General features: G+C 55.6%; 45 protein-coding genes and 2 pseudogenes (2 of these 47 running past the window's edge). 30 read left to right on the top strand and 17 right to left on the bottom strand.

Annotation, left to right across the window (positions count from 1 at the left end):
* The 3 genes from OGV19_RS10870 to OGV19_RS10860 all read right to left on the bottom strand — a co-directional run.
* Window positions 1–692: the 5' portion of an AAA family ATPase gene (locus OGV19_RS10870; RefSeq protein ID WP_218576029.1), read on the bottom strand. 1,630 nt of this gene lie to the left of the window's left edge; 692 of the gene's 2,322 nt are visible here — the first part of the coding sequence; it begins with the start codon at window positions 690–692; its stop codon lies beyond the left edge, outside the window.
* Between the two features lie 209 nt (window positions 693–901).
* The gene (locus OGV19_RS10865) at window positions 902–1,195 is read right to left on the bottom strand and encodes a hypothetical protein (protein ID WP_060511522.1); all 294 of its coding nucleotides are present in this window, start codon (window positions 1,193–1,195) and stop codon (window positions 902–904) included.
* Between the two features lie 265 nt (window positions 1,196–1,460).
* Window positions 1,461–1,616: a hypothetical protein gene (locus tag OGV19_RS10860; RefSeq protein WP_156340907.1), complete on the bottom strand. Its 156-nt coding sequence runs from the start codon at window positions 1,614–1,616 to the stop codon at window positions 1,461–1,463.
* Between OGV19_RS10860 and OGV19_RS10855 the strand changes: the two genes are divergently transcribed.
* Window positions 1,609–1,875, top strand: a complete 267-nt coding sequence (locus tag OGV19_RS10855) for a hypothetical protein (RefSeq protein ID WP_264313359.1) — start codon at window positions 1,609–1,611, stop codon at window positions 1,873–1,875. The two genes, OGV19_RS10860 and OGV19_RS10855, sit on opposite strands and share 8 nt — an antisense overlap.
* 142 nt (window positions 1,876–2,017) lie before the next feature.
* Here OGV19_RS10855 and OGV19_RS10850 read toward each other — a convergent pair whose 3' ends face one another.
* Window positions 2,018–2,647 (bottom strand): hypothetical protein, encoded by a 630-nt coding sequence (locus OGV19_RS10850; RefSeq protein WP_060511519.1) that lies wholly within the window; start codon window positions 2,645–2,647, stop codon window positions 2,018–2,020.
* A gap of 497 nt (window positions 2,648–3,144) precedes the next feature.
* Here OGV19_RS10850 and OGV19_RS10845 point away from each other — a divergent pair, with 497 nt between their 5' ends.
* The 7 genes from OGV19_RS10845 to OGV19_RS10815 all read left to right on the top strand — a co-directional run bounded on the left by OGV19_RS10845 (window position 3,145) and on the right by OGV19_RS10815 (window position 10,993).
* Entirely contained in the window at window positions 3,145–3,390 is a 246-nt protein-coding gene (locus OGV19_RS10845; protein WP_256249822.1) for a hypothetical protein, read from the top strand.
* A gap of 129 nt (window positions 3,391–3,519) precedes the next feature.
* Complete coding sequence (locus OGV19_RS10840) at window positions 3,520–4,245, top strand: metallophosphoesterase (RefSeq protein ID WP_170034172.1); 726 nt, start codon at window positions 3,520–3,522, stop codon at window positions 4,243–4,245.
* Entirely contained in the window at window positions 4,245–4,601 is a 357-nt protein-coding gene (locus tag OGV19_RS10835; RefSeq protein WP_264313358.1) for a hypothetical protein, read from the top strand. The genes OGV19_RS10840 and OGV19_RS10835 overlap by 1 nt, the downstream gene beginning before the upstream one ends.
* 763 nt (window positions 4,602–5,364) lie before the next feature.
* Window positions 5,365–5,790, top strand: coding sequence for a DUF6957 family protein (locus OGV19_RS10830; protein ID WP_170029810.1), 426 nt, complete (start codon window positions 5,365–5,367; stop codon window positions 5,788–5,790).
* Window positions 5,791–5,828: 38 nt separating this feature from the next.
* Window positions 5,829–6,557 (top strand): metallophosphoesterase family protein, encoded by a 729-nt coding sequence (locus OGV19_RS10825; RefSeq protein ID WP_060511507.1) that lies wholly within the window; start codon window positions 5,829–5,831, stop codon window positions 6,555–6,557.
* Between the two features lie 264 nt (window positions 6,558–6,821).
* Window positions 6,822–10,652 (top strand): YobI family P-loop NTPase, encoded by a 3,831-nt coding sequence (locus tag OGV19_RS10820; RefSeq protein WP_170029811.1) that lies wholly within the window; start codon window positions 6,822–6,824, stop codon window positions 10,650–10,652.
* Window positions 10,649–10,993 carry a hypothetical protein gene (locus OGV19_RS10815; RefSeq protein WP_156340836.1) on the top strand — a complete coding sequence of 115 codons (345 nt, stop codon included), beginning with the start codon at window positions 10,649–10,651 and terminating at the stop codon, window positions 10,991–10,993. The genes OGV19_RS10820 and OGV19_RS10815 overlap by 4 nt, the downstream gene beginning before the upstream one ends.
* Before the next feature lie 46 nt (window positions 10,994–11,039).
* Here OGV19_RS10815 and OGV19_RS10810 read toward each other — a convergent pair whose 3' ends face one another.
* Genes OGV19_RS10810 through OGV19_RS10800 form a run of 3 tightly spaced genes read right to left on the bottom strand, consistent with a single transcriptional unit; the run spans window position 11,040 to window position 17,512 of the window.
* On the bottom strand, window positions 11,040–13,394 hold the full coding sequence (locus OGV19_RS10810) for an RNaseH domain-containing protein (protein WP_264313357.1): 2,355 nt from the start codon (window positions 13,392–13,394) through the stop codon (window positions 11,040–11,042).
* Window positions 13,372–16,491 carry a hypothetical protein gene (locus OGV19_RS10805; RefSeq protein WP_264313356.1) on the bottom strand — a complete coding sequence of 1,040 codons (3,120 nt, stop codon included), beginning with the start codon at window positions 16,489–16,491 and terminating at the stop codon, window positions 13,372–13,374. Before OGV19_RS10805 ends, OGV19_RS10810 begins: the two co-directional genes overlap by 23 nt.
* Entirely contained in the window at window positions 16,475–17,512 is a 1,038-nt protein-coding gene (locus OGV19_RS10800) for a restriction endonuclease-related protein (RefSeq protein WP_264313355.1), read from the bottom strand. The genes OGV19_RS10805 and OGV19_RS10800 overlap by 17 nt, the downstream gene beginning before the upstream one ends.
* Before the next feature lie 532 nt (window positions 17,513–18,044).
* Here OGV19_RS10800 and OGV19_RS27655 point away from each other — a divergent pair.
* Window positions 18,045–18,193: pseudogene (locus OGV19_RS27655) on the top strand (chlorhexidine efflux transporter); the annotation flags it as partial.
* A gap of 113 nt (window positions 18,194–18,306) precedes the next feature.
* Here the strand turns inward: OGV19_RS27655 and OGV19_RS10795 are convergent.
* Complete coding sequence (locus tag OGV19_RS10795; protein WP_264313354.1) at window positions 18,307–19,272, bottom strand: nucleotide-binding protein; 966 nt, start codon at window positions 19,270–19,272, stop codon at window positions 18,307–18,309.
* A gap of 420 nt (window positions 19,273–19,692) precedes the next feature.
* Window positions 19,693–20,103 (bottom strand): annotated as a pseudogene (locus tag OGV19_RS10790) (fumarate hydratase C-terminal domain-containing protein); the annotation flags it as partial.
* A gap of 57 nt (window positions 20,104–20,160) precedes the next feature.
* Here OGV19_RS10790 and OGV19_RS10785 point away from each other — a divergent pair.
* The 7 genes from OGV19_RS10785 to OGV19_RS10755 all read left to right on the top strand — a co-directional run bounded on the left by OGV19_RS10785 (window position 20,161) and on the right by OGV19_RS10755 (window position 27,935).
* On the top strand, window positions 20,161–21,006 hold the full coding sequence (locus OGV19_RS10785) for a sensor histidine kinase (protein ID WP_264313353.1): 846 nt from the start codon (window positions 20,161–20,163) through the stop codon (window positions 21,004–21,006).
* A gap of 464 nt (window positions 21,007–21,470) precedes the next feature.
* Entirely contained in the window at window positions 21,471–22,595 is a 1,125-nt protein-coding gene (locus OGV19_RS10780; protein WP_060506960.1) for an SAVED domain-containing protein, read from the top strand.
* Between the two features lie 7 nt (window positions 22,596–22,602).
* Entirely contained in the window at window positions 22,603–23,841 is a 1,239-nt protein-coding gene (locus OGV19_RS10775) for a nucleotidyltransferase domain-containing protein (protein ID WP_060506963.1), read from the top strand.
* Between the two features lie 13 nt (window positions 23,842–23,854).
* Window positions 23,855–25,573, top strand: a complete 1,719-nt coding sequence (locus OGV19_RS10770) for a ThiF family adenylyltransferase (RefSeq protein WP_264313352.1) — start codon at window positions 23,855–23,857, stop codon at window positions 25,571–25,573.
* Window positions 25,566–26,051 (top strand): Mov34/MPN/PAD-1 family protein, encoded by a 486-nt coding sequence (locus tag OGV19_RS10765; RefSeq protein WP_060506967.1) that lies wholly within the window; start codon window positions 25,566–25,568, stop codon window positions 26,049–26,051. Before OGV19_RS10770 ends, OGV19_RS10765 begins: the two co-directional genes overlap by 8 nt.
* Before the next feature lie 73 nt (window positions 26,052–26,124).
* Complete coding sequence (locus OGV19_RS10760) at window positions 26,125–27,291, top strand: nucleotidyltransferase domain-containing protein (RefSeq protein WP_170029817.1); 1,167 nt, start codon at window positions 26,125–26,127, stop codon at window positions 27,289–27,291.
* Window positions 27,288–27,935, top strand: a complete 648-nt coding sequence (locus OGV19_RS10755; RefSeq protein ID WP_170029818.1) for a hypothetical protein — start codon at window positions 27,288–27,290, stop codon at window positions 27,933–27,935. Before OGV19_RS10760 ends, OGV19_RS10755 begins: the two co-directional genes overlap by 4 nt.
* Window positions 27,936–28,034: 99 nt before the next feature.
* Here OGV19_RS10755 and OGV19_RS10750 read toward each other — a convergent pair whose 3' ends face one another.
* Window positions 28,035–28,448, bottom strand: coding sequence for a helix-turn-helix domain-containing protein (locus tag OGV19_RS10750; RefSeq protein ID WP_082432227.1), 414 nt, complete (start codon window positions 28,446–28,448; stop codon window positions 28,035–28,037).
* A gap of 207 nt (window positions 28,449–28,655) precedes the next feature.
* Between OGV19_RS10750 and OGV19_RS10745 the strand changes: the two genes are divergently transcribed.
* Both OGV19_RS10745 and OGV19_RS10740 read left to right on the top strand, forming a co-directional pair.
* Window positions 28,656–29,120 (top strand): hypothetical protein, encoded by a 465-nt coding sequence (locus tag OGV19_RS10745; RefSeq protein ID WP_264313351.1) that lies wholly within the window; start codon window positions 28,656–28,658, stop codon window positions 29,118–29,120.
* Window positions 29,121–29,187: 67 nt separating this feature from the next.
* Window positions 29,188–30,243, top strand: coding sequence for a methyltransferase (locus tag OGV19_RS10740; RefSeq protein ID WP_256248176.1), 1,056 nt, complete (start codon window positions 29,188–29,190; stop codon window positions 30,241–30,243).
* A gap of 48 nt (window positions 30,244–30,291) precedes the next feature.
* Here the strand turns inward: OGV19_RS10740 and OGV19_RS10735 are convergent, their stop codons facing one another.
* The gene (locus OGV19_RS10735) at window positions 30,292–30,768 is read right to left on the bottom strand and encodes a helix-turn-helix domain-containing protein (protein WP_060506975.1); all 477 of its coding nucleotides are present in this window, start codon (window positions 30,766–30,768) and stop codon (window positions 30,292–30,294) included.
* 288 nt (window positions 30,769–31,056) lie between these two features.
* On the opposite strand from OGV19_RS10735, the gene OGV19_RS10730 reads away from it, so the two are divergent.
* Window positions 31,057–31,545 carry a hypothetical protein gene (locus OGV19_RS10730; protein WP_060506977.1) on the top strand — a complete coding sequence of 163 codons (489 nt, stop codon included), beginning with the start codon at window positions 31,057–31,059 and terminating at the stop codon, window positions 31,543–31,545.
* Between the two features lie 80 nt (window positions 31,546–31,625).
* On the opposite strand, the gene OGV19_RS10725 is transcribed toward OGV19_RS10730, so the two are convergent.
* On the bottom strand, window positions 31,626–32,246 hold the full coding sequence (locus tag OGV19_RS10725; RefSeq protein WP_060506979.1) for a 3'-5' exonuclease: 621 nt from the start codon (window positions 32,244–32,246) through the stop codon (window positions 31,626–31,628).
* Window positions 32,247–32,451: 205 nt separating this feature from the next.
* On the bottom strand, window positions 32,452–36,936 hold the full coding sequence (locus OGV19_RS10720) for a protein NO VEIN domain-containing protein (RefSeq protein WP_060506981.1): 4,485 nt from the start codon (window positions 36,934–36,936) through the stop codon (window positions 32,452–32,454).
* A gap of 596 nt (window positions 36,937–37,532) precedes the next feature.
* Here OGV19_RS10720 and OGV19_RS10715 point away from each other — a divergent pair.
* Both OGV19_RS10715 and OGV19_RS10710 read left to right on the top strand, forming a co-directional pair.
* Window positions 37,533–38,222, top strand: a complete 690-nt coding sequence (locus tag OGV19_RS10715) for a hypothetical protein (RefSeq protein ID WP_170029821.1) — start codon at window positions 37,533–37,535, stop codon at window positions 38,220–38,222.
* Between the two features lie 48 nt (window positions 38,223–38,270).
* Window positions 38,271–39,287 carry a tetratricopeptide repeat protein gene (locus OGV19_RS10710; protein WP_235575276.1) on the top strand — a complete coding sequence of 339 codons (1,017 nt, stop codon included), beginning with the start codon at window positions 38,271–38,273 and terminating at the stop codon, window positions 39,285–39,287.
* A 230-nt stretch (window positions 39,288–39,517) separates the two neighbouring features.
* Here OGV19_RS10710 and OGV19_RS10705 read toward each other — a convergent pair whose 3' ends face one another.
* Both OGV19_RS10705 and OGV19_RS10700 read right to left on the bottom strand, forming a co-directional pair.
* Window positions 39,518–40,255 carry a hypothetical protein gene (locus OGV19_RS10705; RefSeq protein WP_060506985.1) on the bottom strand — a complete coding sequence of 246 codons (738 nt, stop codon included), beginning with the start codon at window positions 40,253–40,255 and terminating at the stop codon, window positions 39,518–39,520.
* Between the two features lie 128 nt (window positions 40,256–40,383).
* Window positions 40,384–41,319: a tyrosine-type recombinase/integrase gene (locus OGV19_RS10700; protein ID WP_170029822.1), complete on the bottom strand. Its 936-nt coding sequence runs from the start codon at window positions 41,317–41,319 to the stop codon at window positions 40,384–40,386.
* 218 nt (window positions 41,320–41,537) lie between these two features.
* Here OGV19_RS10700 and OGV19_RS10695 point away from each other — a divergent pair, with 218 nt between their 5' ends.
* Window positions 41,538–42,530 carry a DNA-binding protein gene (locus tag OGV19_RS10695; protein WP_264313350.1) on the top strand — a complete coding sequence of 331 codons (993 nt, stop codon included), beginning with the start codon at window positions 41,538–41,540 and terminating at the stop codon, window positions 42,528–42,530.
* 226 nt (window positions 42,531–42,756) lie between these two features.
* Entirely contained in the window at window positions 42,757–43,428 is a 672-nt protein-coding gene (locus OGV19_RS10690) for a DCL family protein (protein ID WP_060506992.1), read from the top strand.
* A gap of 19 nt (window positions 43,429–43,447) precedes the next feature.
* Here OGV19_RS10690 and OGV19_RS10685 read toward each other — a convergent pair whose 3' ends face one another.
* Window positions 43,448–47,860: a PIN domain-containing protein gene (locus OGV19_RS10685; RefSeq protein WP_264313349.1), complete on the bottom strand. Its 4,413-nt coding sequence runs from the start codon at window positions 47,858–47,860 to the stop codon at window positions 43,448–43,450.
* A gap of 456 nt (window positions 47,861–48,316) precedes the next feature.
* Between OGV19_RS10685 and OGV19_RS10680 the strand changes: the two genes are divergently transcribed.
* The 7 genes from OGV19_RS10680 to rfaD all read left to right on the top strand — a co-directional run bounded on the left by OGV19_RS10680 (window position 48,317) and on the right by rfaD (window position 55,345).
* Window positions 48,317–48,508 carry an MbcA/ParS/Xre antitoxin family protein gene (locus tag OGV19_RS10680; RefSeq protein WP_060506996.1) on the top strand — a complete coding sequence of 64 codons (192 nt, stop codon included), beginning with the start codon at window positions 48,317–48,319 and terminating at the stop codon, window positions 48,506–48,508.
* A gap of 111 nt (window positions 48,509–48,619) precedes the next feature.
* Window positions 48,620–49,387 carry a hypothetical protein gene (locus OGV19_RS10675; RefSeq protein WP_264313348.1) on the top strand — a complete coding sequence of 256 codons (768 nt, stop codon included), beginning with the start codon at window positions 48,620–48,622 and terminating at the stop codon, window positions 49,385–49,387.
* A 316-nt stretch (window positions 49,388–49,703) separates the two neighbouring features.
* A complete protein-coding gene (locus OGV19_RS10670) occupies window positions 49,704–50,033 on the top strand; it encodes a hypothetical protein (protein ID WP_264313347.1) in 330 nt (109 codons plus the stop codon).
* Between the two features lie 150 nt (window positions 50,034–50,183).
* Window positions 50,184–51,080 (top strand): hypothetical protein, encoded by an 897-nt coding sequence (locus OGV19_RS10665; protein WP_264313346.1) that lies wholly within the window; start codon window positions 50,184–50,186, stop codon window positions 51,078–51,080.
* On the top strand, window positions 51,077–51,856 hold the full coding sequence (locus tag OGV19_RS10660) for a hypothetical protein (RefSeq protein ID WP_264313345.1): 780 nt from the start codon (window positions 51,077–51,079) through the stop codon (window positions 51,854–51,856). The genes OGV19_RS10665 and OGV19_RS10660 overlap by 4 nt, the downstream gene beginning before the upstream one ends.
* Before the next feature lie 32 nt (window positions 51,857–51,888).
* Window positions 51,889–52,500 carry a hypothetical protein gene (locus tag OGV19_RS10655; protein ID WP_264313344.1) on the top strand — a complete coding sequence of 204 codons (612 nt, stop codon included), beginning with the start codon at window positions 51,889–51,891 and terminating at the stop codon, window positions 52,498–52,500.
* Window positions 52,501–54,289: 1,789 nt separating this feature from the next.
* Complete coding sequence (rfaD, locus tag OGV19_RS10650; protein ID WP_264313343.1) at window positions 54,290–55,345, top strand: ADP-glyceromanno-heptose 6-epimerase; 1,056 nt, start codon at window positions 54,290–54,292, stop codon at window positions 55,343–55,345.
* A gap of 62 nt (window positions 55,346–55,407) precedes the next feature.
* Here the strand turns inward: rfaD and OGV19_RS10645 are convergent, their stop codons facing one another.
* On the bottom strand, window positions 55,408–57,671 hold the 3' portion of the coding sequence (locus tag OGV19_RS10645) for a TonB-dependent receptor (RefSeq protein WP_264313927.1). The gene runs 127 nt beyond the window's last position; 2,264 of the gene's 2,391 nt are visible here — the last part of the coding sequence; its start codon lies off the right edge, out of view; its stop codon occupies window positions 55,408–55,410.

Below are 57,671 nucleotides of genomic sequence, written 5' to 3'. Positions count from 1 at the left end.
TGTAAGGCAAATGCGGCGAGGTTGATGAGTCCCGTCACGGCAGTGAATTTGAATTGCGGGCCAGCGTCAACGAGGTAGCTCGGCTGACTGTCGGCGACCCTGTCAGGAACGTGACGATGAATAAAGTCAGGGTAGATCTGGTTGATGATGAGTTTTAAGGAAATCAGCGCCTTCAAACCAGCAGAGGTCGGGGACAGCATCGGGAAAGAACTGCTGTCTATTTCAGAGGACTTTCCAATAGACAGCTCAGCCGTCGTCGGCGCAATCTCGACAATAGGCGAGTACAAGGTGGAATGAATACTTCCGACCAAGGCTGCGACCACCATTGGATGGCTCGGGGCAATCTTGTAGAACTCAAAGATGAAGAGATCAATGAGATGTGTCGCCGTTTTTACCCTGACCTCCCGATCCATCGTGTCACTAGACACCGCTCGGATGTGCAGCAGCTTTTCGTTGAACGCTGCCCTGACGTCTGTATCATCGAATTCGTTTAGCTTCATCAGCTCGGTTACATGTACCCTGGCATCCTCAAAACTGCTTCGGTACCTGTCTTCCAGGATCAGCCCCTTCGTCAGGTGCAACGCGGCGAGGAGATTGATTTTCTCTGATGAAATGTTTGGGAAGCTACGTCCTACGTTAAGCATTTCTTCAGCGATCAGGCGAGTGATCTCCCGGCCTTCGTCGTATTCCATGTGACGCTCTCATTTTCCAATGTGTTAAGGGATGGTGGCTGTTTGGCATGATCCGACAGCCTGAGTCCGCAGGCAAGCGGGTCTCTAATGGAGAAGGAGCGAGCCGCTATATGGCGCGCAAAAGTGCTATGCAGGGAAGAGATTTGCGTGGACGAGACTGGGAGCAGATCCTTGCGGCAGCCCCCAGTTTGAAGGCGTTAGTGCATGGGTTATTCGCCGATGGTCTGGCCAAGCTTGCTGGTTAACAGCTCGTAGAACTTCTCGCGACTACGAGGATTTTTGAGTTCGGCACAGGCTTCGTCCAGCGCCTGAATTGCCTCGTCGTGGGTGATCTCGTCATCATCGATCAAAGGCTTGAGCTTCGTCTTGTAGATGTAGCTCAACTCGTTGTAATCCTCACACTGAGCGCACGACACCAGTGAGGCGTCTCGCTTACCGCCTGGGTTCTCATCCTTGTAGCTGTATTTGGCGTTGATGTCGCTGATGGTCTTAGCCTTGGCCATGTCTTACGTTCCTGAGCCGGGCGATCCTGGGAAATCCTTATCGCATCCGGTAAGCCAGACGTGGTGGCTATCTGCTGGTATTCAAGTCGCAGACACAAACGATTACCACTGTGACGGTTTGATGTCTGGCCAAGCCTACGTAACAGGCAATGAGAGCATTGCTCTGTACCGTGATTTTGGAGGGCCTGTTTTGGCGTGCATAGCAGGATTTAGCGTGTGAGTATGAATGCCCCTCGGCTTTGTACGAAAAGTGCCTGCGCGCCGATCATGCTGCGTTGAAAACAGGCTCGGAATGCTCATTTGCCACCAGCAAAGTCGAGCGCGACTCCGACCGTTCCTCGCCTGTTTTCGCCTTGCCTGATCGCCGCTCGGCGACTTTTCGTACAAACCCTAGCATCGCTAACAGGAGCAGCATGACCATGAAAGCCATCCATAACCGCATTATCGAAAACCGTCTGGCCAAGCGACTTGTGGCCTGGGCCTTGATTCCGCTATGTCTCATCCAGGCGGGAGACGAATCTCGTAACCTCATACGCATAACGTACGGCCTGACGGTTGAGCAGGGGGTTGCTGAAACACTTCCCTACATTGTCTGCTGCGCATTGGTAGTAGCGATCACTGCACAAGCTAAGAAGGTAGCGCGAGCGCTGCGTGGACAGCACCGGCTGCTTGGCCGCTGACTGGCTTCACATGCGACTGAATGCAGGCGCATCGTCTGGATAGCTGAGGCGTCGATCGTGAAGGTTCAGGCAGGGTGGGATCTGTTGACCCCACTCCGGTTACAGAGTGAGGTCTGGGAAGCCCCCTACCATTGGGAGAGGTTTAGTGAGGGCGTGGGTACCAGTTACTGTCGCCAGGACGGATATGGCCTGGGCAGTACCCATATCTGATTCTGAGTTCGGCTTTCTGCTCCTGGTACATGCCCCCCAGGGTATCCTGGATCATGGAAACATAAGCTTCGAAAGACGGGTGCTTGCGCCAGTAGTTACCATAGATCGCATGGGCGAGGGAGCGGTCATACCAACCACGCACAAGCAGTAGCACGCCTTCGATCCGTGCCTCCAAGCCCTGATCCGAGAAAGCCTGTTTACTTCCCCTGTCTTTCATCTGCTCGCGCAGCACAAAATTTGCTGGGCAATAGCCCATCGCCTCGCTTGCCTCATGAAATTGCTCATGCACTTCACGGTGAGATTCGCGATCTTCTTTGAGGTCGAAGGCGAAGCTGTAATCGCAGAGGGAACACTTGCTAACGCCATGAGGGTCAGGAGAGACGTGCACATGGAGCATGATCCACTTGTCATAAAGGCGGATCGCCTCATGGTAATTTCTGACGCCTAATTCCTGGACTGCAGCTTTGTCTTGACGCTGACCCAGCTTTAGCCAGGGGTAGGTGTCTTTCAATTCCTTGGCGACACGTTTGACTTGCTTGATGTGGCTGGAGGTGACTTGCATTTTTTCAGCTCTCGGGAGGGCTGGCCTGGCGTCCACTACGAGGCAACCTGATTGATGTCAGGTCGGGTAATTCAACTGTCACGATAGTGCTAGAGCTTCGCTGGTGTGGACTGCAGGCACCTACCGAGTACCTGGCCGCGGAGACTAGCACTGGTGTGGCTGCTTGACAATCCGTTGTGCCGCCCTGGTGTCCAGAAGCAATGACTGCTGGGTGGTGGTGTTTGCCGTAATTACCAATGCCTCGCCACCGTCTGTTTGGAAACGCCTAGCTCCCGAGCCACCTCAGCCTTGGTCAGCCCTTGGCCCCTCAGGCGTTGAACCTCTTCCCGGCGCTCATTGGCCGCTGCCACCCGGGAGTGTGTCCTGGACTCTGGCTTGATCGCGAGCGGGGCTATCGACCCACCCAGGGTAGCCACCTCTTTAGACACCTGCTTCAACAGTTCCGTAGGGCGAACGACCTCATCAGCGCCGTATGCCAGTGCGAGAAGGGTGAGGGGATGCACACCAAGCTGTCGCGCGATCGCATCGAGCTTTTCCACCGTAACCCCACGCTCACTGCGCTCGACGCGACTGAGGTGGGCGGCGGTTACGCCTTCCTCAAGATCGGTCAGCAGTATTTGCTGTTGCTGGCGAACGTGGGTCAGCGCTGCGGCGATCGCTTGCCTGAGCATTCGGGCGTATCCCTAAAATCCGACTGTATGCCCGGTTTGCGCAGTTCCACTCAATGTCGTATAGTCAAATGAGTGGAACTGTCGCGATTTGCTGCGCGTGCGGAAGACCAGATCGGCCTGTCCACACGCAAGCCAGGGACGATTTCAATATATCGCTTAATCGAAATTACGGGACTGAAAGTCAGTCCTGCGGGTAGCTGCATGAAAATTTTGGTGTATTCCGATTTACATACCGAATTCGAAGATTTCACGCCGCCGGCGACGGGTGCTGATGTGGTTATTTTGGCAGGGGACATCGGTGTGAAAACTCGGGGCGTGCAGTGGGCAAACGCTGCGTTCGGTTGTCCTGTCATTTACGTCTGCGGTAACCACGAATTTTACGATGGCCACCTCGAAAGAACGCTTGAGGAGATGAAGGCGGTCGCAGCGTCGCATGTACATGTCTTGGAAAACGAGTGTTGGATTTGGAATCAAACCCGGTTTCTGTGCGCCACTGCCTGGACTGACTTTTCATTGACGGGTTCGACAGACATTGCCATGCGCAGGGCTGCTGAACTGATGAATGATTTTCGGGTGATTCGGACTGGAGCAGACAATCGCCGCTTGCGACCTGAAGATGTGGCTGTACGTAACCTGGCGTCACGCACTTGGCTTTCCCAGGAGCTCAGCAAACCCTTTGCAGGACTTACCGCAGTGGTAACTCACCATGCTCCGTTGGTCGGTGTTTTGAATGGCCCTCGTGACCACCTTGATGCGGCGTATGCCAATCACTGGCCGGATCTCGTTCACCAGGCAGATCTTTGGGTTTTCGGCCATACGCATTGTCCGGTCGACCTCATGGAGCGTGACTGCCGTGTGGTGTCGAACCCAAGAGGCTATCCGGGGGAGCGACTGCAGTTTCGCTCTGATTTTGAGGTTGAGATCTAATGACTGCAGGCACCGATCTGGGTTACCTGATCAAGACGTTTGGCGCCACAAAGGCAGACGTTACCTTCAATCGGCTTCCTAAAGTTATCCAGGCCGCCAGGGAGGTGATATCCGATGACGAAGTCGTTGGCTATCTGATGTGCGCGCTGGACAAGCCGCCGCAGATGACCGGCCTGATCTTTTGCGACTATCGCCATGACTTCCCAGAGGGGCTGCCGATGTGGACGCCCCCAGTGGTAGAGCGTCTCTATCGGGGAGGTTACCTGGTTGTGCAAGCACAGGGCGGCGGGCTGTATGTGATTGCCCATTGGTATTACGAAAACGGCGGTTTACGTCCGTTCTTTGAGGTGCATTGAGATGGATGACCAATGGGACGAGCCAGGTCGGCAGCGCGCAGCCGCAGCCTGTGGCGAGCCTGAGTGCGTTACTCGGGCGCGCGCTACCGGATTTGCATCATTGGTCACGGGGTACCTGTACCACACCGCGATTGATCTGCATCTAGGCTGCTTGGTTGGCATCGTTTACGGCGAGCGTCGAGGCCGCTTTGAGGATAGCGCCGTCATCCGAAGTTCTCGGTTAGAGGGTGGTTGGGAGCAGGAGGGATTTCGGCTTTATCGCACCGTGAACGGGAGCCTCTATGTCGTCTGTGACTGGGCCTCTGTGGAGCTCAACTCACGTTTCGCAACATTCAGTTGTTGAGCGTAGCGGTGCTTGAATCGGTTCATAGGGGCTAGAAGGTCGACTGGAGAGGAGAGGGAGGTGACGGCATTCCTGTAATCGTTGAAGACCGTCTCATGCGTTGACGGAAGGGTGTCGGCGCCGCCATCTGAGGTTATCGACCGGCCTGGTTATCGAGCCGCAAAAACAGCTGCGGCATCCGTACACGCGTGGGTAGCGATTCAACAGACAGCAGGTGGCGTCAGTTTAATGATGCGAATCTGACAACGCTCGCTATCACACCAGATTCTCAAGACACGAGCTGCTGGCCTGAGCGTCGATGGGGCGTTGAGAAGCTTGCAAACAAATTTACTCGGCGGCGAGGGTAACCCTTGTTAGCCGACTGCGATAGAGGCGACTAAGCATTCAGTCGTCGGGCCTGATGATGAGAAAGGTGGGACGGTGGAAGCAGCACAGTTGGCGTACTTTTTACTCCACGGCGCAGAGCACGTAGAAGGACTGGCATCTTCGGACGATCAGTTGATTGAATTAGCAAAGACCCGTTCGGGAGACAAGCCTTACTGCGTGATCAGGAGTTGGATTTTGCTTGATGTGATGGTGTCTCACACCGACGAGAAGACTCTGCAGGCGCAAGGTCTTCAACCTACCGTGTTATTGGGACGGGAAATCATTTTCGACAGTCGCACCCAGTGCTCACGGCCAGGCGGGCTGAGATCCAGCTTTCTTTACTCGCAGGTAGGGTCGGTGTTCGAAAGCAAAGACACGCTGTATTACCTGGCGGGGCCCGGCTTTCGCAATCACACCAGTCTCACAGCTGTACTGACGCTCGATAACGTTGGGTGGCGGGTGACCCAGGACGCAATGTGAAGCGACGACCTGATACTAACGACACGGAGCCTGGGTAATTGAAGATAGCGATCTACTCTGATTTGCATCTGGAATTTTCTGAGTTCGAGCCTCCTCCGGTCGAGGCTGATGTGGTTGTACTCGCGGGCGACATTTCGGTGCGAAGCCTCGGAGTGACGTGGGCAAATCAGACATTCAAATGCCAGGTGATCTACGTCTGCGGCAACCACGAGTTTTACAAGGGGCACATTGATCGAACGCTTACCAAGATGCGAGACGCAGCCGAGCCGCATGTGCGCATCCTGGACAACCAGAGCCTCGTCATCGGGGGCACTCGGTTTCTGGTGGCGACTGGTTGGACAGACTTCACCTCGACCGGGGACTACAGAGCAGCGATGAGGGAATGTGCGCAATGGATGAACGACTTCAAACGAATCCGCATCGGGGACGGTTATCGCAAGCTCAGACCCGCCGACCTCATTGCCCGGAACATCGCTACCCGCGAGTATCTCGCCTGCGAACTCGCTAAGCCGTTTGACGGCAAGACGGTAGTTGTTACACACCACTGCCCGATAGCTGAGGTCGCCGGGGATGGCCATGAAGGCCACCTAGCGGCGGCTTACTCCAACCAATGGCACGATTTGCTTGAGCTCGCGGATGCATGGATCTTTGGTCACACGCACCATGCTGTTGATACAAGTGTCTCCGGCTGCCGACTCGTCTCAAATCCGAGGGGATATCCTGGTGAGCGAACAGGATTTGCCGCAGATTTCATGATGGAGATCTGACTCTGAGTGGCCTGGTCGACATCAGCCATGGTGACATAACGTTAAGCCAAGGTGAGTATGAAGCCGCCAGGACGGTTGTCGCCCAGCTTCATTAGTTGTTTTAGCCTAGCTAGCCAGGCTCATCTATGGCATATAGCCGCTATCGGAGCGTGAGCACCCTTGAGCTGGTGCGCATGCAGATGGAGGCTAGGTAATCCGCTCGCAGCGCGACACGGAAGGCCGGGATCGGGATCAAGGTAGATGGTTGAGTATCGGAAAGGCCGTGTGAAGCGTTTATGGGACGCGCTAGCGGCGCGGATCTGCGAAATGGGCGAGGGGTATAACACGTCTCAGACGCTTTCGAGTAAAGAGAAGTTCTTTGAGCCGTTGACCCCCGTGCTATTGAAGGAACATGTCTCAAGCAGGTACGAGCGTGAGCTGAGGCACGCTCTGGAAAATCCCGAGATTCTGAACATAGCCATCACGGGCAGCTATGGCGCTGGCAAGAGCAGCGTTCTGAAGACTTTTTTTGAGAACCACCGATCCTACAAACACACCTTCATATCCTTGGCGACTTTCACCAAGCCCGATCTTGTCGGTGAATCTGGGACTAAGCCCAAGGTGGACACGTCATCTCAGACGCCTGCAGAAAAAGGCGCTGATGCTGCCGGGCCCAAGGTGGATAAGGACATCACGGTTGAAAAAGCGGACAAGGACGTCCTGATCAATCGCATCGAAGAGACGATTGTTCAGCAGTTGCTCTATGCAGTGCCTGCCAGCAAGGTTCCCAAGTCCCGCCTGAAGCGGATCACACAGACTTCGAGCTTTCACTTGTCGCTTCGTACCGGTGCGATGACAGCAATCGCTGTCTGCGCATTGAGGTTGTACAGCCCTACGATAGCCAATAACTCGAGCGTCGCTTCAAGCTGGCTGCTTGAAAAGCTCTTGTTGATTTCCGAGCCTTTGGCCCTGCTCGTCCTGGCTGCTGGAGGTATCTGGTTGCTTCACACCGCTTTGAAGCTCCTGTCGTTATTCAGCATCGATGGGTTAACGCTCAAGGGGGGCAAGCTTGAGGCTACCCAGCATGGCTCGGTGCTTCACAAAAATGTGGATGAGATCATCTACTGCTTTGAGCGCAGCGACGTCGATGTGGTGGTGATCGAGGATCTGGACAGGTTCGATGTTCAGGAAATCTTTTTCCGGCTGAGGGAAATCAATTTCATCATCCGTAACTCTCCTCAGGTGAAGCGGCCTGTCCGATTTGTGTACGCCATTCGGGATGAAATGTTTGGGGTGGGTGACAAGACCAAGTTTTTCGACCTCATCATTCCGATCATCCCAGTCGTTCATGGGGATAACGCCAACGAGCTGCTTTCCAAGCTGCTTGGCGAAAGGGTTTCAAGCGATCGGCTGCCCCATCGGCTACATGAGCGGCTCATAGACAATGTCGGCTACTACATTGATGACATGCGTCTGATCAAAAATCTCGTCAACGAATACTCTATCTACGAGAGCCTGCTTGTCTGCGGTGAAGTGAAACTCGACCTGAACAAGCTCTTTGCCATGGTTGCGATTCGAAATCTCTACCCCCGTGCCTTTGCAGACCTGGCGAAACGACGAGGAACACTCTATTCAATTTTCGAAGAATACCCGGCGTGGGTGGCTTCCCAGTTCCAGTCCAAAGAGGATGAGCTTTCTGCCCTTCAGGCGCGCCGTATAGCCCGTCAGCACGAACAGGCGACGGATGTTGTAGAACTGCGCGCCCGCGTCTGGTACGAGATAATGAGGCGCGACCAAGCGTGGGAGGCAACCTCACTGCAGCTAGATGACGGCTCCTACATTTCACTGAAGGACATCGCCGAAGATGATGGGTTTGCGCGCTTCAAAGCGGCTAACAACGCCCGGCCATCGATTCAAAAACGACCTGACGTCATATGGAATCCTCAGAAAACGGAAATGATCCTCAAGGAAGTGAATTACGAGGCACGCGCCAAGGTGCTGGCTGATTCGTTGCCCGAGCTTGATGCCCAGATTGCCAAACTGGAGCGTGAGATTCGTCACCTCAAAGCGGTACCTTTCAGGGTTGCTGTCAGAAAAACCTATGGTGGTGTGGTCAGGGAGAGGCTAACTGACTTCAAGATGGTGATCTTCCTGGTGCTCAAGGGCTATCTCGACACCGATTTTGTCGATTACCTCGGCTATTTCTACGAAGGCTCGCTGACCCAATCGGATAAGAACCTCATTCTTGCGCTCGGTCGTGATGAAATGGCTGGTTTTAATACCAAGGTTGAAAAACCAGAACGCGTGATTAGAGCGCTCGATCATGAGTCCTTGAGCCAGGGGCGCGGGATCTTGCTCGGCCTGATGAACGAACTGCTCAAGCCAAGGCTTCTGGAGCGAGAGGAGAGTGAAGAACGGGCAGAGAAGTTGGCGGTAATACTCAAGGGGGGGCATCAGGAGCCTGAGCTGCTGGGAGAAGCAACTGAGTACTTCGTCGAATTTGAAAAAGGTAACGAGCTGGTGCGAGCGTTGCACAGCGCTGATTCCGACCTGATTTTCAGCGTATTGAGCACTCGGCGTTTTCAAACAGATGCGTCACGAGCCCGGTGGATCTACCACGTTCTGGATACCCTGACAGCGGATGAGACGGCCAGATTGGACGAGGACGGTACACTCTCAACATGGGTTGAACAGCTCGAGGACGTGTCAGCCTGGATCCCGCGCATGAGCGCGAGTGAGAGAGGTTGGCAATGGTTGCGCAGCAAACCCATCAAGTTTTCGAATATTAGCAAGCAGATCAGCCCGGACGACCTCAAGGCCGTGGTCACGTGGCGCTGCTTGAAACTGGATCTTCGCATGCTACGGCTGCTTTGCCAGGTGGCTGATGGGAATGTTGAGGACGACGCTGTCAGTTACGAAAGGCTCGTTCAGCTGGACGTTCCGAATCTCAAAGAGCAACTCGACGAGGACATCGTTGCTGTCGTCGAGCAGCTCCTGCAACAGGAAGGGATGTTGGATGAGTCGTCCGATACATTACGGGCTCTGTTAGAGCTGCTCAGTACACAGCCAGACAAGATGCGCGAGTTGTTCAGCCGCACCCAGTGTTCATTGCCCAGCCTCGATGAACCTCTGCGGGAGGTTTGGCTGCTGGCAATGGATGAGGATCGTATCGATGCCAACGGTATGCCCGGTGCAGTTTGGATGGTATTCAGGGAGGTCTTGAATGACGGTGAGGGGGTATCAGCCGCCGTCCAAGACCGCAATGCAGAGGCTGTATTCCTGGACTACATCCAGAGCAAGGCCGAAGTCCTGGCTCATGAGCTATGGAGCGAATCCGACCAGCAAATCAAGCTGCAACGGTACCTTCTTTGCAATGAGCGTGTGCAGGACGAAACTCTGGCGCATCTGTTTGCCCCGATAAAGATAGATTTCGCCCTCCTGGATTCGTCGATACCTGCTTCGAGGTGGGCATTCATCTCTGAAGCTGATTGCGTGCCTTATAGCCAAGTGGGGCTGGACATCTTCAGGGTTCATGCACCCCATCTGGAGTTGGCTTACCTGCTCAACCGCTGGGAAGAGGCGAGGCTGAAGCTCAACTTTAGTGCTCTGCCGATCTCCATGACTGTCGCACTGAGCAATTCTCAAGTGCCCTCCATGGGAGAGGTCATGCAGCTATGGTCGACGGTGCCAGCTGATGTCTTTATGAAAAATTCCGAAGCAGCTGTTGGGCTCGCAAACGCGTGTGCACGAGGAAATCAGGAATGGATGCCGTTTTCTGAGAGCTACCTCCCGGTGTTGTTTGAGTTGACCAAGAGCCCATTCCTCAGCCAGGGAAACCGTGCCGACATCATGATCCACTTGTTGATCATGGGCTGCGACTGGCTGAGCGTTGCAGCCGTATTGCCACATTTGGGGGATGAGTTCTCAGCCCTTGCTGGGCAGCGGCGCCCGATCAGACTGGCCGCGGAGGTTGAGAACGTGCGATTGATCAAAGCCCTTCAGCGACGTGGTTTCGTTCGTGCCAAAATCTTCGATGCATTGATTATCGCCTGCCGAAAGAAAAGCACCTACTCAGGTGAGAGGGCCTCTAGCCCGTCTCAGGCAGGATGGTTGTGAACCCTGACTCTACTCACATCTACACAAAGGATGAGATCAACATGGTGGTAAAGGAAAGCATCGGCCCACACAGCGGGGCGGTTGTTAATGCCCTGACGTTTGATCAGGCCTACGACCTGGCTACTCAAGAGCCTGACCGCCAGTATCATACTGGCGGGAACTCCACGCCCTTTACGGTTCAGGCACGCATCACCACAAAAGGCGAGCATCGTGGCAGCCGCGTGATTGTTTTCCGCTCCGATGACCAGGAGCGCGCTCGGGCCTATCCTTGCTGCTGGGGTGCCAGAACTAACTGCAACAGCACGCATATTGAGCCTTACACGCCCCAAATGAAGCGCTGAGTAGTATATGCGCTGGGTCACTTGCGGCCCCTTTCTGGGCCGCCTATCAAAACCTTCCTTTCCTTAGCTTTTCCGCAACCGGGTGATCCTCTGCAATCTGACGCGCTGCATGAAGCGGGGAGGGAAGGCGCAAGAAGCCATCCCACAGTGGAGCATTCTTGCACCAGTAACCTGTCTGCAGTGCCAGCTGATCGTTGCAGGCAAAGTCGCCTTTCTGGATCATCACGAATTCCGTCACGCCCAGTTGCTGCCATGAATCCTTCAGCTCGGATTGCCTCACGTCATAGCGCGTGTGGTAGCGGTGTGAGCGCGTCCTGTTGAAGGTTTTGGAGTATGAGGTGAAGTAGTAAACGAGCTCCTGGTGCTCGGCCTGATGAACACCGATCCGGTTGCCGATGTACATGGGAGCCAGAGGCGAAAGTGAGTGCACGCCGGTCATTTGGGCCGTCTGAGAGTCAGACCGGGTACGAATCAGCCAGGCATTTTCCGGTACTGGTGGTAGCCCGCTCCCCGCGCCATCGTTCATGCCGGGGTATAGACGCTTGCCGCCGGCATTGATCAGTACGATCAGAGGAGTATTCGCAACGGGTGTGGGTGCCAGAAGTGCTTGCCTGATCATCAGCTTCGCATCGTCTTCATTCAGCAATCCAGGGGAAGCATGGATAGCACATAAGCCTTCGCTGTAGCTTTTCCATTGGCCAGGGTGGCCATCCGCGCCTTGGACGTACACCTGCAAATCTCGTGTGTTGACCACTGTACGCGTGATGACGGGCAAATAGACGTTCAGTTTGCTGAGGTGGTCAACGTACACCGATACCACTGTCGTATTTGCGGGAATCCCGGCAGTACGATCCAGTGGAAGGGGGAGGTAGCCGGTACCGCGCAATCCATCGATGAGGCTGTTGATGGCAGGCCAATCCTCGGGAGGATCGGATTCTATCGATTTGGTTTTGCGCATCCGACTTTTTACCCCCGCTGGCATCGCTTTCTTTGTATCGGCTCCTTCTCCTGGTGGTGCGAGATGAAAGATGAACTGGGTCGAGATGCCGTGTTTGGCGCATAGTGCTCGTAACAGATGCTTTGGGTCATGGTCGTCCTTGGTGGCTACCTCAGGCGCCGTTTCAATGATCGCGGCGTCAGGTGCGAATGCACTTAACCGTGGAAGCAACTCGTTGGTGAACCACTGTTGGATATCAGTTGACGTTGTCTTGGTGGTGAGCACCCGTTGGGCGTCCTTGCATTGAATCTGTTGAAGGGTGACCTGGGGCTTGGGCTTGCCTTTGAAGACCGGGGAGAGCGCACTCAGGTGTTCATAGGCATGGTTGATACGCATCATGATGTCCGTGTGCGCAGTTACTACAGCGATGCGGATGGGTCGCACCGAATCATTCCCCGTCTTGTCACGCTGGGCTATCAGCCGTCCTACATAACGGGTCAGCATGGGTTTGGCAGAGGTAAGCGTCTTCTGCAGGTGGAAGCTCGCCTGGTCGAGAATCACCGTACCCACGCCGCTGCCGATAGGAGAGCCAATCGGTGTGTGCGCATGGATTGGACGCAGTGCACCGGTCAGTGAGATTTCATTCCCGCCTAGCGCCGGCAGCGTCCCTTCCCCCATGAGCTCCAGGAGCTCCGCCGAAGGGCTGGTATAGATCGTCCGGAATTGACCATCGACCAGGGGCAATGTGCGAATCTGGAATTTGGAGATCCCGCGCTCGGTCTTTAGCCAGGTGGAATGCGTGGTGTGACGCCATTCGGGCAAGATATGGCTCAGATGCACTGTGACTGACGCGTACTGGCTGGGAACTTTGTGCAACAGTAACAAACTGGTTGAGACCGAGTGCATTGCCACTGCCCGACGCTCACCGTAGCTGTAGAGCAGCGGGCTGTCCCAGGCAAGTAGGTTTCCATCACTGGACACTTCGAGGTTTAACGGGACGGATGATTCCATGGGTTGGCTGGCCAGCTGCTGGGCGAGCATCCAAGGGACAACCTTGTAGGCCGACGCAGACTGGCGGGGGTCGTTCATCACATCGCGTGCATACAGCGGGGCTGCACGTTCAGGTATCAGTAGCTTGATGAATTCCTGCGCCTCAAGTGGTGCTTTGCGCATTATGTGCTGGGCCCAGACGTTGACGGCCCGGTTCAGCTTATCGGTCTGGATCTCTTTCAGCGAAGCAATGGCAGGCCCGCCCTTCAACAGCTGGGCATTTATCCAAACAGGGCCACCCGTGATGTAACTGAGCATCTCCTCAAGCGCTTCTGTGGGCAGGTAAGGTCTACCAAAGTGATTGGTGAGCAGTTGCCAGCCGTTCTTGAACGCCGGCGATGCTGCATATTGCACGGCAGCTGGTAGCTCGTCTGGATCGAACCTGAACAGGTTAGTCCTCAGGGAAATCGTCATCAGGTAGTCCCTCATCCTCGGTGCCTGCAGATCCGATGTACAGCATCATGGCCTCCACCAAGCCTGCATGGTGGGTGGAGAATTCGTTCCAGTGGCCATCATTCCTGAGCTTTTCTATGGTTCGCTTCAAAAGCTTCGCCCACGTGTTCTGTCCGTCAAAGAACGCCGCGTCGGCCAAGTAGCAGGTGACAGGCGTTCCTCCGCGCCTTGCCCGCCCTACCAACTGAGTCAGCGTGACCAGGACGTTCATCACGGTGTAAAAACGTATGTCCTCGGGTTGGCTGCAAAAGTAGGGGGGCGCCAGGCGTATGCCATTGAGGATACGGTTGGCCTTGGCACGCTCTTGCAGCAATGCCAGGCCTGGCGTCGCCGACGCATGCACCTGCTCGCCCACGCTGTAGCACAGGTGGGCCAGGTTGTTGCCGGGCTGATCGGAGGAGGGCAATGGCCGCACGCAAACCACAACGCCGCCCAAGGCTGACTTGGCGTCTTTGGTGACGATGTTATGGCCCCGCGCCATAGGGTAGATGGAACTCACCAGCAGCTCGACATCCGCATGAGGGCTGTCGGCGAACTCAACCAGATCGTCATAGGTCAAGCGATTGGGCATGGGTAGGCGGTGTTGGCGATCGGCCTTCTTTCCACCCCGGATCCAAGCGACTTTCCGTTGGCCGGCAGCAATTTCGTAAAGTGTTGACGCCAGCTGCTCTGCTTCAGCATCGCTGCCAGTGACGAGAAGTAAACGAGCGCGATGTCGCGTGACTGGATCCTGCTCAAGCGCTGCCAAGCGGCCCGATAACCACGGCCACAGCTCGAAGGCCAGATCTCTGACATGCAGCAGACGGCCATCGATCGGCGTACCCGAAACGTGAACGGACACATTTACGTTCTCAAAGCGGATGTTGCCTTTGGCGTCGGGCACGTCGATCAAGGTTTTCGCATTCAGATCGAAGCAACTGGCCCCTGGAAAATAGGCTGTGGCACTGAAGCCGATAAATGTCCTGTTTACGCCAGCGTGAATCTTGGAGGTAAGGTTGGGCAGAAACTGCAGGGTACGGTGGGGATCGCCAGACATGGCCACGACCTGAAGAGCCCATGTGTCGTGACCCGCTTGTTTGCGTTTGAATCCGTAAACGACGCGCTGCAGAGGGCCGAGAGGGGTTGGGCTGAAGGGCGCGGATCCTGATAGATCCTGCTGCACCCTGAGTGCTGCTGCGACCTTGGCACGTGCCAGGACAGGAACATCGGCATACAGCGTGCGAAGACTGGTTTCGATGTAGTGCAAACTCGTCCGTATGACCAGCGACGACTTCAGCTTTTCGAGTTTCTTCTCCGTGAAGCGACCGCTTAGTTTCCGTTGCTTGGCAAGCGTAAGGAGAAGCCTGCCGATCTCGACGACTACGTCGCTTGGACTGGGTATCGGGTCATTGTGTGCAAAGGATTGGAGAAGCTTGCGCAACGGATCAAGGTGAGGCGGTATGGCCTGTACACCGTAGCCGCACACCCCATCGAGAATACTGGCTTCGACGCCCAGGTCGTCGCTGATTTTTTTGTCGTCGGCACGCTCCCACACCGTTTCGCGGTCTGGCCAGACGATGTGCTCAAGGGCAAGCTGCAGTAAGCGAGTGGTGTGATGAATGACAGCGGTACAGGCGCGCTGCGCGCGATAGAGGGTAGAAGAATCGACATCGGGGATTCTGTCACGCTGGAAAATTTCGATATGCAATTCGGCGAGGCTGCTGTGCTCAATGTGGTTGCTCAGAGGAAGTTCGAAGACACTGGTATCGATTGCGCTCAGCAGCAGCCCGTCAATTTCGTCGACCATGAACAACGAAGCCGATCGCAGCAGCAACTCAAGCAGGCTGCGCGACTCGCCACCACCTCCTTCGACTGCGATGCGAGAAGTGCCTGAGATGAGTGCATGGTGGTTTACCACGACAATGTCAGCGGCCAATGCCTGCTCGAGCATGGTGCGCTTGCCACACTGATTCATGAAGGGACAGCTGCGTATGCGCTTGAAGACCTCTTGCCCCTTGCGCTCGCCTGGAAGCTGCAAGTTAAAGCAGGGCTCTGCATCACTGGGGCTCACGCTGCCGTCGGTGGCACAAGCATCCAAAAGGCATCGATAGTCGTATGGATGATCCTCTCTACCGCGAGCGACGTAGTAGTCGGCTGCCTTGGCAATTCGTCGCTGAGAGTGCAAGGGTGCGATCCTAAGGTGCGGTGCAACGACCTTGCTCGCTCGCTTTAGCTGCTCCACCATATTGCGCACATCGGTCAGATTCGGCACCGCAATCACAACGCGGTGGCCCTCCAGGGCGGAGCTGATTCCCATCATTCCCATGACGACTGTCTTCCCGACGCCCGTCGGTGCGTTCACCCGATAAAAATTACCCGCGTCAGCCTTTACGCATCCATCGTTGCGCAAGACAGCATTCAGGCAGTCTCGATGACTCCGGTGCAAATGGTTGGCCGGATCGGCACCTGCTTCATCCAGCGTTCTGGCGATGTCGAAAAGGATGGCTTTATCCCAGCAAAAGGTCGTGACATCAGGGGCCACCTGCAGAGGTAACGGATCGTCTTCCAACTGCAGGCGTGAGCGATGCTCCTCCGGTATCACGAACGTGCGGTAGCCTTCAGAGAGCGTTTCGCGAAGGATGATCGGGCCTTGGGCAGGCCACTTGGTTTGTGAAGCTTCAGCGGGATCGGACTTGATAGCCAGGAGTTTCTCTTCGATCAAACCTTCGAGGTCAAAGCCCTTTTTGAAAAAGTAAAAGTCGGTTTCCTTAAGGCGAGGCGGGGACTCCAGTTCACCCCAGAGGTCAGCACCGGCCACGCGAAATGGCGCATTGTCTGACAGCAGGATTCGTACTGCTTCCTCCATGAAACGACCCGTCTGATTCAGGTCACCTGGGCGATACTTGATGAGCGTGATGATCTGGTCGCGATGTTCCTGCGGGGCATCATTCCAGCCATTCCACAGGTGTGGTCGCCCCACCAGAAAAATCTCGGCATCGGCCAGCATAGGTTCCTTGCTGATATTCTTGATGGCTAAAGCCAATGCAAGCGTGGTGGCATTTTCAGTTAGGGTTGGCATGGATCTTCACCCAGCGCAGGCACTGTGTCTCAGACATGATCTGCCTGGGGTAGCACTGCTCATTCAGCATGGATACGTACTGCACCTGGTAATCGGGAATTACGATCATGGCATCGGCGTGTGCGGTGTTCTGCAGGTGGTGCCCAAGATGGCCGGGGGAGTGCCATACCTTGGCATCCAGCGAGTAGCTTTCACCGGCAACGCTAAATCGCAGGTCGGCGTCATCCACATCCGGCCACAGTTCGACCGGCACGCCTAGGCGCGTAATACCGTCACGCAGACGCCGCTCCAGTAAGCCCGGAATCAACGTGAATTTCCACAGTGCAGGCGTGAGTCTGTATTTGTTCTGCGCGGGCTGCGGGGGTATGACCTTCGAGGTTTTGACGCTTACCAGTTCCTCTCCCATCCACTGCGCGATCCCGAATGTTTGTTCGCACCAGTGAGCACGACATGACACGGCATGGCGGTGTATCTCCATCGGCCACCCACAGCTGGGACATAGGTAAACCTGACCCGCCCGGATCAGATGCTCAGGGATGGGTTCGTACAGGGAGTTGAAGCTGACTTGAAGGGGTATCAGGAAGTCGAGGCTTCGGTCAGCGTCGACTACCCCGTGGTCGATCAGAAACATGCGAAACAGACGGTACTCATCAGCCCCGTGAGGACGCGTCCTGCACAGGTCACGAACGTTCTTAACGATCTGCTGAATACGTTCCCAGCCCACCCGGGGGTTGGACTCCAGGGCAATGGCGTTGCACAGCATGCTGGGCTCGTCAGCGAACTTCAGCGCACCTTCATACCCTTGTCTGAGGCGACTATCGAGCCACTGCTCAAGCGGCAAGCTCAAGCATGCGAGCAGGTTGGCGATCGTGCGAGGCGGGGCGTCAGGCTCCAGCCACCAGAGTAAAGCGCTGACCTGTCGAAGAAGATCGTGGCGTGCCCCATGTTGACTGGCGTCCAGCTGTGCAGCTCTTACAATCAAGCTGAGCAAGCGTTGGGCGTCGCTATCCACTGAGTTCATAAGCCCCCCTTGATCTGGAAGCATCTGGCTCTGCGGAGCATCGTGCTCTGCACGTTATTACTGCTGGGTTATGAAGGCTGGATCAATATAGGCATAACCGCAAGGCAACAGATCGGGCGGTTCGCCTGATCCAATCACGTGAACTGCAAAAAGCGCCTAGCAGAAAGCTCCCAGTGGGTACTGTCGTCCTCGAGGTGAGGACTTCCTGACAGGTGGTAATTGTGTAACGACCTTGCAGCGCTATGTTTCGCTGACCGGAGCCCACTCGATAGCGTGGTCATCACTGCACTGCTGGAGGCAGGCATGAAAAAGGATTTTGTCAAAATCTACGAAGACAGCCTGCCGCTTATCAACCAGGCGATCGAAGCATTGCGACGTCTGCATGAGGCTGAAGCGGCAGGCCACCCGGCTGAGTAGATCAGGGTGCTACGAGTGCACGCAGAAAGCCTGTTTCAAGCGGTATCCGCATATCAGCTGCGTGCGATGGGTGTGGCTTCTGCACCCCTCCAGTAATCAGCCTGCTAGCGCCTTCATCACGCTCCTTAAAGCACTGATGGTTGAGTTGGGCTTCTTTGTTTTCATTCTGCCCTACACGATATTATTTACAATTGGGTATTCGATAAAGTGAGTGCGCGCGTCTTTAGCAACAGACGCTTGGCGAATGTCAACGCAAATTCCTGACCCATCCTCAACTGAGGAACGCTTCTCGAAGCTTGGCAGAGCCACCGCCTCACAGCGCGGTGGCTTCATACGGGTTTTTTAGCGCAGGGCCGTTGAACTAATCGCCTGAGTGTTCAGCGATCAAATTTTTGCCGGCCCGTACGGAAGAGTTCACCGTGCAGCTTGACGATTTTTCCGGCGGTCTCGTGAAGGCCTTTGACGACTGAAGCGAATAACTCTGGCTTATCGATTTCCCATTCTGGAGGGACGGTTTGTCTGTCCGGATTATGAGTGGGGAAGGTGTAGGTGGCGATCTGCTCCAGGTAGTCGCCGACCAACTGATGCAGCTGCGCGCGCATTGTTTCCATTTGCGCATCGATGAATTCGTGCTCGACGTTATCCCACTCATAGTAGAAATGCCTGAGCTGGTCGAGCTGGGAGAGGCGCCAGGAAAAACCGGCCATATTTTGTTCGTTTATGAAACTGATGCTGCCCTTGGTAGGTAACTCGGTTCTGAAGCGCTCGAACAGCTCGGTATCCGCTGCGCGGGGTTGAGCCTCATTGCCTCTAGCGTCGCTGGTTTCAGTCGCGTGCGGCCGTGACCCATGGGATTCAAAGATCGTGTTCAGTGCCACCACAAACGTACTTGCCAGCGCTCTTCTCGTGGGCGCTTTTTCTGCCGCGTCGCTTGCAATAGCGTATGTCGTAATGCGCTTGGATCTGAGGTCGAAGGGCAGCTTCTCTGGGAGGCCGAATGTGGTGTTCATCACCATGATGATGCGGTTCCAGCCCAGAGCCTTGATCGCGTACCCCAGTTCGATTAGCACATTAGGATTCGGTGTCGGCCTTGCTGCCGAGGGGTCGATGATTGAGACATCGCACACGAACACCGAGGCGGCATCGATCTTGTCGAAAATGGAGTGGCTGATGTCCGGTGAGCCAGCCAGGCCAAGTGTGTCTCGGTCGATGACCGGCTCAACGTCGGTCGTGTCGTCTTTGTGTATGTCGGCAATCGCCGTTTCCAGTGCCTGCTGAATGAAATTTCGATTGATGTTGCCGGGGCTGTCAGATTGCCAAGAGTAAAATACGCGATCGTTCATCTCATCACCAAAGTAGTATTCAGCGTTGCCCCTTCCTTCAAGTATCACCTCGTCCAGAGTCGAGATGGCTTGTTCCCTAGGGGCGGCGCGATCGTCGCACGTATGCCCGCCAGCAAGCCAGCGGATCGGTGTCGACGAAGAAGTCCAAGTGCCCTGGGTTCCGTGGGGCGAGCAGCGCAGACATCTTGCGAGCATAAAAAAGCCACCACCCGCGTGGGGGTGGTGGCTTTAAGGTGCTGAAAGCCGTCAGAACAGCACCTGTCCGATCAGTGGCGAGGAGTTGGCCTCGTGAGCCTCAGCCTCACCCGCCGATCAAATCCCAGAAATGCGTTGAACGCACGCCTGGGCTGGACTCTGTAGCCCTTAGGCTCTGATACACGCTTACAGGAAGCGCATTATCGTTGCCCAAGAGAAGAAATATCAGTCGACGGAGTCTGTCTTCCAAACCAGCTTACTGATAGGCGCCCAATGGATGGGCCCCGTAGTGTGGACAGACTCGCCTTGGGAAGAAACCGCTACCGTGGTCGGCATGTCTTTAAGTTCAAACTCATAGATTGCTTCCATCCCCAGGTCTGCAAATGCGACCACGCGGGCATTCGTAATTGCCTGGGATACCAGGTAAGCCGCGCCGCCGACAGCCATCAGGTAGACTGCACCGTGTTGGCTGATTGCCTCGATAGCGATGGGGCCACGTTCCGATTTACCAATCATGCCGAGCAGACCCGTCTCGCTCAGAAGGCGCGGCGTGAACTTGTCCATCCGAGTCGACGTAGTAGGCCCTGCAGGGCCTACCACTTCCTCACGGACGGGATCGACAGGCCCAACGTAGTAAGTGCCGCCGAAACACATGCAGTGTTGCGTTTGCGGGATGGATTCAGCCTTGACCAGATGGTCTCCGAATACCGAGCCCTACGCTCCAGTGTATTGAGGCTGTGGCTGGCACAGGAGACTTCGGTTGAGCATCCCGAGCGCGTTGCTGAGATCATTCGCTTCAACGAGGCCATTGACCAGGCGTTGATGGAGTCTATTGCCGCGTATGGCAAAGCTGTCGAAACCACGCGTAAGCTCGTCCTGGGTGTTCTCGGCCATGATATGCGGGCGCCCCTGACGGCTATAACCATGGGGGCTGGTCTGCTCGCCAACGCCCATCAGATGGGGGTGAGGGAACAGAAAGTGGTCGGCCAGATTTCCGTAAGCGTCGAGCGGGCCAACGACATGGTCAACGACCTGCTCGATCTTGCCCGATGCAACCTCAGCACAGGGATACCCATACAGCGACAAACTTTTGAGCTGAGGGAATTGTGTACTTCGTTCGTAAAGGAGGTCAGCCTGGCTCACCCAGAGGCGACCATCGTCTTCGAAGGCATCTCTTCTCTGTCTGCCAACTTCGATCCGCAACGTATGGGGCAGGTGATTTCCAACCTAGTCATCAATGCTATACGACATGGGGATGTGAAAAAGCCTATTCAGCTGCGGCTTACTGGATCCCACGGCGTAGCGCAGATTGACGTTCACAACTGGGGGAGCCCAATTTCGCCCGATGAGTTGCCCTACCTATTCAACCCCGAGGCTCGCTTGGCGCGGGCCACGGATGACTCAGAAAACACCCATGGATTGGGGCTGGGGTTGTTCATCGCCAATGAAATTGTCACGAGCCATGGAGGCACGATAGACGTGATGTCAAGCGATGAAGACGGCACAACCTTCAAGGTCGCTTTCCCTCAAGGAAGCTAAGATATTTTTCGAGCTTGGCGGCGGTTTCTACCGAAAATGAACATCCTATATACCCCACTTTCGCAATCTGCTGTTACTGCTTGACCGGCATGTATCGTTCTTGGTTCATGAGGTGGTGTCAGCGAGACAAGCTCATGCTCAGGAACGGAAAATATCCCCCATGGGCAAAGAAGCCCTGACTGTCGAGACGAATTTCCATATCTCGCATCAGGCAAAGACCCCCTTCCAGCATGCGTAAAGGCTGCTCGCGCAAGCGACGCGCGCGCCCATTGACCGGTGACCATCATGGGCTGAATGAAAAGGGCTGGATCCAATCTTGTATTTTTTCATGGTCAAACGTACAGTGATGGCCTCTTGAAGGCATCGTCAATGCTTCGCATGTCGCTGGCTGACAGGAACTGAGTGATTGCTGTTGTACCGGGCCAAGCACGCAGCAACCTGCCGTGCAAGAGGAGCGTTTGATCATGCAGGCATTGCTGTCTTACCTGATGGGGATCGGCACTAAACTCGTCAATTTCCTAACCCGAAAGCGCAACATTGGCTTGGGCATTGCGGCGGTTGGTGTCGGCATCATCGCCATCGTGGGGGCGGGCAGCTTCACCCTGGAATTCCATCAGTTCTTCGGGGTCATCGAAGCGTTCAAGTTTTCAAACGAGGGCGGACTGAGCGACTTCCTCAGCACCCTCTGTGCGTACTTTGGACTTCTGATCATCGCCATCGGTGTCTCCATGGCGTATAGCGACTGGCGCAATGAGCGCAAGGAGCGCGAAAGAAAGCGCGTAGTGGTAGTAGAACTGCGAGGCCTGGTGGATACCTCTGATCATCCATTGCTGGAAGCAGTCCCCGAAAGTCTTGTCGGTCAGCGTCGCAGTCTACTGCTGGATGTCAGGCAGAAGCTCTCATCAAACCCGCCTCAGGTTGCCCAGGTGCTGGATGAGATCTATCTGATGCCTCGCTTCCTAAGAAGCATCCGGGAAGAAAACGCCCGGGGGGATGTCCAAGTAGTCGCCGGCGGCATCATGCAGGTACCGCTGCTGTTCTTCACAGGCGTTGTGCTCGAAGACGAGGGTAATATCCTGGTCATGGAGTGGGATCGCATCAACTCTCGGTGGGGCGAACTTGCCGAAGCTGACTCCGGCGATCGCTTCGCCATCACCGGCCTGGAAAACGTTCAGCCGGGCGGTGAAGTGGTGGTGGCAGTGTCTGCGAGCTACGTGGCATCGCTCCCCGATATCGAAAAAGCATTTCCTGGCGTTCCACTGGTGCACCTGCGCCATCCCAAGGCACTGCCGAATCAGCTGTGGTACGCGGGCGAGAACGCCGCGTTGCAGAATCAGTTCCTGCAGACCCTTGGCCAATTGGAAGGCCTGAAGGTTTCCATGGTGCACCTTATCCTGGCGGCGCCAGCCAGCATCTGTATCAACTTTGGCCGCCGATATGACCCGCACAACATGCCCCCGCTTCGTTGCTATCAATGGCAGCGTGCCGAAGAAAATCCATACCCCTGGGCCGTAGAGATGCCATCCGCACCTGAGCAGCCTGGCAAGTACGTCCAACACTTCCTTCCCGAATTTGATGCCACCAAGTGAGGTGAACATGGCTGTCCAGTCGCAACGGCGTTCCAAAGTGCTCCCAGGCTTGCGGGAAAAAAGCGAGGCCAGGCAGTGGGAGAGCTTCATCGTATCGATGCTGAAGAAGCTGGAGCTTCCTGAAGCCAAGCGGCAGGCGGCGGAACGCAGCTACAAGCGATTCGGCCTTCACATTGCGCACAAGCTCGGCATGTCCACCGATGATGTCCACGTCGTGGTGCAAGGCTCGATGCGCACCCAGACCACCATCGCTGGCGATGGGCGTGAAAATTTTGACCTCGACGTGGTCGTGAAGCTCAGCGGTTCCCGGTTCACGAACCTGACGCAGTCAGAAGGGTTCTTCCAGCTGTTCGGGGCAGCACTGGAAGGCATTGATGGAGCAGGGGAGCCAGAGCCAAAAAATCGTTGCTGGCGCCTCCCGTACCCGGGGGAGCCGTTCTACTTCGACGTGACACCAGCCATTCCTCTGTCAGCACATATCACGGGTACAGACCTACGCGTGCGCGATAAAACAAGCGTATGGAGCCCGTCCAACCCCGAAGATTTCGCCAACTGGTTCTGTGCAATCGCGGCGAAGCGCTTCCCGTTCCAGATGATCGCAATGGATGAAGCGATCAACATGCGTACCCAGGTGGATCCGATACCCAACGCGCCAGTGGCACTTGATGACATTTTGCGCCGGCTTGTTCAACTGATGAAGCTGCACCGCGATTACCATTTCAAGCGTCAGCCGGATCACATCCGCGAAACCAGTCCAATCTCGATCATCTTGGTGACACTGGCGGGCCAGGCTTACGACGATCTCCTGCAAAACCACCCTTATGGCCTGCATTCCTCGATTGAGGTGGTGATGGAAATCATTGCCCGGATGCCTGACTTCATTGATCGCAGCCATGGGATACGAGTTAACAACCCGGCTATGCCCGGCTTCGTGAAAGAGAACTTCGCGGATCGGTGGAATACCGACGGAGGGGCTCGCAACAAGAGTTTCAACGAGTGGCATGAGCGTCTGACCCAAGACCTTGAAGCGCTGTTCTCCGTTGGGCAAAGCAAAGCTGCAGAAGAGCGGGTAAGGGCGATCTTCGGTGAGACTGGGGTTCGTGCATGGAAAGGCAGCCAAGCGGCAGCAGCTCCCGCGGTCACTGCCCCTGCGATTCTGGCCGGCCTAAAGGCGTCGTCCCCGACATCCAGCTCTGGCCAGCCAGTGCAGCCGCGGAAAACTGGATCGAGGGATACCCTTGCCTGACGGGACTGTAGCGGTGACGCCCTTTGAAGCCGCTGCCGCGATTGTCAGGCAGTGGCTGGATGGAAACGGCGCCGTGTTTGCCAAGCGCTCAACTAAACCCCAGCGCGTCAAAATGGACGCTTGGGTGATCGAACTGGATCATCCAGCAGTGGGGAAACAATCGGTGCAACTGTCGATCCTATCGGACTTCCCGGTTACTCCTCCCTTGATTCATGTCGATCCATCACTCTGCTTGGTGTGGCCACATATTGAGGAGGATGGGAAGTTCTGTCACGGCGTTGAACCTGCTCCCGGGGACTTCGCATCACCGATTCAAGTGGTTGAAGATGTCCTCGACAGGCTAGCGCAGTTCTGGGTTAACACGCAGAATCAGGCTTGGCTTGAAAGCGAATTTCAAGCAGAGCGTCTGTCTTACTGGCTGCGTTTTTGCTCAATACGCCACAAAGTATTGGGTTATCAGCCGCCGGCGACGACCCGAGTAATGATGCACCCGCTGTCACAGGTGACTGAAGGCACAGTGGCTGGCTACTTCCCTAAGGGGCAGAACGCTGGGACATCCGCTTTGGTGGTCACCCAGGGCAGTGAAGACCCTCATCAGCTGGCCCAACGGCACAGATGGGACTTCGGCACGTTAGCGCGTGGTTGCGCGCTATTCGTACCTCTCCCAGATGGTAGTCTCTGGACGCCTGTAGTCTGGCCCACCGACTTCGTGGGCCTTTCGGCCTTGGTCGACTACCTCGCAGATGAGCCGGGGCGGTTCACCAAATGGATCACCAAAGTCCGTGATGGCAAGAACAGGCAGCAATCACTGACCGTCATCTTCGCCGAAGCCACAGTCTGCTACGGCTATCTGATTTCGCCGTCCATGATTGATCGACTCATGCCACCCAGGGTCACTCCCTTCAGGGCAGAGCGTGTCGACGCAGACTGGGCATTGGCTCGAGATACTGGATTGGCGATTGTGCACAAACGACGAAGCTCGCGGGCCTTGCTATTGGGTTGTGGGTCGCTGGGTTCCCCTGTAGCCGAGCTACTGGCGCGGGCGGGGGTCGGCACGATCGATATCGTCGACAAGGAAGTTTTCGAGGCAGCTAATTGCGCTCGCCACGTATTAGGGGCCAATGCCATTGGCCAGGCCAAAGCTGACTCGGTCAGCCAGAGGCTTACCGCACTCATACCTCAAGTGAAGATCAATCCCTTCCATGAGACTGTCACCCAATGGCTAGCTGAGCACTGTGAGACAGACGCCTATGACCTCGTGATTGACTGCACGGGTGAAAGCACGACTAGAACCGTCCTATCTCTTCTTCGCGAAACGCTGCTGGGGGAATGCGCAACGGTGTATGCGTGGATGGAACCCTTCTGCGCTGCAGCCCATGTCGTCCACGTTTCAGCCAAGGATACATGGCCCGCTGATGACCCAGTTGAACGGGTGAATGTAGCGAGCTGGGGGGCTAACGGGGTGATAAAGCTTCCTGCATGTAGCACCAGTTTCAGCACCTATGGCGCTGCCGATGCCTGGCAAGCTGCTGGGTTCGTCACTGAGCGCGCGTTGTCGATTCTGGATGCGCCGGATTCACCCTCTCAGATTTGGAGCTGGGTGAGGGCCTCGAGCTTTTTTGAGCGTACTGGCGCCGCCACCAGGCTGAGTGATCTCGTGCCTCACTCTGATGATCCGTTTCATGCGGTTCAGATCATCAGGGACTTTCCGGAGACACTCAGCCATGCATGAGCACAGCCTGCGGTACCGAATTCCAGGCGCTCAATGGCAGATCGAGTTCCCCGCTGAATCTGTACTGATACTGAAGCAGCATGTCCAACACGATTTTAAAACCGCTGAGGCAGCAGGGCAGCTCTACACCAGGGACGTCAATGGCCCAGTGATACGCGTCGAGAGGGTTACCAATCCCGTTTCACGATGGGCTCGCTATGCCGGGGTGAAACTGGATCTCAAGGTTGTGAAGAAGGAGCGCGAGCGCTTGTTTCAAGAGGGGCTGCACTGCCTGGGTTTCTGGCATTCCCATCCCGAGGCCCAGCCACGCCCGTCGCAACCAGACCTTGCCATGGCTGCGGATCAGGCCCGTGCCGGCATTGATGACTTCGCGGGATTGCTTTTCGTGATCATAGGTAACGCTCCTTTTCCCCAGGGGCTTGCTGTCTGGGTGCATGACGGCTCCACGCTCTGGAGGGCCGAGCACGTCGTGGACTGAAGATAGGCTCACACACCAAGTGCGCGGTCGGCTAGGACGTCCTGCGCTGTAACCGTTATTCAGGATGACCCCCATGTCTCGCTTTGAAAGCATACTGACCAACATCGTCGCCCACTCAGCCCTGCCGCTGGATGCATATGAAACCGCAGTGGATCGCTACCAGGGGTTTGGAAAGTGGCTCGAGCGGGACGATTCCCCTCTTAAGGACAATGATATACACGCGTTCCCTCAGGGATCATTTGCTTTGGGAACCGCAGTTTCACCGGTAAATCCTGCAGATAGCTACGATCTCGACTTTGCGTTCAAATTCCGCAAGGGCGTTTCGATCGACACGCATACCCAGAAGCAGATCAAGCTGATGCTTGAGCGCGAGTTGGAGCTCTATCGCCTCCACACCGGTATAGCAGAGCCCCTTGAGGAGAAGCATCGCTGCTGGCGACTTCTATACCCAAGCTTTCATTTGGATATCGTGCCTTGCATTCCCGCTCACGAAAAGCAGCGAAGCCTGTTGGTGGCCTCGATGGAGAGCATTGGTACCGCAACCGAGGAGGCTCAAAGCATTGCGTCGTTGGCCGTTCTGATCACGGACAATGAAAGTGCCACGTTTGAGCAGATTGATAGGAACTGGCTGGTGAGTAACCCTGATGGGTACGCTCGATGGTTTGCGGCCCGGTCACAGAACCTCAACTCAGTGTATTCGGCTGAGGCGTTTGTCGAAGCTGTTCCCTATTTCAGTCAATCCACCAACCTGCAGCGTGTTATCCAGCTACTCAAGCGACATCGCGACGTAATGTTCAAACTCGAACCCGACAGCAAGCCCATTTCTGTGATCATTACAACGATCGCTGCACAGGCATACCAACCTGCACAATCTCTGGAGCAGACGTTGGAAATGGCAATGGCGGGGCTACGCAGCTTCATTGGGAGCAATGTGCATGTCCTGAGGAATCCAGTCGACCCCAATGAGAACTTCGCCGACCGCTGGGATGATCCTCGCTACGCTGACCTTCAACTCAAGCAGAATTTCCACAATTGGGTCATACAGCTGGGAAAGGACATCGACTTTATCAAAGCCGCGCAAAGCGAGCAGGAGGCGATGAGTAGGGTCAGAGTAAAATTTGGGGTTGAGCTGAGTGAGTTGTTACCTTTTGAGGGTCTTGGCGGGACGGACGAGCCCTATGCCGCGCTGCCGACCACGTTTGTGACAGCGCCTCCACGGCCATGGGGGATAGGCCGGTGATTGACCCTTCCGTTGAAGATTTTCTCCTGACTAACCCAGGTATGGGATATGGCCCTGTAAGCCGAGGCGTCCAACACATCTCGGGACTTTTCAGATTTCGAGCCCGGTCGAGCCGCCTCTCTTACATTGAAGATGAGTTTTGGCTGCGTATTAGTCTCAGTGCCCCGCTGAAAACGGCGCTTCCAGAGGTTTTCGAGGAGGGCGGACGGATACCCAGGATTGCAGCCAACCATATAAATCCGGACGACTCGCTGTGCCTGGGTTCTCCACTGCGCCAACGTCTTGCTATGTGTGGTAGTACGACACTGCAATCCTTCGCAGAAAGCTGTGTGGTGCCTTTTCTCTACACACGAGTTCTGCGCGAGCAAGGCATGCACGTCTTTCCATTTGGAGAGCTTGAGCATGGGGCAGCTGGGCTGGCTGAGGACTATCAGGATATTTTCCAACTTGAAGAGCGGGCACAACTCAAGCCCCTGCTGAAGCTACTCCTCATGGATGCTGCAGCGGCTGACACAAAGATGTGCCCGTGCTGCGGTTCCAGGCCATTTGGCTCATGCCTCACAGGCATCAAAGCCCGCCTCATTGCAAGTGACTTCAGCCAGCAAGAACTCAGCACTGCGTACAGCCAGCTTTTTGATGAGTGATGGAAAGGGCCCTTTAGCCACGATAAGGATGCGGCACCTACCTGCGATGTGGTCAGACACCACGTCGACCCGATCAGGTGTTGCGGGCTCTGTATTTCGTTAATCCACAAACGCCAACTCGGTTTGCATGCCCGAGGAGCCGGTCGATCGGTGAGTGGCGGGGCGCGCTGGCATATTTCTCTGGCTGATCGTAGGGCTTTCCATTCCAGATACCCGCAATCCGGTAAGACCGTCACCCTGGTGGAGCGATGACAGCTCAGACTCCAATTTTCTGATCAGCTCCCCTACCGACTCACCCGAACTCTCACTCAATGTCAGCGTGAGCAATGTGAGGGGACTTAAGTCCAGGTGCTGGCTCAATTGCTCGAGCTTGTCCAACGTGATGCTGGATTTACCGGTTTCGAGCTTGGACAAGTAGGTGCGGCTGCTGACTTCAGCGAATCCCCGCTGACTCATATTGCGCGTCGTACGCAACGCTCGAAGCACGCTTGCAAACGCAGATTTCAGTGACATCCATCTTTCCCAAAATGAGATTACTGGTCAGATCATCATGCTGTTACGCGTTCATCATACCTTTTACGCCTGGAGGAGTACATTTGTACTCTTAACGAGTTCGCACGACGCCGCTGTGAGCGCCGTGGCAGAATGCTCGAGCCTGAGCAGCGGTCTCGCACCCTTTGACCGGAGGCTAAAGATGAAAGTGAGCAAAGGATCGCAGTCATGGAGCAGCTGAACAGAGCCAAGCGCTACCTGGGAAAAATAGAGCGATTTTACAGTGGGGTGATCTCATCGGCCTGTCATGACGAGGACGCCTACCTTGACGATATGCTCTCCTTTTTCATCCACTGCTACCACGTTCGAGACTGGGCTATTCACGGCGCAGCACTGCACAGCCGAGAGATCGACGCATTCATCAACAGTCATGAATCCTTGAAGATTTGCACGGATCTGGCCAACGGCTCAAAGCACTGCAAGCTTACGCGCGCACCACGGACTGGCTGTCAGCCGTCAATTGCCAACGGTGGAGTGGAGTACTCCACCTGGTACGCAAGGGATGGTGGTGGCGAGGGTCTGAAGTGCAGCTACGTCGTCATGAGCAACGGCGTCGCAATGGATGCCCTGCAGCTGGGGCGTGACTGCATAGCGCTCTGGGATCAATTCCTCGAAGGATCAGGCGCCCGGTAGACGAGCCTGTTTTTTCCCCCACACAACCATCGAATGATCTATCAACCCTCAACCACCGGGAATTGCCATGATCCCTTCGTCCCGCTTCGCAGAACACGCAACCAGTAGTATGAAGCTGATGAGCTTCTACCTCAGTCGTGATCGGGTGCTAGCGTTGCTCCACAATCAACAACTGCCCTCATACGTGAGGATGGCGCTTCAGGGGCAGAATGTCTCGATGGCCTCTGCCATCTTGTCTAATGAGCTTGGCGCCTACGTTCTGGATGCGATAACCACGAGCTCGATCAAGACGCTTGACCAGTTAGAGCGAGATGGCCAGCTCGCAGAAGGATCGTTGTTCATGCACTACGGCCAAGTGTCGGGTAAAGGATTTTCCTGGGCCAACAAGACGCCCGCTCTGTGTCTCACGGGCAGACTTGAGTATGCCTTGGCGGGTAAAAAGCTGATCGTCGATTTCACGAAAAATGGACTCATCAACGACACCGCCTACACACGCATGCAAGGTCTGACCCGCCTATTCATCTTTGGATATGTCACTCAAATTGACGACTACACCATCCGTGCTGTTCCGTACGTCATAGGGGATCTGGTCAAGGCAGCACCTGCATTTCCCGCCCCCATCATCACCACCTTGGAGTTGCGCCCTCAGGAAATCCAGCAGTTCGCGAGCATTAATGGCTCCGGGATGCCAAGAGGAGCGGAATTTCAGAGAATGAAGGAAGTGCCCGAACGCACCGTGAAGGCGCTGTTGTGCAGCCTGTTAGAGGAGCCCGACGTGCCGGCTGACTGGGGAGGGGAAGAATGTGATCTTCTCTCCAATAACCTTCTCGTTGGAGGCCAGCGCCAGCTCGGAGCGTTCCTTCTGAAGGGGCCGGCCAGGTTTCATGAAATGAAGCCCTCTGATCTGGGAAAAAATGCTGATCAGCTCTACCGGCTCTTCAATATTCCCGCTCAGATCTATGTAATTCAACACTGCCACAAGATCGGCGCTGCGGTGCGCAAACAGGCCTTGGCACTGGCGTTCACCCAAAATCTCGTTGCGCCCTGCCGTATCTGTTTTCTCGATGGCGTATCGACAGCACAACTGCTGCAGGCTAACGGATTATGGCCCTCCCGTAGCTAGCGAACTCGCCTGGGCAAATCCTCAGCAATAAATCAGAAAATCGAGGGTTTAGAGGTCTGACTTTTTCCAAATGTCATTAACAGTTGACCGCGCAATCCCCAGGCTCTCGGAAATTTCTCGCTTGGATTTTCCAGCAGCTTTTGCCTCTAGAACAGCTTGAACCTTGGCAGGATCGGTGCGACGCCCAGGGGTTTGGATGACGACATCGCCGTCTCGATAATGGTCAGCTATTTGGGCATCGATCCCCAGATCTGAGATTTTCTGTAGCTCCGAATTCAAGTAATCAACATATTGAGCAGGCGTAACGCCTTGCTCCAAGCGCGAGGCGTACGCCAGCAGTGCAACCGGGTCGATCCCGAGTCGACCAGCCAAAGTTTCCAGCGTGACGAGCGTCGCGCTTGCCTTCGCATTTTCCAGGTTATGGATGTGTCTGGCCTCGACTGCGCCGGAAAACTGCTCTTGAGACAGGCCTCGCGCGACACGAACGAGCCGAAGCACGGCAGCCAACGGGCGCATGAGCGACATGGGTAATCCTCGAAAACTGAGGATGTAGCCACATTGCCACCTACGGAACTATGCAATATAGTTCCTGTTGCCGTATGGCGAAGCGCCATATGCCATGTGCCTTCCAGATTAAAGGGCTGTCGTCTGGTCGGTAACAGCGCCCCCCTAATGTCTGGCGCTGACCGCATGATCAATAGACCCCTTCAAAAGCCCCTAGCAGATCGTGCGTAACAGCTACCACGGCACGCTGGGGCTCGCCTGGGCGTGATTGAACATGCCAGATCAGGCCGCTTTCCAATGGAGTGAAGCATGTCCGACGTCAGCATCGTCACCGGGAAACTCGAGGTTGTAGGCCCTTCAAGCGACAAACCTGACGGCTCCGAGTACACCTATCTCCGGTTCAGTCAAAAGAACGGGGCTACTAAACTGATGAAGAAGGTCGGGGTAGGGCAGTTGGTTGAGTCCTACCTGCGTCCGGGCATCGAAGGGCAATTTTTCTTCGTCAAACTGGGACGCCTCGGGCACATCCTCTTCGCGGTGAAAACTACAGACGGGCAGAAGATCTATGAGGAAAATGGATTCTCAAGCTGGATCAGAAAGATGCGCCTGAGTGCCTTCGTACTCCTTTTACTGTTCTTACCGCTTAGCTTCGTGGGGCTGCTGATGGGAGGGTATCTCGGGGTCATCGTGCCAATCGGCTTCGTCTACGTCATGTGGAAGCTCGCAGTGTCGTTCCCTAAAGTGCTCAACGAGAAGTTCCTGCGTGAGCACCTCGATCAGCAAGGCTTCGCGAGCTGACTAGGGACTCTTGTTCCGCGCTGGCACAATCCCAGCGCGGCCATCACTTACAGTCTCAGGGAAAAGATCTGGTGGCGCGTTCAGCGGACAGACTTTTCGATCAAATGAAGAACGATCGCCGCTACGTTTCTCGCATCATCGATTCCGCGATGGTACGTTCCTGACCAAGGCAACCCCAACTGCTCCACGCTGGGCTTCAAGCCACCTGGCCGCTTCGCATAGACCTGCTCAAACCAGTCCTTGACGTTGTAATGCGCGAGAGCCTCCAGAATGCTGGAGCTCTGATTGATTCTCCCATCGCGCCGAATCTGGGTAGCGTCGTATTTACCCCAGGATACCCAGGCAGCGTTTTCGTAGCTCCTCGAGAAATCATCAACCTGCTGCATGACCTCGACAAACCCTGGCGCTGTATCAATATCGCGTTGGTTGATCGTGGTGAGTGCTTTGCAAAATGATGTGAGGAGGGGGTGCAGGCGTGGTCGGATGAAGCTCTGAAAGCTGTCCACCACACGGTGTTCTCGCTGATCCACTACCACTAGACCAAGCTCAATTGTCTCCATTTCATCAGGCGTTACGATCAGCGGCCTGGCAGGCTCGTCCTGCCCCACATCATCGCAGGTGGCTTCGAGGTCTACGCAGAAGAGGTACCGATAGCGGCTGATGCATTGCTGAATATTCTCTTGAGGATAATGGTGGGGCATGGAATTGCGCTCGATCAGTCGGTTTCATCAGGCTATCCAGTTCTCGGCAACGCTGGCAATGCCTGAACCAATGCGCCACCGAGGCGTCTTGTGAACGAACAATCGCTCACGAAGCGAGAAGCTCAGTTTTCGAAAGCCCCCACTTACCTTAGGCACCAGCGCCTTCTTTGTGAGTCGGCGCGGGAGCCAGCATCACGCCCGCGGATCAATCCGCGGTTTCTTTAAGCACCAAGGCAGCCCCTTTGGCCAGCCCCCCTATAGCCACCTGACCTTTAGGTGTCCAGGGAAGGTTTTTGGTTGGATTGATATAGATGCGAAGCTCAGTCTCATATCCTTCCTCCAGGCCAGAGACGATGACCAGGTAGAAGTTGGTTTTGCTTTCTTCAGCGCGGCGGAACTCGGCTTCGGTGAGGGTGATTTCACCAGGCGCTCCGCGAGCGAACGACTTCATCTCAATGAATGTGCTCTTATCCAAAGCTCCGTCAGCACCGATTCCTCTGCAGGACTGTAGATCAACCAGCACAGCATCGTCCCGCTGCAACGAAGCTTCCAGATAAGCCCACGCTTTGGTCTGCAATTCTGCGGAGGAGTACTGCTTGTAGGCGCTTTCTGGCACCGACGTAGAAGGTGCTCTTTTGGGTGTAACGGGCGGCTTTGACAAAGGGTCAGTTTTGCGCGGCTGCGGCCCCTTATGTGCAAGGCTGCTCCCATCTACGGTTTCGACAGTAAATTGGAAGTCGTGAGGCAGCGCCTTCAGCTTACGTGTCTGGATGGGGCGCTCAGCACTGTCCGTGATAGACGTAGCGCCGGCATCCCGCTTGATGATGCGTTTACGATTACTGCCTTTCAAACGCTCCTGTTCGGCAATCAACATGTCAAGACTGGTCTCCTCAGCATCAGTCGCCAGATTGATGTCGGGGAAGTATTCCCGGTCTTGGCTGGTAGCCCAGGCGGAAACCCACGCGAGCGCAATTTCACGCATGCACGTACCATCGCCCAGACCCGCGATCGCGACGCCCCCATACTCGCTCCTGCCGATGAATTTCTCGTCATCGAAATGCACCGCGAGATCGGATAAGTGGGAGTAGGCATGTAGCTGAATAGAAATTTGCCGCGCCCCCTGGGGGGCTGCGTTAACGATCAGCTGTCCTGGCAGATGCATATTGAGTGTCGCGTTTTCAAACCGATTCCAAGGCTCCATCGCTTTGTAAGAGCGCTCATCATCTCTCGCAAGATCAGCTTTCAGTATGCGAAGTGCAGCTTGGAAACGGAATTCGAGCTCGTCATTGGTCACATTCGTTTTCGCCGGGGCAGCTGCAGCGAATGGGAGTCGCTCCAGGCCCGCAGCGTTCACGAATCGAGAAATGGTGTCAGCCGCACAGGGTGGCGTCCACAAGGCGATCTTTTCGGATCGAAGATTTGAGTAGTGTGAGTAATACAGAGGACGCTTGGTTGTCCAGGTATCGCCTGACCGTAATGGCAGCAGGCTCAGGCTTCGACGATCTGCGGCAGTCGCTTTGTCCAGCTGCCTGTCCATGTGCCGATAGATGTCCAGCAACAATGCGTCGTGCTTCGGGTCGTACGCGGTTTTCGCTAGGGATTCCAGCTCACGAATACAGCTTTTCAAGTCAGGATGACTGATGCCCAACGCGTTCCACAAAGGGGTAAGGCTGCGGTCATACAGAACGAAAGGTTGTCTGCCATGGAAGATGTCTTTGCCGGCAAAGACCGCTCGCATGCTGAACCATTCCTTGCTGCCCCTGGAGGTTGTGACGCAGGGCGCAATCAGCCCTTTTTGAGAGCGCTGAATGCCAAATTTGCCACGTAGGCTTCCCGCCTGCATGTCGCCGATCATCGCTTCATGCGCGACGGTAGAACCGCCCTGTGGGCAATGACCAGCCAGAGCCTTGTACAACCTCATCAGGCTGACGTCATCAGATGACGACGTGCTCCTGGCACGCTCAAGAGCCGCTACCAGCTGTGAAACGGGCGGATTGACGCGCATTCCCAGCGCGCGCGCAAATTCGCTATTGGCGTCGGTTTCTGTCAAGCCACTGGCAAAATCCGTGTGATGCTCGTACATCGCGAGTGTGACCTTCGTCTCGACGATGAGGGTGCCAGGTTTACACGGTGTACCTGCGTAGTTGGGGTACCACGCATTGTCAATCAACCTTCCGAGCCACGTGGTGGGCACCGGCGAGCTATCGCTCCTGCCGCTTTCTCGGTAAGCGAAGGTTCTGCTATACGGCTCGAAGGAGAGCCAGTTGCTGTCGATACAGCGAAACAGGGCTATCGCTCTTTCAACGGCGGTGGGGGCGGCCACTGGCGCCGAAGCACGAGATTTTCCGCCTCTGCGCGATACAGGTTGGGCTGGGCTCTGGCGAATGTGGCGTATGACGGCATCAAGATCAGGCGAGGCGAAATCACGCCGCAGGCCGCCGCGTGCTCGGCCCAGGAAACGGCGTGCTGCATATTGGGACGGGAGCACGATGTGTGCGGAGTCCGTCGTGGCTTCAACAAGGCGAGGAGAAACCTCGGCGCCCAGCAGTGACAGAAAGCGCTTTACACCTCGCTTTCGACTGGTAGCAACTGAATCGCCCTGGATGCCCCGTTGTTCTGCTCTGCTGATTTTGAACACCTCGGCATAGCTGGGGGACGCCCATAGCAGCTCAGGGGTGGTTCCAGCTGCCTTCGACCACGTATCTTGCGAATCAGCGATGGAGGCTGGCAGGTATACGCTGGTCGGCGAGGCGAGCACCTTCGAAACTGTTGATCGACCATCCTCGAGTGCAACATAGCTGAACGCGTCAATCAGCAGTGCCGCGCCTACCTCCGAGCCCAAGTCACTGTTCTTGGTATCAACGTGCTCAAACAGGTCTCGCAGATCGAGTAGGTCTTGTTTATCGGCTGTGATGGGATCTTGCGCGAATCGCCTGGCAAACGCTTCAAGCACGTCCTGGGCGGCTACGGCTGTCTTGTAATTGGCGTTCTCTGATAGCCACTCGATGAGGGAGGCGTACGGTGTAGCAAGCAGAAGAGGGTGAACTACATTCGTCAGATGATGGCGAGCTGCAAAGCCAATTGCGGGTGGCTGCCCCGTTAGCCACGAGTCGGCTTCGTCTTCGGCTTTGGCTTGTGTACGCCGCCCGCTTGCAAGCGGCACCCATTGAGCGCCCAGCAGCAGATAGTCTTCGTCCAGTTCGAGGCATTTTATAGCCATGTCCAGGAACCACGCTGGCGATTTTTGCTCGAATCCGTCCTGGTCACAGTGTTCGAATACATCCGCAAGCGCGAGAGCGTGTGAAATGGAGAGCGCTTTCAGGACGACACGCCAACGTCCATCTCTGTCCCGCATCCACTCGGGCAGCATCGGCAACCCGCTCACCGCGAGGTGGTCAGCTTCCGTCAGCATCCCGTCGATCGACTCATCGCAGTACGAAATCTGACTCAGCGCATAGCGGCCATCAATGAGGGTGGGACACGCTTTGAAAGCCTCAATCGCTTTGCTCCATTGTTCATGGAACAATTTGTTGAGCCAGTCCGAACTGCTGTCCGTCTTCGCGCCGACAGGGATGGCCAGCCAAGCAAGCGTATTGCGTTGCTGGGCTAGATAGATGGCCAGCTCACCTAAAAACTGCCCGGATGCCTCAGTCAACCACTGGTTCCAGGCGCCGTGAATCATGTCCTCTCGGGAGGTGGACGGGTCAAACTGTGCGTCCAGAGAAAACGCCGCATTGGTGTGAATCTTGGTGGGCAGCGCGATGTGGATTCGTCCATGAGCCCTACCATCTACCGGTATCGCAACACCAATGGGCGTGAAATCGCCGGTCGCCTTGGCAGCGCGTGCCTTACCGGCTGGAACCTTCACGTCACAAACGAAGCGCTCCCAAAGGTTGTCGTCCACCAGGAAGGTTGAGTGAGTGACACGGCTCTGCTGCTTACCAAGTGCGAGTTTGAAATGGCGATCGGGTTGAGTCTGCTGGATTGCAAGATGCTTGAGCGAAATGCCCTCATCCAGATCGAATAAGGTGATCGCGCGGACGTTATCCAGGAAAACCAAGTCACTGGGGGCCCAATCATCGAACCAGGCTTCCAGAGAATCGATGTCATAGTCTGGAGAGAGATCGACGCTCACCATGGTATGACCGGCGTTGGGGTCGTAAAAACCCCTGATCGCCTCGGCTTCCTCCACCATGGCCACGTGGTCATCGCGTGAGCCGAAATGGAAGGGGGCGCTGTGGACTGTCAGGTTGTCGCCGAGCTGGGTGAGGGTTTTGAGGCCGATCCCGAACCGCCCTTTAAGCACCGCTGACTGCTGCTTGGTGGAATAGAACGGGTAGATCATCGGTAGCACGTGGGGCAGTTCAACGGGCAGACCGTTATGGACGATCACCAGCTGCTTATTGCCTTGAACCGTTTGCACCCCGAACTGCACGGCAGTGGCATCAAGGTCATCAGCATTCTGGATAACCTCGCGAAGCCCTTGGTAGGGGTCGGTATTCAACCGTTTGGCGCCCTGATTGCCGCCCTTGAGGAGGGTGGTCAGGATCTCGGGCTGCTCGCGCTGAAGCTTAACAAACTCAGTTAACGCGGCATTCGCATACGCTTTGCTGCGCAGCGTCGTTTCCTTGAAGGTAGAAGCTGAGTTGAAGCAGGCTGTAGCGTGCAAGCGTCCGAGTTGCTCGTCCATAATGGACTACTCCATGAAGGCATTTTGAGATCGGTCGAGCATAGACCGGCTTTGGGGCGAGTTCCATGGATGCAGTACGCTTCAAATGAGTGCCGCCACTGATGTCTGAGGGCGACCAGAGGATTGCTCTGTTCGTATTTGCATACCTTGCCAAAAAAGCCAGAGTCCAGGCCTTCGCCCGCATCCATTGGCCTTCGCAATGACGCGCGCCTATCGGCACTACTAGCGATTGAGTGCCTCCGTCGCCGGCGGCTCCTGGCTGACCTCGCACGCTGGCGGAGCAGGTGTTTTTTGCTAATGCACTTGCCTACACGTGGACGGGTAGCTGTTGCGGGGAAACTCATCAACGGCTTTATCCATAGCCTTTTTCGTGGGGCGTCAATCAGCCACTGAACTCATATCTGGATCCGGCGCGGCGTCAAACGCTGCAAGGTATCGCACTGGGCAACCGTGACTGATTGCGTTCTCTCGGAGCCTGTGCGAAAAATGCTGGCCTGTAGCCACCGATGGTGACCCAGGGCGCGCCTCATATTGCACTCAAGGCCGGTAGTGGCGCACGGAACCAATCCAGGACAAGCGAGGCAAGGATGCGTAGGTTGATTTCACTGCTGGTGATGTACTGCCTCTTCAGCATGCTGCTTATCGCGGCGATCGGGATGGCGACGACGAGCCTGTTGGCAGGCTTGGCCATGTTGATAGCTGCGCTGCTGTTCCTGCCGCCAGTCAACGATTGGTTTACCGCCAAGACAGGCAAACCACTAACGCCAGCCTTTCGATTTCTGGGCCTCATAGGACTTATCGTTCTGTCGAACGCCGCGCTCAACGCACAGTTGAAGCAGGACAACATAGACCGAGAAGTGAGGGCCGCTGCTGATCAGAAGCAACAAGCGGAGAAGGAAGCCCAGGAGCAGCGTGAGTATTTGGCAGCTCATCGCCCGCAAATTCTGCAAGAGATGCAGGGCAAGGTGGCGAACAAGGATTATCAAGCAGCGGCGGTGCTGGCCCGAAAGTACCAGGGGCTGGGAGATGCGGAAGTGGATGCAATCGCAAAAACTGCATTGGAGGGCGAAAAATCACTCCTGGATCAACAGCGCAAAGCTTCCCTTGTAGCCACGCTGAAAACGTTGAAACCACAGCAATACCAAGAGCTCGCCAGCACCTATCGCCAACTGGCCGCCCTGGAGCCTGACAACGCTCGCTATATTTCAGAGGCTAAACGCCTCGCCCAGCTCGTTACCGATCAGGAAGCTATTGCCAAGCAAAAGGCTGCCGAGCATGGATCTTAGGCCTGGCTGGCGCTCAGCAATCATCAGACAGCAAGAGAGAGCGCTCCGATGAGGTTACTTTCGTGGTTGTTCGGCAAGCGTGATAAGCCCAATCCCCCAGCAGTGATGATCAAGGATGCTCCTCAACCAATTGTCGAGCTGTCGAAAACCTTCTTATGCATCGATGCAATCGAATGGCACGGCTTGTTCAAGAAATCTCCAAACCGCAAGTGGGCTGTGTCGTGGCGCGACAGTACCCCGGATGGCTCCAGGGGAGGCCACCGGGAGAGCGGGGAGGGTCGATATCTACTGGTCAACCTTTCCACTGGCGCCGTTGCTGCTCAGGGATCCCTGCCTAGGCCAAACCAGGGTCAGGTTGCCGACAACGGCACCTTCTCCATAGAGGACTGGCATTTTGGCAGCAACCTGTCCGGCACTTTCCATGTCTTTTCCGCCGATGGGACGCCCATCGTCCTGCGCACCTTCACAGCCAACATCCTGGAAAGTGGACTCTCCAAAAACGGGAAGCTGGCTTACTGCATAACGGCAAATAGCCCGACAGAGGATGCCGGAAAACTGACCCTGTTCGACCTGACGACCGGGCATGTGCTTTTCTCTGTAAGGCCGCGACGCTTTGGCGCTGACAAGATCGAGTTTGACGAGAAGCACTGCCAGCTGGTCTTCAAGGTTTCCGGCGGTGGCGAGTACCGCTACGGTGCTGATGGCACCATCCTGGATGAACACACGGCTGATGATGCGTTCCTGAATTCGAGCGACTACTCCGCCGTGATCCTTTCTGCAGAATCCATGTTGAAAGGCGACTCGACGTTGCTAACCCCCGAAAAGGGACAGGAAATTCTAGAAGCTCTGATTCGCGCCCGGCGCATTGGCGCGGATATGAATCCTGCATGGAAACCCACAGCGCTCAAAGTCCAAGGCCTGGCGCACGAAGCCTTATCACAGGTCACAGAGGCGATCGCATGCTACGAGGAGGCGCTCAGCCTGAATCCCAAGATCGGGGTAAAAAGAAAGCTCGATTTGCTTCGTAAACGAGCCGGTATGGACACCCGTAAGACGGCTGAATGAGCCCTTTTTATAGGAGTACAGATGTACTCCTATCATTGAGCGCCATGACGAAGCCGCCTCACAGCAAGCCTCAGTCTCAACGTTTCCCAGGCTGATTATCGGTTCGTGGCATGGAGTACCTCAGGCGCGCTCCGTGGTTGATCGTGCTGGCTTGAGCTCCGCTGGCCCTTATTCAACGCCAGAAGGATCGATGCTGCTGACTACGCTCGGGGTTACCCTCGCCATAGCGGCTAGACATTCGGGATCGCCCTGTTTTTATGGTAATTCTGCACAGCCTCCTCCATCTCTCGAACATACCTTTCAAACTCATCGACGGCATATGTCAGGAATGTTTGACCCATGATGACGCCATCGAACATGTTGACCGACACTCCCGTTGCTCTACGAATGGCTGACAAGACCCTTTTTTCTGCGTGGGTCTTTTTTGTTTTACGGGTGCTCATCTCTTCATATCCCTCAGCAACGCCGTCGCTGTGGATCATGATGTTTCTAAGGACTGTGAGGTGATCTAAATCCTTTATTTCGTTGCCACCCACCACATTGAGCAGCATGTACTGAGCCTTTTCTACAGGGCCCTTACCTTTGACCTCTCCATCGTGTCCAGTGAGCTCAATCATGAATTCCAGGCATTGGCTCACACGATGCTCGAACAAGCCGAAGATGGTGAGATACGCTGAGCGTCGCGTGAGCTGAGTGATCAAGAATTGGTGCATGGCCAAAGCCTCTTCAGGGTCATAAGCCACAGAAGAGCCGCACGAATAGCACGTTCGGATCCTGACGTAGCTTTCACCATACTGGTCGCATGCTTCCTCTTCGAATTCATGCGCCTTTACTGACCCTGACTCATTAGCCTCTTTGATCGCGAGCGCCACATTTTTTTCTGCCTGCTCAGCGAGCATTCGCATAATCGAAATGGACTGACTCATCGCACACATGTGAACGCTAAAAATGAAATCCAGCTTAGCCACGTTGCCTCCTTGCAAACCCAGTTGAGCGAGCAAAGCTCAGCTTTGATTCTTTTGAAACGGCTGCCTCATGAACCCGCACTGACATCCACATCGATGATCTGTGAGTTTCTTTGCATTTGAATGCCAAGCTACGAGCTTCCCTCAAGCGTTCGTACCAATCCCCCAAACTGCTGTGCCGGCTCGACGTAGCGCAGGGCCGACTTCAGGTCACTCCAGCCAACGTACTCCATCAGTGTCTTGATGTCCCAGCCAGAGCTGGCCGCCCAGGTAGCAAAGCCCCTGCGCATCGAGTGAGCGCTGTAGATCTCAGAAGGTAGCCCGCATCGTTCCAGCGTACCCCTGAGCAGGGGAATCAAACTGTGGGCCGCAAGCGCCTGGCCGCTGACATTACCCCAACGATCAATCCCCCTGAACACCGGGCCACGAGCAATGCCAGCAGCCTCGATCCAGTTCAGGTAAGCCTCAACAGGGCAGAGCTTATTGAGCGATGGCGTCCTGTATTCGCGACCAACATGCTGGCGATCACCCTTGCTGTGAGCCAGGTAGAACCTGATACCCACATAGCGCTCCGCCTGGGTGTTCTCGACTGTCAATCGAGACAACTCATCGCCGCGAAATCCTCGCCAGAACCCGATCGTGAGCAGCGCGATATCCCGGGTCGACTTCAACACACCTTGCATGTTGCCAGCGATGCGCGCATCGCTCGCTTCCTGCTGCAGAAACGCAACCGCCTTCTCAAGCTGCATTAAGGGCAGGGGAGCAGCCTGCTTCTGCTGGACGGGATGGAGCACCCGAATGCCCTTCAGGAGCTGGCGCACCTTTGGCGCCTTGGTGGGATCAGGAAAGCCATGGGTCTGGTGCCAGTTTGCAAGTGCCGCAAGACGCTGCTTCAGCGTGCTGATGGCCAACTGATCGGCGTACTCGGCGATGTAACGAACAACGGCTTCAGTCGTGGTGGGCAGGAAACCGCCCCAGGTGGTTTCGAAGTGACTGATGGCAGCTGCATAGCTTTTGGAGGTATTGACCCGAACGCTGGCATCTAGATATCGATCCGCCTTGCTCATATTCAGCCCTTTTTGCTTCTTGGCCCGGCGGGGGCGCCGTCGCTCTCGCGTCCCCTCAATACCGCATTTCGAGGCATTTTACCTGCGCAGGAGCGCCTGACAAGAGATAACACTCGATTATATCTTTTCAAGATTACTGAATAGGAAGGCATTTCTAAGTGATAGGATAGTACGTAATTACATGACACGTAACACAGTACGAAATTGTAGGAGCTGACATGGCTAGAGGCGGCGTTAACCTGGTTCTTGTGCGAAAAGCCCGCGAGGCACTGCTGGCAAGAGGTCAAAACCCCAGTATCGATGCAGTACGCATTGAGCTGGGAAATACCGGCTCGAAAACGACCATTCAGCGATATTTGAAGGAGATCGAGAATCACGATACGCAGCCGAATGCCTCGCCCTCGCGACTGAGCGATGAGCTGAGCGGACTGGTTGAGAAGCTGCTGGAGCGGCTATTGGAGGAGGGTAACGAAGCATTGCTACATGAACGCGCCTCCTTCGAGCGAGAGCGAAAAGGTATGCGAGAAGCGCACAGTACGATTGAAGCAGAGCTCAATGCTGTGAGACAGGAAGTCGCTACGCTGCGCCAGGCGCTGGAGTCCCAAGACCAAGCGCTGCAAACGAGCCAATCTTCGCTTCAGGCCGAGCAGACTCGCAACGCACGCATCAGCCAGAGCTGCGCAGACCTGGAAGTACGCGTTCGTGAGAAGGACGAGCAGATAAAGTCGCTTGAGGACAAACACCAGCATGCGCGGGATGCACTCGAACACTACCGAACAGCAACCCGGGAGCAGCGCGATCAGGATCAGGCCCGCCACGAGTCTCAGCTTCACCAAAAGCAGCAGGAGCTTACGCTGCTCCAGCAGACGCTTATGGTCAAACAGGATGAAGTGACGCGCCTGATCCGGGACAACGAGCGCCTCATTGGTGAAAATCGCCAGCAGCTTAAGGAAAGGGCGCAGCACAGGGATCAGATTGAGCGCCTGAGCACAGATATTGGCATCGCCAATGCAGCAACCGCTCGCGCCGAGGGCGCGCGGGAATTGCTTCAACAGCAGGTAGCTTCGCTTGCCGCTGCCTCAGATGAATTGCGCACCAGCCTCACCGCTCTGAAGATCCGCGACAAGCAGACGGAGCAGTTGTTAGATCAGGCCAAGGCTGAAAATGAAGCGTTGCGCTCCAGACTTGCAGCAGGGGAAGCACCCCATTGAAGCCGCTCTACGCTAGTGTGACCGCCCGGCGCGCTGGCGCCGCTATCTTGCAAAATGCCGCCTTTGAAAACTTTAGAGTGGCTTGACTGAGTGACCTGATACAAGGTGCGAGCACGAAAGGATGGAGTACAAATGTACTCGTTGCGCTTCGTGCCCATACCGCGTAATTGAAAGCCCTGGGTTAAGGCGTAGGGTCTGCCTCCACTTGAACGGACAGGGGAGTGGTATGTACTGGCTAGGGCCATTTGAGTACCGTAGTAAGAAAGCCTTGCTAGAGGGCTTAAAGACCTTCCTGCGCACCGCGCCAATGGGAAGGGTGAGCCATCCTGTAGCGATTCAGAAGCTTCATTTGTTGCTGGCGCTGCACCCCGACGCCAAGCGCAAGATCGGCGCCGGCGTCGACCACTTCATGGTGGCTAGAAATGAGCTATCAGGTCGAGGGTTTCACTTGGTGCGCCTGGATGGGACTGAAGAAAGCTTCTCCTACAGGAAGTGCATTACCGGCGTCGCACAGTCGCCGCACGGCAAGGTGTGTGAAGCACTTAGATTCGCTGTCCGACCTCAACTCGACGCATTCCGGGCGCAGCTGACCTATCCAATCGACTGCGCCATCAGCGGCGAGCCAATCGTTCATCCCAACGATCTGCATGTGGATCACGAAACGCCATTCTGGAAGCTGCTCGCCCATTTCTGCAAAGACCACCAGGTCGATCTGACACAGCTACAGACGACCGGCAGCGGCATGAAGCTGGCGCTGGTAGATTGCAGCGTTACAGATGCATTCGTGTCGTATCACTTAAAGCATGCGAAGCTCCAAGCCAGCCGCAAGGCCGCCAACCTGCTCAAAGGTGGCTCGCTTGCCGCGTCGCGCGACGCGCTCAGCAATAAAACACCTTGAAGCACCTAATCAAGAGCGCTTACCGCCAGTAGAACAGCGTCCTTGGCGAGAACGTAACCTGCGCCTCCAGGGAGGCCGGCATGCAAGGGCCCTGAGCATTGTCCTTGGCAACAGCAACGCTGCGCCTTATGAAAGTAAAATAGCTCTCAGTGACGCCCTGGTGCTGCAGTTGACGAAACGCTTGAAGCGCTTTTGTTTCCCACTCCCCAGGACAGTGCACATGCCTGAATAGCGGTTCCAGCAGAAGCTCGATCAGCTTCAAAAGTACGCTGAACGTACAGCGAACGCTGGTGAACATTTTGCAAATGAAGTCGATGACCGTCGACGCTGAGGAGTCAAAGATTAAATTCGGATCTGCGAGGTAGCGCCTAAGGCTGTTGATGCCCACATTCGCGAAAGGCAACCCTTGATCCATCATCGCGACAAGGTCGTCAGGGCGGATCGCAATGAAGCTGCGCCGCGCAATAACCATCTTGACGAGTGCACATGACGCCTCAACGGGCCTCAGGCCACCCTTATTTGTGACTGCCGTAAGAAGCATCTGCACAGTGGCGGATGGTATGTCGTGCATTTGAGCGATCTGAAGCAGGCGCCCATCAAGAGAGATGAGGCTGGCCTGATACTCTAGGCACAGCGACAGAGCCGCACGACCCTCAGCACTTAGAATTTTGTTGAATCGCTGAAGCGGAAGGCCGGGGTCGTGTGACCCGTACGCCGGGACAACGGTGCAGTAGTTCGAAATCGCCATATCAATGGCGCCCAGGAAACCCTCACTCTGGTCGATCGGCGGCTCATCTTCATACACCACATTCTCCTGGCCAACCTCCAAGAGCCCCACGCCGCCGCCTAAGAACGCAGAGACCTCGATTTTGGCATCCAGTGCCTGCCGCGATACGGCGCTGATATAGACCTTGGGCAAATGCTCAAGAATGTCCAACAACCCAAGGGTTGCGAGCTCAGCCAGTATCGAGAGATCGACCACCCAGATCCGGTCATCGAGCGAGAACGTTGGTTTGTTATCGGCGTCGTCATCTTCAATCGACACGTCCAGGCAAGGAGCATCACTGGGCCAATCGCGAACCATGTCGATGATATCTCGCCCCATCTGCTTCGCCAGTAGGGCCAAAGGTACCGGTTTCTGTGCATACAGCGCGTAAAGCGCTGCCGTGCGAGCCTGATACAGATTGTGTTGCTCTTGAAGACGCGTGAAATCCATCTCGCCATTGGCATCTAGCGGGAATTTCAACGAAACGAGCGTTTTGCCCGGGACAATGGATTCCGAAAGCAGCGCTTTTGAGAGGTCGAACAAGCGGCGGTGCAGGGTGATGATCCGCTTCACTTCGAACACCTGAGCATTAAAGATGTCGTGCACAGTGATGCTTTCGCCGACGGCTAGCCCCATCAACGTCTGAGCAAAATCATCTTGAGGAGATAGGAACTCCGCAGCGCCAGGCGCAAAGGCACCTGCCTCAGCATCGATCGAGATGTATCGGATCACTCCCTGCGCATCGGCAAGCTCTACTGAGGTGCCAGGTGCGACGACTGCAGGCTCCTGCTGAAAGACGTCGGATCCCTCGCGCAACATCAGCACCATTTTTACGTGCGTCTCAGCTGCCTGCGAATTGCCTGGATTGGCGCGAATCGCAGCGCAAACCCGATTCAATCCACGCTCGATATGACCGTACCGCAGTTCAATGTTGGCCAGGAGCAGCAAGTCTTCCACTGCGCCCTCGAGGCAGGCGGGCATCGAGGAGATGATCACATTCAGATCTGCGGCGCCCTCACACGCGACCACCCGGATAACCTTGATCCATTCGCTGGCGCTTTGCGGAGACAGGGATAGCTGGTGCTCAACAATAGGGCGCATTCGCCCCCAGTCTCCAGCGTTGCCGTAGAGGAAAAGCGCCAATTCACGTGCCTTGGCGGAGTCACACCAGGCGATGGGCATGGCATCGAGCAGATCACGGGCCTTTGCATGTCGACTTGTTCGAATGTAGCAGTACAGCAATTCATCATGCAGCTCCGTGTATATATCGAACGGCAGCAGCCTTTCTAGAAGCTGAGCGCCAATGTCGAAACGTTCGGCATGCAGCATCACGCGCGCGCCCATCGCGATTTCGTGGGGATCAGTACTGTCAGGAGCAAGCTTGGCCACCTGATCTTCTACAGCCTTCGCTACGACCTTATCCTGCGCATACGCTCGTGCAACAAACTGCAGGTCGACAAGTGATGATGTGCTGCGCACTGATAGTCCTGCGTCCTCCAACTCTTTTTGCACAATGACCAGCTCACCCTTATCGAGCAATTGATCCCAGTGGAGGTGCTGAAGCCTTCTGGACACATGGCAAATGACATCGGACTCCGGACGCCGTGCTGCTTCATCACGAACTCGCTGCAGTAGATCTGCCCGTGACAGTAGGACGCATGCATGCCCGAAGCGAAGTAGTGAGTCGTCTGGCAAGGTACCGATCGACTCCCCGAAGCGGGCAATCAAGTCGCTCCATCTGTTCAAGTCGCAGAGTGCTTCGACTTCAAAGCGGATCAGGCCTGCCTTTTCGTAGACGCCCTTCAGCTTGGCTTGGTGCAGCAGCTCTAATGCGGCCTCCGTGCGCTCCAGCAAAATCATCCCGTAAGCCAGGTGTGCGATGATCTCCCCCAACGTTTTCGGGCTCTGGCACGTCCAAAACGAACCCGTTCGAATCTCGTCGCGGGCCATTGTTTCCGTCAAAAGCTGCACATGTTCCGCTTCTAATGCCCTGCAATTCACCCGAACCGCGTTCAGCGTCACCAATCGCAACACGAAGCGCAGATAGCTTTCGAAGATGAAAATTGAACTGTCTTCTTGCTCTAGCGCAATGCGGTTGACTCGAACCGCGCTCTCGTCGTCGTCGAAGGCCGCATGCGAGCTGGCCACGAGTTGCCAGGCGAGCGCCTTATCTGCGAATGCATCAGGGATCTCGTCTTCACCCACGCGCTCGCCGGCGATGATTCTGGCGTTCGTGAGAGCTACCCACACCGCGAAAGACTCGGGGAATCGAACCATCAGCGCTTGACCGGTCTCAACAGCGGCCTTTATGTCGCCCCGGATGATGCGGCTACGCACCGACGCCACTGCGATCCGATCATCAGAGTCGCAAAGACTGGCTGCGGTATCAAAGTCCTTCGCGGCCAGCTCATCATCATCCCTATGCCACAGCGATAAGCCATGAAGCAGGTACCAGCGAGCCTTTTGGTGGTCGTCGAAATCCTCCAACTCAGGCTGCAGGAGATCCAACTGATTCAGGCACTCCTGATAGCGATGCTCCTTTTGCATCTGAGTGATGCGGTCGAGCTGGCGAGTTACCAACGAGTTGGTAGAGGTCGAATGAGCGCCGGGGAGGGCCTCAGTCATCGAGGCTCCCTGTGGTGTCACTGCCGAGGCGAAAAACGGTTGCAGTAGCTGCGCCAGAGGCAGCAGATGGCCGTGAGCTTCAGGACTCAAGGGCAGGGCGCTGTTCGGCTGAGCAGACACGTGGTGGTTCACGCCACCAGGCCTGGCACTCTGTAGATCGTGCAGCGCCCGCATGAGCTCACGCGTTTCCTTGAACTCTGCACCAAGCTCGCCCAAGTAACGCTCAGCGCTCTCCTGGGTGATCTGGCCGGCAGTGCTATTGAGCTCCACGCACGCTGCCTGCAGTAATGCCCATACCTCAGCGCTCTTGCGATTAGGCAAGCGTTGACTGATCAGCTGTTTCTGGGTCGCGACTGCCTGGGTATGGTCGGAATCGAGGTCGTGCGACATGAACCTGAGATGCAAGAGAAACAGATGGAGCTCCTCAGCGTCCACTGGCGATCCTTTTTGGAGCTCGACAGCATTTCGCAGCGCTCCGTAGGCTTTACGGTTGCTGTCGTTACTAAACCCCTCCTCAAAAACCCGGACGATCCAGTCTGCCGCGGCTTCCGAGGCCATTGCGAACCGAACGACCTCGACTACACCTTGCATCTGTGAATGGCACGAGCTGTTGAAGACAATCTGGCACTCATCCAGTCCGCGCTGGAAATCAGGCTTGCTGAAATCCTCCCAGGCTAGGCCAACGGATTCATTGAATTGCGCGTTATCACCAGGTTTGAGTGACCGCTTCATCTGCAAGCGATGCTTGGCTGTCTGGCCGGTTTTCGGGTTCATCAGGTCGATGATGAGGTCATCGGTGTTGTGGCCGAATACTCGCCCTTGAAAGACCATGCGCGTGATGTAGAAGCCGGCGGGGGCACCTGGGCACTCGAGGCCCAGACACATCGATAGAAGGCGAACCGCCTGTACACGTAACTGGAACGCATCGCCTCTGCCACCCGAGGAGACCGGGCTCGACACGTTTTTACGGCGCCCCTTGGCTTGTGTCTTCTGTGCACTGGCAGCTTCCCTTGCGGGCTGTTTCCTTGGAGCCTTGGCCATACCTGGTTCGCGACAATGAGGGTGGTGGCATTTTAACGGCCCGCGCGCGGGTTGCGTAGCTTGGTTGCAGTGTTGCGTAGCTTGATTGCATTGTTGGGTAGCTTGGCTGCTGTGCTGGGTTGCTTGGCTGCAGTGCTGGGTAGGTAGGTTGCAGTTTTGACAGGGGATGTTCACCACGTTTCGTACTGACGCTTCGTTCACCGAACAGCAGCCTGATCCATACCTAGGGTTACTGGCGAGCGCGAATCTACATAGCGATGAGCGCTACGCTGAATGTGGATACGCGCTCAACCACTCAACCACTCTAGGCCAGGTTTGCGAGGTTCCAAACGATATCGTATAGTCAAATGAGTGGAACTTATAGGGATGGCGTGGTTGGATGGAACCGGTTCGTTGCGCAGACTAGGGCGCTCACGATCTAGCGACTGTTTGCCTGCACGCGCCCTTGGAGCAGCAATGAATTTTGAGGAGATGATTCGACACCAAGCCGAGCAGGTGCTTGGTAGCAAAGCCAAAGCCGACGTTTGGTTGACTCACCCACGGGTCGAATTCGGTGGTTTAACAGCTCTGAAGTATGTACGCAATGAGGCTGAATATCTGAAGGTGAAGGCTTTGCTCGACCGGATTGATCACGGGTATGGCTGCTGATGGAAACGATGCTTTCGGGCTATTTGATCCGCTGGGCTCAGAGCCACGCGATGATCCACCATGAGGTAACACTTCCACGGATTGAAAAATTCGCAGACGAGGCCAGCCGACGTGCCTAATGATCCAATTATTGAGTCTGCCCTTGTTACGCTTTCTCACGAGCAAGACAGGGCTAGAAGCCATGACTGGGCCCGATTTTGCTTGCGGTATCGGGGAATCGAAGAAGCCTTCGATATTGGCTGCACCCATGCTGAGCTTCCCCAAGTTGATGGGGTTACGCAAATTCGAGTAGCGGTCAGTTTCACTGGCGGCAAGCAAATGCGTTGTACGCTGTTTTTCGTACGTCCGGGCGTGGCCGATCCTCTCCCTGTAACATTTTCCCAGAGCAAGACTATCGCGGATTTGAGGGGAGGGCATTGCTTGCTGGTGCCTATATCTGAGGATATGGAATGGACTGACAATGTGTGGCCCAGGTCACTGCAGGAGCTAGAAGGGCTCATTTCTGATTCCACCGGGTGCCCCCGCTTCTTTGAGAATTGGGTTGATGAGAAAAGCCGCGAATCCAATAAATTGCTGATGGTAGTGGCCGTTAGAAGCGATTGTTGCTATGGGTACCTGTTAGGTTCACCAAAAATTGCAGGGTACACTGAGACTCGGGTAGTCCCTGTTTTTTTTGATCGTATTGGTGTGCTGGCACTAGACTTCCCCGTGCCGTTTGAGCTGGCAGTCAGTAGCAAAAATCTCGAGGCGCTTCTCAAGCATGCGCGTAGCTTCCTGCCTCATTCTGGAGACGCCCAGGAAGATATCCGTTTGCGCCAAGCCCTTAATGAGCTGGCTGATGCCTTGGAAAAGGGTGCTAGCCAATCTCGGCAGGTTTGAGATCTGCGCGGTTTATTCGTGTTGCCGAGAAGATAGCCTCTAACGCACTTGGAGACACAACGAGGCGCGATTGTGTTGTCCGAGCCCGGTAAATGTTTCTAACCTGTAATGGGTCAATATCAATCGTCATGCGGTTGTACAGGCGCAAGCTCCACAGTATCCTGAAATAGAATAATAATAAAAAGGAGCGCCCAAATGCCCGAGTTTAAAATCCTCATCGAAGTTTATCGGTGACAAGCTGAATGTTCGGCATACCATAGAGAAACGCGACACTGAAGAGCTCTCCAAATTTCAGGCCTTAGGTCTTCTTTATCACATGATTGATTCAGTCACTCAGCTCGATGCGGGGCTCGAACATTCAGCCGTAGTGGTTGCCCGAGAAATTTTTAGCAGGGAAGGGTGGGAGGACGATGTCATAGACCTGGCGCTCGGAGCTCAGACCTGGGAAGACCGGATGATCGCGGCATGGAACGCTGTGGACGAGGATGCCAGGAAGGCGGCGCTCTCGTTGGATTACCAGTCCTTCCAGAACTATTGGCCTAGTCTGGATTTCTGCCAACCGGGGTGGGACGTTGCGGTAAATTCAAGCTCTGTCTCGGCGGCCCGCCGGGAAAGCCAGAAAGCCACCGGAACTACATTACACTAGTGAACCTTGAGCCTGTGTCGTTAAATGAGGCGGTTGGCCACCATTGGAGGCTTGGGTAAGCAAACCGGGAGCCGCCCGGGATGAGCGCATCGATCAATCCCCGGGCAGCCTATAGGGACTATGAGCCCATATCGCAGGAGATGAAGGCTGATGGATATGATGCGTTTTCACGACCTTTATCTGCGTCTGTACACCGAAGACCTTCAGGCTAACGGCAAAGAATTGCTCGACCAGTTCTTTGCGCTTTGGAGCGAGGCAGAGGAGAGCGGGATTGACCTGGACAGCCTCAATGAAGAGGCCGACGACTGCTTCCATCGTATCGCCGAAACCCGGCTATTTCCGTTAGCTGTTTGTAAGTGGGTCGGAGAGCTGGGGCATAAGGGCATCAGCAGGCCGTTGCTTCATCATGTGAGCGTGCGCTACCTGCAGCACTCAGAATTGCTCAGGTTTCTGTTGCCTGAGGAGGCGGAGCAATCTGCCCTGAAGGCGGCCAGCCGCATGTGCGTAATGAGTGTGCCGGTACCTGTATCCCTCGGTTGGATTCTCAGCCTTAATGAAGAACTACCCGCCAGTTCGCGGCTCACCAGCATTACCAGAATGGTTGTGGGGCTCCTGACTTCTGAGTATCCGGGCACATGCATGCGCCTTCTTAAGTCGGAAAAATCACCGTTCGCGCAGTCACGGGTGGCGCAGGAAGCCTTGCAGCGGCTTGTCGCTGCAGATGCCACCCTGGATAACCTTCGTTATCTGACCGAGCTTGAGATGCCACCTGCGATGGAGCGCAGTTTCCGATATTTACGCCGCGACGAGAGCCGATCGGTGACAGACCAGGCGCATGAGCATGCATTGTTCGGCACGGTCACAGCAAAACACTTCAAATACGCAACCAGGATCGCCATGGAGTACGTAGGGAATGACGAAGCTGGCGACATGACCATTCCAATGTTCACGCACGAAATGAGTTTCGAGTTGCCGCAGACATGGGTCGCCGACCCACTGCGCTACGCGCTGATGATGAACGCTCTCTGGAACGGATCTGACGAATGAGTATCCAGCTCGTGCTCTCTCATTACCTCTCTGGACTTCGCGAGCGAGAAGAGCTGGACGCGCTTCTGCCCGATCTACTGATGGCCATGGGGCACTGGGTCGAAAGCAGCCCTCAGGTTGGCGTCAATCAGGGCGGGGTCGATGTTCTGTCTACCCTTACCGACGCTGACGGAGCTGTGGAAGCATTCCTGTACGTGATCAAATTTGGCAACGTAAGCCGCAGTGACTTCTACAGCGGTCAACAGGCGATCCAGCCCAGCGTGCGCCAGGCTGCCTCGGAATACATCCAGAATCGATTGCCGGCGAAACTGCGACGGTGCAAGAAAACGATCGTCATTGTGTCCAATGGTGAGCTTAAGCAAGACGCACAGTCAGACTACGCCGCGCTCACCAAAGAAGTCGCCGAGATCAACCCGCTGTGCTCGCTGGATTTTTGGGGCATCAATCGACTCAGTCCGCTCATTGAGCAGCATCTGTTTGATGATGCCTTGCTTCTAGACAGGGGCAAATCCGATCTCAGAGCCGCCCTGGCTGGTCTGGAAGACACGCAAGCGTCCTTCAGTCGCTTCATCAGGTTTGTTGAGGACTGTGTAGCAGCGCCTGAGGGGGCCGCTGAGGGCTCAGCGAACACACCAGGGTTCTTCGGTACCGCCCAGATCACGTGCTGTACATGGATTTGGCGTGCGAGGAGCTCGGGCGCTTGGGTACGGCCTCACTCTTGGCCCAGGCGATTAATGCCGGCGAGTCGGAGCGCGCCCTGCTTCATGCGCAACTGATCAGCTTCATAAGCGTACATCAAGGCTGTCGGATGCCGGTCTACGATGGTCAGGCGATCGACATGTCACTGGCAATGGCTGCTCTGTTCGCTAAAGGCGATACAGCAAACATCAGAGCGGTCTTGGGCGAATGCGTCGACCGCTTCAGTGCGGCGCTCCGAGAGAGGCACTTTATGCCGGTCGACACTGATGACCTGGAAGACGCTATGGCGCTTCACAATGGTAAGGAAGGACATCACGGTCGCTTCTTCAAAACCACGACTTGGATACCGCTTCTGGGTACCGTTGCAGCAATGCTGGACGACCAGAAAAGCCTTCACAAGCTGTCGACCCGAATTGTTCCCCAACTGAAGGGGGTGACCATGGAGCGCTGGTACCCAAGCATTGGATTGCAAACACTCACAGGCTCAAGAACGGCACTAAATACGGTTGGCGTTTCCCGGGCCATTTCAGAGTTTCGCAATACGCCGGAGGAGGAGGTCAGCGCGTCATTGCACCTGCCGCCACACAGCGCGGCGCCCAATGAGTTCGAGTGGCACAACACGCCGTGGGATGTGCTGATCGCTATCTCCGCCAGAATCCATCGTCATCCGTTGCCAACCTGGTACCTGCAGAAATGTACTGCCAGCCAGGCTACTGCCTGAACCGAGCCGTAAACCCTTGCGAGTGGAAGGGGGATCCAGCGGCTTGCGAGAGGGCGGGGACGTCAAAGGAGTACAAATGTTGCCTCTGCGCGCTTCTAAGATGAGGGGGTGCGCAGGGCCAACTCCTACTATTTGGTTAACCTTAGAAGCACCTTGGAAGCACCTCTTCCAAGGACGTGCCAGCGTTGTGAAAATCTCGGCCCGCAACCGTTTTCCAGGAGCTGTTCGAATGGGGTCGGGCTGGTCACCGAGAGCGAGGCTGATAATTTGCCGAGGACTTGATGGTCTCCCTGCGTGATTCTCGCGAGAAAGCTCGACTCCAGTAGGGCTGCAGCCCCCGACCCGAGGCGCTGTAGCCGTCGTGTAGCTCGACACAACAGCAGTACTCGCAGCCCTATGCCTTATCTACTGCCGATGCACCACCAGGAAATGCGATGCTTGATCAATTTATTTCGGCGCATCCGCAGAAGATATATTAATTATTCGCACGCATCCTAGCCCTCTAGCCCTCTAGCTCTCTAGCTCTCTAGCTCTCTAGCTCTCTAGCTCTCTAGCTCTCTAGCCCAGCATTTAAAATAATACGAGCAAGCAATCTAAGGTTTTTAACAATATATATGTAAAGCGAGCCGACCGTTCGTCGCTTGCTGCGAGCAAAATTAATGAGGATGACTACGCTCGAAAAAAACACAGGAGATGGATTATGAAAATGATGACGCGGAAAGAGTTTCTAGAGTGGTTCTCCGGCCAGGTTCAAATCGGATAGGCTTAACTCTTTTAGGGATTTCTGCGCTACGCATAATATCCACAATACGTATTTTTCAAGGAACCTACCAGCTACATCACCGGCGCTGTTATGGAGTGAGAAACGATTGATGTGCTGGGCAAACAGCCTATAGGTCTCGAATGCATCAATTTCTTCGGGAAAAGTGCCAAGATACGCCCACACAAGCCGCTCCTCATCCAGGACACTAGCAGGATCGCTAGCATTTATAGAAGCGAACTGAAACGGAACTCCAGACTCGCTGAGGATCGATCTAGGTGACTGGTTCATAAGAATAGATGCGTAGGCGGAATAGTGATGGAGACTTGAATTAATAGCTCAGCAATCAAGTCCGCGCAAGAGCCATATCCAAACGAAATCGGCACCGCCTTGCAAATAGTGCGTAAGCACCGCCTGGCGCGAAGAACGTTCGATGATTTTTCCGATTTTATTCCGACAGGTGATTTTTTTGAATTGAATGGCTACGTCTAAGAATTCCGCAAACTCAGCAGTTTAGATGGCCGTAGGCTGACGCCACGAATCTTTCTTCTGATTTTATTCCGAATGGTAGGTTAAGGCGCTCACAGGATCCGGCAATTTCGACGGAATCAGCAAAAGCGTTCTCAGTTCAACGAGTTAGCGAAATCTGCCGTCCGATCTGATTTCAACGGCTGACCTGGCCTCAAGGAGAATTGACCTTAAGCGCGGGACGTAAGGGTGCACGGGAACTGAGATTCCGGTCACTTCAGCGGATTCCACTTTGATTTCAACGGTTACAGCACAGATTTTTGATACAAAGCTCGCAGGATCGTGAAAATGAACACCATGAGCGTTCCTAGAATAATACGTGATTTAACATAATATGCATTATGCGCACATTCGTATTCAGGCTAGCGCCCGAGTGTGGCCAGATTTGAAAGCAGCCCAGCGCCGGACTCCAACCAATCCTCACACCCTTTGACCCCGATTAATGTTCCTGCAGATTCCCTCAATTAGAATTCGGGCTCCGCACCCTCATGGGGATCTGGCATGACCATTATCGTAACCGGTGCTGCGGGATTCATCGGCAGCAATCTCGTGCAGGCGCTCAACCAACGCAACGAGACCGAGATCATCGCCGTCGATGACCTGACCGCTGGCGACAAATTCCGCAATCTGGCCGACGGTGAAATCGCCGACTACCTGGACAAGGACGACTTCCTGGAGCGTTTCCGTCGCGGTCAATTTGGCAAGATACGCGCCGTGCTGCACCAAGGCGCGTGTTCAAGTACTGTCGAAAGCGACGGTCGTTTCATGATGGCCAACAATTATCGCTTCACTCGAGAGTTGCTTGAGATTGCCCAGGGCCAACAGGTTCCGTTCCTGTACGCCTCATCGGCGGCGGTTTATGGCGCTGGCCAGGCCTTTCGTGAACAGCGCGATCATGAGCGCCCACTGAACGTCTATGGCTATTCCAAATGCCTGTTCGATCAGTACGTACGCCGGCAGTTGCCGGTGTCCCGCAGCCAAGTGGTTGGGTTACGGTATTTCAATGTCTACGGGCCCCGCGAACAGCATAAAGGCGCGATGGCGTCTGTGGCCTTGCACTGTTTCAACCAATACCAGGCCCACGGCAAAGTCTGCCTGTTCGGCAGCTACGGCGGTTACGACAGCGGCAGCCATCTGCGTGATTTCGTTGCGGTGGATGACGTGGTCAAGGTCAATATGTTCTTCCTTGAACACCCGCATGTGAGTGGCATCTTCAATGTCGGTAGCGGGCGCGCTCAGTCGTTCAATGATGTTGCCCTGGCGGTGATCAATCGGCTGCGCAAGTATCAAGGCCAACCCCCGTTGTCCCTGGAGATCGCCTTGCTGGAAGGTGTACTGGAGTACTGCGAATTTCCCGAGCATTTGCGGGGCAAGTACCAGTGTTTCACCTGTGCCGACCTGGAACGCTTGCGCGCTGCAGGCTACACCTCGGCAACATTAACGGCCGAACAAGGGGTAAGCCGTTACTGCGACTGGTTACAAGGCAACCGATACCCGACAACTGATCCGCCTTTCTTCACCCCGCTACCTTCATGCTTGGTGACGCCCGAAACATAACTACGCTAAATATTCATTTAGTTTAGTTATGTTTCGGCGGTATTAAAGATAGCCCTGCGGGCTCACCATTGATGAGTATAACTTGCTGTAATCACGGCCCCTGGCGCGGGCAAGTGGCTGGTATTGCTGCTGTTACGCATGAGTTGACTGTACAGCGGATAATAGTACCGATTGAACAGGTTCTGTACGCCTACGCTGATCTGATCGCCTCCACTCAGCTGGTACTGGCTGATGACATCCACCGTGGTGTAGCCATCCACCTTGCGCCTGCCAAAACTTTCCGTGCCATTGAGGCGGTAGTCCTCTGCGCCGAAGTAAGTCGCCTGCACGCGATGGCTCCAGTCTTCGTCAGGTTTGTACTGCAGATAGGCCGTCAGTTTCAGCGGCGGAACACGGTAGCCCGTCATATCTTGCCAATCGCCGCCGTCCGGTTGCTCGCGGCCTTTCATCCAGGTAAAGCTCCCCCCTGCCCCCCAACGCTCGTCACGGGTCAACCAGTCGGCACTCCCCTCCACGCCGTAGATACGTTCCTGGGTGCGCGTCAGAATCAGGCCATTATTGAAGCTTTGCACATCACCCAGCTTGGACGTGGTATAGAAGATGGCCAGCGATGCCAGGGTTTGCTCACCCAGATCACCGCGCCAACCGAGTTCGTAGTTATTGGTTTTGACCGGCTCGAGATTGGAAGCCCCCACATCGAAGCCACGGCGCGCGTTGCGCAGTTGCACGCCAATGTCCGGCAACTGGAAGCCTTGGCTGAAGGCGGCATATACCGCCTGCCCGCTGACGGGTGAATACGTCAGGCTGATGTTGGAAAGCACCGCATCGTAATGCACCTTGCCGCCTTCCACGGTGGCTGGGTTCGTGGCAGTCGATTCGGACAGAGGAACAAAGTCCCCGTATTCGGCGGTGGCGTATTCATAACGCACGCCGCCTTCCATGGACCACTGCTCTGTGAAGCGGTGCTGCAATTGTGCAAATGCGCCTACGCTGCGGGACGTCAGGTCAGGCATGTAGGTCAACTTGCCGATCTTGTTGAAAACGGTTCCGCGACTGGCGTCGAATGCCCGCGGATCGAAGATGTCGATGGGCATGTCGCTGCGCTCCTGGTTGAAGTCGCCACCCCATAACAGTTCGGTATCTGCGGCGCCTATCGGGGTTCGCAGGGTAATCCGGCTACCCAGGACTTCACTGTTCTGCATGACTTGATCGACATTGCGCCCACGTGTGGCCACGCCACGCGCGTCGAATGGCGTGAACCGGGTGAAATAGTCGCGATAGTAGAGCTGGGCGTTGAGGGTGCCCCCGAACACTTCTGTGTGGCCGTATTCAAGATTCACCAAGGTGTTCTTGATCTGGTTCTGCTCGTCGAGTGACAACCCGGACAACGGTTGCGCGGGTACGGAACCCGGCGGCAGTCGGCTGACCGATGGGTCGGCGGTATAGTCGCTGTCCTGCTCGGCGTTGTAGTGGCTTAGCGAAAGCTGAATACGTTGCAGCTCATCGATGCGCCACCCAAACTTCCCGCCAACGTTGTAGGTGTTGGCGTCGAACAGGTCTCCTTGGCTGGGCTCGGGCGCAATACGATGCCCCCTGGCATCGTAAGAGGCGCCGATATGACGTGCGCCGAAATCGAATGCGTAATCCAGGGCGCCTTGCGAGCCGGCAACATGATGCTGCAACTGCCCTCCCAGGCCGTCGCTGTCCAGTTGGCTCAAGGGTGAAACACCCGTCAATGTGGTCTCGGCCATGGCTTCGCCGCCAGCAGGCCGTGTGGTGATGGAGATGATCCCGCCCGTTGCGCCGGCGCCATAGATAGCGCTGCTGCCACGAATCACCTCGATGCGCTCGATCAATGCCGGGTCGATATTGGCCAGGTTTCGCGAAGAGTCACGGTTGGTGTTCAGTGGCACGCCATCGACCAACACCAGCATCGTGCGGCCACGCAGGGTTTGCCCATAGTCGGTGATGGTTCGACTTGAATCGGCCATCCCCGGGATACTCTTGGCCAGCAGCGTTGCCAAACCATCAGAGCCCTGACGCAGTTGCTGCAGTTGCTCTCGTTCGATCACATTCACTTGTCGTGCCTGTGGTACCACATTGCTGGAAAGCCGAGAGGACGTGATTTCAGTACCTGCCAGTTCTATGGCGCTGCTTGTCGCAGCCGGCCCGTTGCCTGCCACCGCATCGCCTGACGGCAGGACGATGAATGTCCGCGCATCACGTGCCTTGACGACCAGCCCGCTGTGTTCAAGCACATGCCCCAGAGCCTGCTCCAGCGTGTAACGCCCGTGCAGTGCCGGCGCCTGCTTGCCCGCTGTCAAGT

The organism is Pseudomonas putida (assembly GCF_025905425.1).
Lineage (GTDB): Bacteria > Pseudomonadota > Gammaproteobacteria > Pseudomonadales > Pseudomonadaceae > Aquipseudomonas > Aquipseudomonas putida_AF.
This window is presented reverse-complemented; position numbering and strand designations above follow the sequence as displayed.

What these genes read in the sequence shown, in the direction of transcription:
- OGV19_RS10655 (WP_264313344.1), top strand. Translation starts at nt 51,889, where the DNA reads ATGCCGGTCTACGATGGTCAGGCGATCGACATGTCACTGGCAATGGCT.
- OGV19_RS10810 (WP_264313357.1), bottom strand. Translation starts at nt 13,394, where the DNA reads ATGACGATTTCCCTGAGGACTAACCTGTTCAGGTTCGATCCAGACGAG.
- OGV19_RS10670 (WP_264313347.1), top strand. Translation starts at nt 49,704, where the DNA reads ATGATTGATTCAGTCACTCAGCTCGATGCGGGGCTCGAACATTCAGCC.
- OGV19_RS10690 (WP_060506992.1), top strand. Translation starts at nt 42,757, where the DNA reads ATGTACTGGCTAGGGCCATTTGAGTACCGTAGTAAGAAAGCCTTGCTA.
- rfaD (WP_264313343.1), top strand. Translation starts at nt 54,290, where the DNA reads ATGACCATTATCGTAACCGGTGCTGCGGGATTCATCGGCAGCAATCTC.
- OGV19_RS10805 (WP_264313356.1), bottom strand. Translation starts at nt 16,491, where the DNA reads ATGCCAACCCTAACTGAAAATGCCACCACGCTTGCATTGGCTTTAGCC.
- OGV19_RS10855 (WP_264313359.1), top strand. Translation starts at nt 1,609, where the DNA reads ATGACCATGAAAGCCATCCATAACCGCATTATCGAAAACCGTCTGGCC.
- OGV19_RS10780 (WP_060506960.1), top strand. Translation starts at nt 21,471, where the DNA reads ATGCAGGCATTGCTGTCTTACCTGATGGGGATCGGCACTAAACTCGTC.
- OGV19_RS10765 (WP_060506967.1), top strand. Translation starts at nt 25,566, where the DNA reads ATGCATGAGCACAGCCTGCGGTACCGAATTCCAGGCGCTCAATGGCAG.
- OGV19_RS10695 (WP_264313350.1), top strand. Translation starts at nt 41,538, where the DNA reads ATGGCTAGAGGCGGCGTTAACCTGGTTCTTGTGCGAAAAGCCCGCGAG.
- OGV19_RS10735 (WP_060506975.1), bottom strand. Translation starts at nt 30,768, where the DNA reads ATGTCGCTCATGCGCCCGTTGGCTGCCGTGCTTCGGCTCGTTCGTGTC.
- OGV19_RS10845 (WP_256249822.1), top strand. Translation starts at nt 3,145, where the DNA reads ATGCACACCAAGCTGTCGCGCGATCGCATCGAGCTTTTCCACCGTAAC.
- OGV19_RS10800 (WP_264313355.1), bottom strand. Translation starts at nt 17,512, where the DNA reads ATGAACTCAGTGGATAGCGACGCCCAACGCTTGCTCAGCTTGATTGTA.
- OGV19_RS10860 (WP_156340907.1), bottom strand. Translation starts at nt 1,616, where the DNA reads ATGGTCATGCTGCTCCTGTTAGCGATGCTAGGGTTTGTACGAAAAGTC.
- OGV19_RS10840 (WP_170034172.1), top strand. Translation starts at nt 3,520, where the DNA reads ATGAAAATTTTGGTGTATTCCGATTTACATACCGAATTCGAAGATTTC.
- OGV19_RS10795 (WP_264313354.1), bottom strand. Translation starts at nt 19,272, where the DNA reads ATGAACGATCGCGTATTTTACTCTTGGCAATCTGACAGCCCCGGCAAC.
- OGV19_RS10680 (WP_060506996.1), top strand. Translation starts at nt 48,317, where the DNA reads ATGAATTTTGAGGAGATGATTCGACACCAAGCCGAGCAGGTGCTTGGT.
- OGV19_RS10725 (WP_060506979.1), bottom strand. Translation starts at nt 32,246, where the DNA reads ATGCCCCACCATTATCCTCAAGAGAATATTCAGCAATGCATCAGCCGC.
- OGV19_RS10750 (WP_082432227.1), bottom strand. Translation starts at nt 28,448, where the DNA reads ATGTCACTGAAATCTGCGTTTGCAAGCGTGCTTCGAGCGTTGCGTACG.
- OGV19_RS10660 (WP_264313345.1), top strand. Translation starts at nt 51,077, where the DNA reads ATGAGTATCCAGCTCGTGCTCTCTCATTACCTCTCTGGACTTCGCGAG.
- OGV19_RS10835 (WP_264313358.1), top strand. Translation starts at nt 4,245, where the DNA reads ATGACTGCAGGCACCGATCTGGGTTACCTGATCAAGACGTTTGGCGCC.
- OGV19_RS10730 (WP_060506977.1), top strand. Translation starts at nt 31,057, where the DNA reads ATGTCCGACGTCAGCATCGTCACCGGGAAACTCGAGGTTGTAGGCCCT.
- OGV19_RS10785 (WP_264313353.1), top strand. Translation starts at nt 20,161, where the DNA reads ATGGTCTCCGAATACCGAGCCCTACGCTCCAGTGTATTGAGGCTGTGG.
- OGV19_RS10740 (WP_256248176.1), top strand. Translation starts at nt 29,188, where the DNA reads ATGATCCCTTCGTCCCGCTTCGCAGAACACGCAACCAGTAGTATGAAG.
- OGV19_RS10665 (WP_264313346.1), top strand. Translation starts at nt 50,184, where the DNA reads ATGGATATGATGCGTTTTCACGACCTTTATCTGCGTCTGTACACCGAA.
- OGV19_RS10720 (WP_060506981.1), bottom strand. Translation starts at nt 36,936, where the DNA reads ATGGACGAGCAACTCGGACGCTTGCACGCTACAGCCTGCTTCAACTCA.
- OGV19_RS10700 (WP_170029822.1), bottom strand. Translation starts at nt 41,319, where the DNA reads ATGAGCAAGGCGGATCGATATCTAGATGCCAGCGTTCGGGTCAATACC.
- OGV19_RS10685 (WP_264313349.1), bottom strand. Translation starts at nt 47,860, where the DNA reads ATGGCCAAGGCTCCAAGGAAACAGCCCGCAAGGGAAGCTGCCAGTGCA.
- OGV19_RS10775 (WP_060506963.1), top strand. Translation starts at nt 22,603, where the DNA reads ATGGCTGTCCAGTCGCAACGGCGTTCCAAAGTGCTCCCAGGCTTGCGG.
- OGV19_RS10865 (WP_060511522.1), bottom strand. Translation starts at nt 1,195, where the DNA reads ATGGCCAAGGCTAAGACCATCAGCGACATCAACGCCAAATACAGCTAC.
- OGV19_RS10850 (WP_060511519.1), bottom strand. Translation starts at nt 2,647, where the DNA reads ATGCAAGTCACCTCCAGCCACATCAAGCAAGTCAAACGTGTCGCCAAG.
- OGV19_RS10710 (WP_235575276.1), top strand. Translation starts at nt 38,271, where the DNA reads ATGAGGTTACTTTCGTGGTTGTTCGGCAAGCGTGATAAGCCCAATCCC.
- OGV19_RS10745 (WP_264313351.1), top strand. Translation starts at nt 28,656, where the DNA reads ATGGAGCAGCTGAACAGAGCCAAGCGCTACCTGGGAAAAATAGAGCGA.
- OGV19_RS10760 (WP_170029817.1), top strand. Translation starts at nt 26,125, where the DNA reads ATGTCTCGCTTTGAAAGCATACTGACCAACATCGTCGCCCACTCAGCC.